The organism is Bacillus sp. FJAT-27245, assembly GCF_001273955.1.
Classification (GTDB): domain Bacteria; phylum Bacillota; class Bacilli; order Bacillales; family Cytobacillaceae; genus Bacillus_D.
Genome location: NZ_LIGI01000001.1, coordinates 2,434,050 through 2,487,940, shown reverse-complemented (window position 1 = coordinate 2,487,940; position 53,891 = coordinate 2,434,050). Strand labels below are relative to the sequence as shown.

General features: G+C 45.3%; 69 protein-coding genes, 1 tRNA gene and 2 other annotated features (1 of these 72 only partly in view). Of the genes, 55 read left to right on the top strand and 15 right to left on the bottom strand.

Annotated elements, in window-relative coordinates:
- Positions 1–322 precede the first annotated feature (322 nt).
- The 10 genes from ADU24_RS12035 to ADU24_RS11990 all read left to right on the top strand — a co-directional run bounded on the left by ADU24_RS12035 (position 323) and on the right by ADU24_RS11990 (position 7,256).
- Complete coding sequence (locus tag ADU24_RS12035) at positions 323–766, top strand: hypothetical protein (RefSeq protein WP_156324571.1); 444 nt, start codon at positions 323–325, stop codon at positions 764–766.
- A 45-nt stretch (positions 767–811) separates the two neighbouring features.
- The gene (locus ADU24_RS12030) at positions 812–1,405 is read left to right on the top strand and encodes a signal peptidase I (RefSeq protein ID WP_053366863.1); all 594 of its coding nucleotides are present in this window, start codon (positions 812–814) and stop codon (positions 1,403–1,405) included.
- A 91-nt stretch (positions 1,406–1,496) separates the two neighbouring features.
- A complete protein-coding gene (locus tag ADU24_RS12025; protein WP_053366862.1) occupies positions 1,497–2,453 on the top strand; it encodes a TasA family protein in 957 nt (318 codons plus the stop codon).
- Between the two features lie 76 nt (positions 2,454–2,529).
- The gene (locus tag ADU24_RS12020; protein ID WP_053366861.1) at positions 2,530–3,480 is read left to right on the top strand and encodes a hypothetical protein; all 951 of its coding nucleotides are present in this window, start codon (positions 2,530–2,532) and stop codon (positions 3,478–3,480) included.
- 113 nt (positions 3,481–3,593) lie between these two features.
- A complete protein-coding gene (locus ADU24_RS12015; RefSeq protein WP_053366860.1) occupies positions 3,594–3,800 on the top strand; it encodes a hypothetical protein in 207 nt (68 codons plus the stop codon).
- A gap of 112 nt (positions 3,801–3,912) precedes the next feature.
- The gene (locus ADU24_RS12010; RefSeq protein WP_053366859.1) at positions 3,913–4,164 is read left to right on the top strand and encodes a DUF2535 family protein; all 252 of its coding nucleotides are present in this window, start codon (positions 3,913–3,915) and stop codon (positions 4,162–4,164) included.
- 95 nt (positions 4,165–4,259) lie between these two features.
- The gene (locus ADU24_RS12005; RefSeq protein WP_053366858.1) at positions 4,260–5,102 is read left to right on the top strand and encodes a DegV family protein; all 843 of its coding nucleotides are present in this window, start codon (positions 4,260–4,262) and stop codon (positions 5,100–5,102) included.
- A gap of 68 nt (positions 5,103–5,170) precedes the next feature.
- Entirely contained in the window at positions 5,171–5,761 is a 591-nt protein-coding gene (locus ADU24_RS12000) for an SCO family protein (RefSeq protein WP_197277571.1), read from the top strand.
- 89 nt (positions 5,762–5,850) lie between these two features.
- Positions 5,851–6,678, top strand: coding sequence for an SGNH/GDSL hydrolase family protein (locus tag ADU24_RS11995; RefSeq protein ID WP_053366856.1), 828 nt, complete (start codon positions 5,851–5,853; stop codon positions 6,676–6,678).
- A complete protein-coding gene (locus tag ADU24_RS11990; RefSeq protein ID WP_053366855.1) occupies positions 6,678–7,256 on the top strand; it encodes a YpmS family protein in 579 nt (192 codons plus the stop codon). Before ADU24_RS11995 ends, ADU24_RS11990 begins: the two co-directional genes overlap by 1 nt.
- A gap of 25 nt (positions 7,257–7,281) precedes the next feature.
- Here the strand turns inward: ADU24_RS11990 and ADU24_RS11985 are convergent, their stop codons facing one another.
- The gene (locus ADU24_RS11985) at positions 7,282–7,884 is read right to left on the bottom strand and encodes a DUF4397 domain-containing protein (protein WP_053366854.1); all 603 of its coding nucleotides are present in this window, start codon (positions 7,882–7,884) and stop codon (positions 7,282–7,284) included.
- A gap of 293 nt (positions 7,885–8,177) precedes the next feature.
- Between ADU24_RS11985 and rsgA the strand changes: the two genes are divergently transcribed.
- Together rsgA and ADU24_RS11975 are read left to right on the top strand one after the other, a co-directional pair.
- Positions 8,178–9,236, top strand: coding sequence for a ribosome small subunit-dependent GTPase A (gene rsgA / locus ADU24_RS11980; RefSeq protein ID WP_442853742.1), 1,059 nt, complete (start codon positions 8,178–8,180; stop codon positions 9,234–9,236).
- A gap of 404 nt (positions 9,237–9,640) precedes the next feature.
- Positions 9,641–10,135, top strand: coding sequence for a PTS sugar transporter subunit IIA (locus ADU24_RS11975; protein ID WP_053366853.1), 495 nt, complete (start codon positions 9,641–9,643; stop codon positions 10,133–10,135).
- Positions 10,136–10,157: 22 nt separating this feature from the next.
- On the opposite strand, the gene ADU24_RS11970 is transcribed toward ADU24_RS11975, so the two are convergent.
- Positions 10,158–10,757 (bottom strand): DUF502 domain-containing protein, encoded by a 600-nt coding sequence (locus ADU24_RS11970; protein ID WP_053366852.1) that lies wholly within the window; start codon positions 10,755–10,757, stop codon positions 10,158–10,160.
- A 55-nt stretch (positions 10,758–10,812) separates the two neighbouring features.
- On the bottom strand, positions 10,813–11,916 hold the full coding sequence (locus ADU24_RS11965; protein WP_053366851.1) for an SGNH/GDSL hydrolase family protein: 1,104 nt from the start codon (positions 11,914–11,916) through the stop codon (positions 10,813–10,815).
- A gap of 207 nt (positions 11,917–12,123) precedes the next feature.
- Between ADU24_RS11965 and ADU24_RS22585 the strand changes: the two genes are divergently transcribed.
- The 8 genes from ADU24_RS22585 (at position 12,124) to ADU24_RS11935 (ending at position 16,790) form a co-directional block, all read left to right on the top strand.
- A complete protein-coding gene (locus tag ADU24_RS22585) occupies positions 12,124–12,273 on the top strand; it encodes a YjcZ family sporulation protein (RefSeq protein ID WP_156324570.1) in 150 nt (49 codons plus the stop codon).
- A gap of 271 nt (positions 12,274–12,544) precedes the next feature.
- Positions 12,545–13,534 carry a S66 family peptidase gene (locus ADU24_RS11955; RefSeq protein WP_053366849.1) on the top strand — a complete coding sequence of 330 codons (990 nt, stop codon included), beginning with the start codon at positions 12,545–12,547 and terminating at the stop codon, positions 13,532–13,534.
- Positions 13,535–13,548: 14 nt separating this feature from the next.
- Positions 13,549–13,773 (top strand): YozE family protein, encoded by a 225-nt coding sequence (locus tag ADU24_RS11950; protein ID WP_053366848.1) that lies wholly within the window; start codon positions 13,549–13,551, stop codon positions 13,771–13,773.
- Positions 13,774–13,890: 117 nt separating this feature from the next.
- Positions 13,891–14,586 carry a hypothetical protein gene (locus ADU24_RS11945; RefSeq protein ID WP_053366847.1) on the top strand — a complete coding sequence of 232 codons (696 nt, stop codon included), beginning with the start codon at positions 13,891–13,893 and terminating at the stop codon, positions 14,584–14,586.
- 133 nt (positions 14,587–14,719) lie between these two features.
- The gene (locus tag ADU24_RS22580; protein ID WP_082306891.1) at positions 14,720–14,884 is read left to right on the top strand and encodes a YozD family protein; all 165 of its coding nucleotides are present in this window, start codon (positions 14,720–14,722) and stop codon (positions 14,882–14,884) included.
- Between the two features lie 130 nt (positions 14,885–15,014).
- On the top strand, positions 15,015–15,185 hold the full coding sequence (locus ADU24_RS23355; RefSeq protein WP_197277507.1) for a hypothetical protein: 171 nt from the start codon (positions 15,015–15,017) through the stop codon (positions 15,183–15,185).
- Between the two features lie 26 nt (positions 15,186–15,211).
- Positions 15,212–16,033 (top strand): serine/threonine protein kinase, encoded by an 822-nt coding sequence (locus ADU24_RS11940; RefSeq protein WP_053366846.1) that lies wholly within the window; start codon positions 15,212–15,214, stop codon positions 16,031–16,033.
- Positions 16,020–16,790 (top strand): sporulation protein, encoded by a 771-nt coding sequence (locus ADU24_RS11935; protein ID WP_053366845.1) that lies wholly within the window; start codon positions 16,020–16,022, stop codon positions 16,788–16,790. The genes ADU24_RS11940 and ADU24_RS11935 overlap by 14 nt, the downstream gene beginning before the upstream one ends.
- Positions 16,791–16,827: 37 nt before the next feature.
- Here ADU24_RS11935 and ADU24_RS23350 read toward each other — a convergent pair whose 3' ends face one another.
- Positions 16,828–16,956: a hypothetical protein gene (locus tag ADU24_RS23350; RefSeq protein WP_197277506.1), complete on the bottom strand. Its 129-nt coding sequence runs from the start codon at positions 16,954–16,956 to the stop codon at positions 16,828–16,830.
- Positions 16,957–17,129: 173 nt separating this feature from the next.
- Between ADU24_RS23350 and deoD the strand changes: the two genes are divergently transcribed.
- The 7 genes from deoD (at position 17,130) to ADU24_RS11905 (ending at position 23,215) form a co-directional block, all read left to right on the top strand.
- On the top strand, positions 17,130–17,834 hold the full coding sequence (deoD, locus tag ADU24_RS11930) for a purine-nucleoside phosphorylase (RefSeq protein ID WP_053366844.1): 705 nt from the start codon (positions 17,130–17,132) through the stop codon (positions 17,832–17,834).
- Between the two features lie 254 nt (positions 17,835–18,088).
- A complete protein-coding gene (locus ADU24_RS11925) occupies positions 18,089–18,922 on the top strand; it encodes a M15 family metallopeptidase (protein WP_053366843.1) in 834 nt (277 codons plus the stop codon).
- 102 nt (positions 18,923–19,024) lie between these two features.
- Entirely contained in the window at positions 19,025–20,527 is a 1,503-nt protein-coding gene (locus ADU24_RS11920) for a S41 family peptidase (RefSeq protein ID WP_053366842.1), read from the top strand.
- A gap of 184 nt (positions 20,528–20,711) precedes the next feature.
- A complete protein-coding gene (locus ADU24_RS11915) occupies positions 20,712–21,107 on the top strand; it encodes a hypothetical protein (RefSeq protein WP_053366841.1) in 396 nt (131 codons plus the stop codon).
- 1 nt (position 21,108) lies between these two features.
- Entirely contained in the window at positions 21,109–22,044 is a 936-nt protein-coding gene (locus ADU24_RS11910; RefSeq protein ID WP_053366840.1) for a CobW family GTP-binding protein, read from the top strand.
- Between the two features lie 45 nt (positions 22,045–22,089).
- Positions 22,090–22,266 carry a hypothetical protein gene (locus tag ADU24_RS23345; RefSeq protein WP_197277505.1) on the top strand — a complete coding sequence of 59 codons (177 nt, stop codon included), beginning with the start codon at positions 22,090–22,092 and terminating at the stop codon, positions 22,264–22,266.
- A 34-nt stretch (positions 22,267–22,300) separates the two neighbouring features.
- Positions 22,301–23,215, top strand: coding sequence for a hypothetical protein (locus ADU24_RS11905; protein ID WP_156324569.1), 915 nt, complete (start codon positions 22,301–22,303; stop codon positions 23,213–23,215).
- A 49-nt stretch (positions 23,216–23,264) separates the two neighbouring features.
- Here the strand turns inward: ADU24_RS11905 and ADU24_RS11900 are convergent, their stop codons facing one another.
- Positions 23,265–23,510, bottom strand: a complete 246-nt coding sequence (locus tag ADU24_RS11900) for a hypothetical protein (RefSeq protein WP_053366839.1) — start codon at positions 23,508–23,510, stop codon at positions 23,265–23,267.
- A gap of 101 nt (positions 23,511–23,611) precedes the next feature.
- On the opposite strand from ADU24_RS11900, the gene ADU24_RS11895 reads away from it, so the two are divergent.
- On the top strand, positions 23,612–23,884 hold the full coding sequence (locus ADU24_RS11895) for a hypothetical protein (protein WP_053366838.1): 273 nt from the start codon (positions 23,612–23,614) through the stop codon (positions 23,882–23,884).
- Between the two features lie 44 nt (positions 23,885–23,928).
- Here ADU24_RS11895 and ADU24_RS11890 read toward each other — a convergent pair whose 3' ends face one another.
- A complete protein-coding gene (locus ADU24_RS11890) occupies positions 23,929–24,390 on the bottom strand; it encodes an Hsp20/alpha crystallin family protein (RefSeq protein WP_053366837.1) in 462 nt (153 codons plus the stop codon).
- A 146-nt stretch (positions 24,391–24,536) separates the two neighbouring features.
- Between ADU24_RS11890 and ADU24_RS11885 the strand changes: the two genes are divergently transcribed.
- On the top strand, positions 24,537–25,310 hold the full coding sequence (locus ADU24_RS11885; RefSeq protein ID WP_053366836.1) for an SDR family oxidoreductase: 774 nt from the start codon (positions 24,537–24,539) through the stop codon (positions 25,308–25,310).
- A gap of 110 nt (positions 25,311–25,420) precedes the next feature.
- Here the strand turns inward: ADU24_RS11885 and ADU24_RS11880 are convergent, their stop codons facing one another.
- Complete coding sequence (locus ADU24_RS11880; protein ID WP_053366835.1) at positions 25,421–25,981, bottom strand: GNAT family N-acetyltransferase; 561 nt, start codon at positions 25,979–25,981, stop codon at positions 25,421–25,423.
- Between the two features lie 295 nt (positions 25,982–26,276).
- Positions 26,277–27,404 (bottom strand): amidohydrolase, encoded by a 1,128-nt coding sequence (locus ADU24_RS11875; protein ID WP_053366834.1) that lies wholly within the window; start codon positions 27,402–27,404, stop codon positions 26,277–26,279.
- Positions 27,405–27,615: 211 nt separating this feature from the next.
- On the opposite strand from ADU24_RS11875, the gene ADU24_RS11870 reads away from it, so the two are divergent.
- Together ADU24_RS11870 and dapF are read left to right on the top strand one after the other, a co-directional pair.
- Positions 27,616–28,356, top strand: a complete 741-nt coding sequence (locus ADU24_RS11870) for a hypothetical protein (RefSeq protein WP_053366833.1) — start codon at positions 27,616–27,618, stop codon at positions 28,354–28,356.
- Between the two features lie 63 nt (positions 28,357–28,419).
- On the top strand, positions 28,420–29,397 hold the full coding sequence (gene dapF, locus ADU24_RS11865) for a diaminopimelate epimerase (RefSeq protein ID WP_053366832.1): 978 nt from the start codon (positions 28,420–28,422) through the stop codon (positions 29,395–29,397).
- Positions 29,398–29,526: 129 nt separating this feature from the next.
- On the opposite strand, the gene ADU24_RS11860 is transcribed toward dapF, so the two are convergent.
- Positions 29,527–31,368 (bottom strand): DNA ligase D, encoded by a 1,842-nt coding sequence (locus tag ADU24_RS11860; protein WP_053366831.1) that lies wholly within the window; start codon positions 31,366–31,368, stop codon positions 29,527–29,529.
- A gap of 131 nt (positions 31,369–31,499) precedes the next feature.
- Between ADU24_RS11860 and ku the strand changes: the two genes are divergently transcribed.
- The 4 genes from ku (at position 31,500) to ADU24_RS11840 (ending at position 33,968) form a co-directional block, all read left to right on the top strand.
- Positions 31,500–32,330, top strand: coding sequence for a non-homologous end joining protein Ku (ku, locus tag ADU24_RS11855; RefSeq protein ID WP_053366830.1), 831 nt, complete (start codon positions 31,500–31,502; stop codon positions 32,328–32,330).
- A gap of 59 nt (positions 32,331–32,389) precedes the next feature.
- Entirely contained in the window at positions 32,390–33,055 is a 666-nt protein-coding gene (locus ADU24_RS11850) for a phosphatase PAP2 family protein (protein ID WP_053366829.1), read from the top strand.
- Positions 33,052–33,552, top strand: a complete 501-nt coding sequence (locus tag ADU24_RS11845; RefSeq protein WP_331457040.1) for a metallophosphoesterase family protein — start codon at positions 33,052–33,054, stop codon at positions 33,550–33,552. Before ADU24_RS11850 ends, ADU24_RS11845 begins: the two co-directional genes overlap by 4 nt.
- A gap of 212 nt (positions 33,553–33,764) precedes the next feature.
- Positions 33,765–33,968: a cold-shock protein gene (locus ADU24_RS11840; RefSeq protein ID WP_053366828.1), complete on the top strand. Its 204-nt coding sequence runs from the start codon at positions 33,765–33,767 to the stop codon at positions 33,966–33,968.
- A 67-nt stretch (positions 33,969–34,035) separates the two neighbouring features.
- On the opposite strand, the gene ADU24_RS11835 is transcribed toward ADU24_RS11840, so the two are convergent.
- Positions 34,036–34,317, bottom strand: coding sequence for a DUF6509 family protein (locus tag ADU24_RS11835; RefSeq protein WP_053366827.1), 282 nt, complete (start codon positions 34,315–34,317; stop codon positions 34,036–34,038).
- A 256-nt stretch (positions 34,318–34,573) separates the two neighbouring features.
- Between ADU24_RS11835 and ADU24_RS11830 the strand changes: the two genes are divergently transcribed.
- The 4 genes from ADU24_RS11830 to ADU24_RS11815 all read left to right on the top strand — a co-directional run bounded on the left by ADU24_RS11830 (position 34,574) and on the right by ADU24_RS11815 (position 38,524).
- The gene (locus tag ADU24_RS11830; protein WP_231689607.1) at positions 34,574–35,233 is read left to right on the top strand and encodes a TorD/DmsD family molecular chaperone; all 660 of its coding nucleotides are present in this window, start codon (positions 34,574–34,576) and stop codon (positions 35,231–35,233) included.
- Positions 35,223–37,613 carry a DMSO/selenate family reductase complex A subunit gene (locus ADU24_RS11825; RefSeq protein ID WP_053366825.1) on the top strand — a complete coding sequence of 797 codons (2,391 nt, stop codon included), beginning with the start codon at positions 35,223–35,225 and terminating at the stop codon, positions 37,611–37,613. The genes ADU24_RS11830 and ADU24_RS11825 overlap by 11 nt, the downstream gene beginning before the upstream one ends.
- A 17-nt stretch (positions 37,614–37,630) precedes the next feature.
- The gene (locus ADU24_RS11820) at positions 37,631–38,209 is read left to right on the top strand and encodes a DMSO/selenate family reductase complex B subunit (protein ID WP_053366824.1); all 579 of its coding nucleotides are present in this window, start codon (positions 37,631–37,633) and stop codon (positions 38,207–38,209) included.
- Between the two features lie 87 nt (positions 38,210–38,296).
- Positions 38,297–38,524, top strand: a complete 228-nt coding sequence (locus ADU24_RS11815; protein WP_053366823.1) for a hypothetical protein — start codon at positions 38,297–38,299, stop codon at positions 38,522–38,524.
- Positions 38,525–38,772: 248 nt separating this feature from the next.
- Here the strand turns inward: ADU24_RS11815 and ADU24_RS11810 are convergent.
- Together ADU24_RS11810 and ADU24_RS11805 are read right to left on the bottom strand one after the other, a co-directional pair.
- Positions 38,773–38,856 (bottom strand) — tRNA-Leu (locus ADU24_RS11810).
- 83 nt (positions 38,857–38,939) lie between these two features.
- Positions 38,940–40,319: an MFS transporter gene (locus ADU24_RS11805; RefSeq protein WP_269432231.1), complete on the bottom strand. Its 1,380-nt coding sequence runs from the start codon at positions 40,317–40,319 to the stop codon at positions 38,940–38,942.
- Between the two features lie 57 nt (positions 40,320–40,376).
- On the opposite strand from ADU24_RS11805, the gene ADU24_RS11800 reads away from it, so the two are divergent.
- The 8 genes from ADU24_RS11800 (at position 40,377) to trpA (ending at position 48,175) form a co-directional block, all read left to right on the top strand.
- The gene (locus ADU24_RS11800; RefSeq protein WP_231689606.1) at positions 40,377–41,018 is read left to right on the top strand and encodes an MOSC domain-containing protein; all 642 of its coding nucleotides are present in this window, start codon (positions 40,377–40,379) and stop codon (positions 41,016–41,018) included.
- Positions 41,019–41,082: 64 nt separating this feature from the next.
- Positions 41,083–41,335 (top strand) — a binding site (T-box leader).
- A gap of 91 nt (positions 41,336–41,426) precedes the next feature.
- Positions 41,427–41,673, top strand: a binding site (T-box leader).
- A 104-nt stretch (positions 41,674–41,777) separates the two neighbouring features.
- Positions 41,778–43,175 (top strand): anthranilate synthase component I, encoded by a 1,398-nt coding sequence (gene trpE, locus ADU24_RS11795; RefSeq protein WP_156324568.1) that lies wholly within the window; start codon positions 41,778–41,780, stop codon positions 43,173–43,175.
- Complete coding sequence (locus ADU24_RS11790; RefSeq protein WP_053366820.1) at positions 43,172–43,774, top strand: anthranilate synthase component II; 603 nt, start codon at positions 43,172–43,174, stop codon at positions 43,772–43,774. The genes trpE and ADU24_RS11790 overlap by 4 nt, the downstream gene beginning before the upstream one ends.
- Positions 43,755–44,780 carry an anthranilate phosphoribosyltransferase gene (trpD, locus tag ADU24_RS11785; RefSeq protein ID WP_053366819.1) on the top strand — a complete coding sequence of 342 codons (1,026 nt, stop codon included), beginning with the start codon at positions 43,755–43,757 and terminating at the stop codon, positions 44,778–44,780. The genes ADU24_RS11790 and trpD overlap by 20 nt, the downstream gene beginning before the upstream one ends.
- Entirely contained in the window at positions 44,781–45,572 is a 792-nt protein-coding gene (gene trpC, locus ADU24_RS11780; protein ID WP_053366818.1) for an indole-3-glycerol phosphate synthase TrpC, read from the top strand.
- Entirely contained in the window at positions 45,569–46,189 is a 621-nt protein-coding gene (locus ADU24_RS11775) for a phosphoribosylanthranilate isomerase (protein WP_053366817.1), read from the top strand. Before trpC ends, ADU24_RS11775 begins: the two co-directional genes overlap by 4 nt.
- Positions 46,186–47,394 carry a tryptophan synthase subunit beta gene (trpB, locus tag ADU24_RS11770; protein ID WP_053366816.1) on the top strand — a complete coding sequence of 403 codons (1,209 nt, stop codon included), beginning with the start codon at positions 46,186–46,188 and terminating at the stop codon, positions 47,392–47,394. The genes ADU24_RS11775 and trpB overlap by 4 nt, the downstream gene beginning before the upstream one ends.
- A complete protein-coding gene (trpA, locus tag ADU24_RS11765) occupies positions 47,387–48,175 on the top strand; it encodes a tryptophan synthase subunit alpha (protein ID WP_053366815.1) in 789 nt (262 codons plus the stop codon). Before trpB ends, trpA begins: the two co-directional genes overlap by 8 nt.
- Positions 48,176–48,212: 37 nt before the next feature.
- On the opposite strand, the gene ADU24_RS11760 is transcribed toward trpA, so the two are convergent.
- Positions 48,213–48,818, bottom strand: coding sequence for a class I SAM-dependent DNA methyltransferase (locus tag ADU24_RS11760; RefSeq protein ID WP_053366814.1), 606 nt, complete (start codon positions 48,816–48,818; stop codon positions 48,213–48,215).
- Between the two features lie 135 nt (positions 48,819–48,953).
- Here ADU24_RS11760 and ADU24_RS11755 point away from each other — a divergent pair, with 135 nt between their 5' ends.
- Both ADU24_RS11755 and mnmH read left to right on the top strand, forming a co-directional pair.
- Positions 48,954–49,550 carry a hypothetical protein gene (locus ADU24_RS11755; protein ID WP_053366813.1) on the top strand — a complete coding sequence of 199 codons (597 nt, stop codon included), beginning with the start codon at positions 48,954–48,956 and terminating at the stop codon, positions 49,548–49,550.
- 327 nt (positions 49,551–49,877) lie between these two features.
- Positions 49,878–50,951: a tRNA 2-selenouridine(34) synthase MnmH gene (gene mnmH / locus ADU24_RS11750; RefSeq protein WP_053366812.1), complete on the top strand. Its 1,074-nt coding sequence runs from the start codon at positions 49,878–49,880 to the stop codon at positions 50,949–50,951.
- A gap of 142 nt (positions 50,952–51,093) precedes the next feature.
- Here mnmH and sda read toward each other — a convergent pair whose 3' ends face one another.
- Positions 51,094–51,225, bottom strand: coding sequence for a sporulation histidine kinase inhibitor Sda (gene sda, locus ADU24_RS11745; RefSeq protein ID WP_053366811.1), 132 nt, complete (start codon positions 51,223–51,225; stop codon positions 51,094–51,096).
- A gap of 247 nt (positions 51,226–51,472) precedes the next feature.
- On the opposite strand from sda, the gene ADU24_RS11740 reads away from it, so the two are divergent.
- The 5 genes from ADU24_RS11740 (at position 51,473) to ADU24_RS11720 (ending at position 53,351) form a co-directional block, all read left to right on the top strand.
- Entirely contained in the window at positions 51,473–51,718 is a 246-nt protein-coding gene (locus tag ADU24_RS11740) for a hypothetical protein (RefSeq protein ID WP_053366810.1), read from the top strand.
- A gap of 28 nt (positions 51,719–51,746) precedes the next feature.
- Positions 51,747–51,950, top strand: a complete 204-nt coding sequence (locus ADU24_RS11735) for a DUF6501 family protein (protein WP_053366809.1) — start codon at positions 51,747–51,749, stop codon at positions 51,948–51,950.
- A gap of 63 nt (positions 51,951–52,013) precedes the next feature.
- Positions 52,014–52,613, top strand: a complete 600-nt coding sequence (locus ADU24_RS11730; RefSeq protein ID WP_156324567.1) for a GNAT family N-acetyltransferase — start codon at positions 52,014–52,016, stop codon at positions 52,611–52,613.
- 16 nt (positions 52,614–52,629) lie between these two features.
- On the top strand, positions 52,630–53,013 hold the full coding sequence (gene crcB, locus ADU24_RS11725; RefSeq protein ID WP_053366808.1) for a fluoride efflux transporter CrcB: 384 nt from the start codon (positions 52,630–52,632) through the stop codon (positions 53,011–53,013).
- A complete protein-coding gene (locus ADU24_RS11720; RefSeq protein WP_053366807.1) occupies positions 53,010–53,351 on the top strand; it encodes a fluoride efflux transporter FluC in 342 nt (113 codons plus the stop codon). The genes crcB and ADU24_RS11720 overlap by 4 nt, the downstream gene beginning before the upstream one ends.
- Before the next feature lie 146 nt (positions 53,352–53,497).
- Here ADU24_RS11720 and ADU24_RS11715 read toward each other — a convergent pair whose 3' ends face one another.
- Positions 53,498–53,773 (bottom strand): hypothetical protein, encoded by a 276-nt coding sequence (locus tag ADU24_RS11715; protein ID WP_053366806.1) that lies wholly within the window; start codon positions 53,771–53,773, stop codon positions 53,498–53,500.
- 61 nt (positions 53,774–53,834) lie between these two features.
- Here ADU24_RS11715 and ADU24_RS11710 point away from each other — a divergent pair, with 61 nt between their 5' ends.
- A protein-coding gene (locus ADU24_RS11710; protein WP_053366805.1) for an ABC transporter substrate-binding protein crosses the window boundary here: on the top strand, positions 53,835–53,891 show its 5' portion. Its footprint extends 774 nt past the window's final position; 57 of the gene's 831 nt are visible here — the first part of the coding sequence; the start codon lies at positions 53,835–53,837; its stop codon lies beyond the right edge, outside the window.

The window sequence follows — 53,891 nt, the reverse complement described above, 5'->3', positions numbered from 1 at the left end:
ATTTATTTGTTTTCTGCTTATTGGTATAGACAGCTTCCTTCTATAGCAATCAAATATTATTTTTTTCATTCAGAAGGAGATTATTAAAAATAGACTACATTTGATGGACGAGAGAAAATATTCATTAAATCGAACGTTAATTCCATTATAAAATACAAGAAAGTGAGATAAAAGAAGGAAAATGAAGGAAACTAAAGGAATGTGTTCTTTATAATGTATTTTTGGTTCTTTTTAGGCTTTTATTTGTTCTAAAAGATAGAATATAATCAATTTACAAGTTCTTTTAAAAGAACGGGATTCAACTTTGCTTCAGTAAAGGAGCGTGAAAGATTTGGATTTCCTTCCTAGTAGAAAGAGTCGAACTAGGTATGAAAATGTTAAAAGAAGAAAAATAAGTTTGCCAATTTTCTTTAATTTCTTGATATTCCATTTAATATTATTGGTTTTTAGCACAATTACAGCGGATACCTATTCTTATTTTATGGAAAGTGCTGAATTTTCTACATCAATAAAGAATTTGGATGAATTTTGTAAAAGTGATGAGTACTTCAAGAGTCATGTCGATATGTGCAAAAAACAACAAACTACTATAAAAACAGACACTGAATTAGTAAAGAAATTTACTCCCAAAAAAATAGAGACTCCCATTTTAGAAGAAGCAACTGGTAATCAATTAAAAGAAGACGCCGGTGAAGAAAGTAGTAGCCAAGCTGAAGAAAGTGCGACTATAGCTGAAGAGGTCGAAACGAGCTCAGAAAATAATTAGCTTTGTTTAAAATAACATAATACAACGATTATTGAGGTGGATTTTATGAAAATGGTTCTTAGGATTTTTAGCAAGCTTATTACTCTCTCGCTGGTAGTGATTCTACTAATTTCTTTATATGTAATGGTGAGTTCTAGAATTACAGGCGGTCAGCCTTCTATAATGGGAAATCAATTGATGTTGGTGCTCTCAGGATCTATGGAACCAAACATTCAAACTGGTTCTGTTGTCGGAATAAAGCCTATAGAAAACTTGTCTTTATTAAACAAAGGTGACATTATCACTTTCTACTCTCCCATTCACGAGGATAAAAGGATTATCACCCATAGAATCAAAGAGGTTAGAGGACAAGGAGATTTTTTAGAATTTATCACTCAAGGGGATAACAACCCTGCACAGGATCCAATGCCTGTCCCTGCACATAATGTAATTGGAAAATTCTCAGGGATTGACATTCCTTATGCGGGTTATATATTGAAATTTTTACAATCTAAAAAGGGAATTGCACTAAGTCTAATTATTCCAAGCATTTTAATAATCATATATAACTCATTTGTTCTGTGGAGGATTTTTAGGGTCTGGGATCCATCAAACCAAGTAACAAAAGAAAACCCGAACAATCAACTTCAATTACCTTAATTTGTTTGCACTCTTGATAGGAAAGAAAATTTCCTATATCAAGATTCAATAATAAAATACATACCCTTAAAAGGGCGAGGAGGAACTAATAATGAGTTTAAAGAAAAAAGCGGCACTTAGTATGGCATCTATCGGACTGGGAGCAATGGCATTAATGGGGGGGACATTTGCTTACTTTAGTGATTCGGTTGATGCGACGAGCAAATTTACTAACGGAACCATCGTACTTAAACCGGATACGCCAATGCTCGAAAAGTTTAACATTACTGGCTGGAAACCGGGCGACACTCTAGTCGCTGAAGCAGAAAATAAAGATCCCGCAATGATTTTGAAAAACGAAGGAACTCTTCCTATGAACGTATTTATGAACGTTGACGCAAGAAGTGACCATGACACTCACAAAAGTATTGTCATTGAATCGCTAAAATTTGGTGGGGCAGATTTATTAGCTGCTTGGGGGCTAACGCCGGGTGTTGCAACTTTAGCTGACCTGCAATCTAAAGTAGAAGCGGATTCATCAACTACAGTAAATGGGAATATAGTTGCAGGGGTAGGTAAATATATCGGTTTCTTAGATTCAAAGGTAGGTACAACTCCAAAAAAAGCAGTAACTTATAAATTGAAATTTAAGGATACAGGAAAGGAACAAAATAGTCTACAAGGTGATATAACAAGCCTAGGTTTTAAATTTACTGGCTTGCAGTATGACGGCATTACTTATAACCTAAATAACTTGAGCAATGCGACTAGCACAGATAACACATATACTAATACAAATAACCTTAATGATCGCCCTGTAGTTGAAAACCCCACACCTGAAATTACTTTGACAAATACAGTATTAGGTCCTGTGAAAATTGAAAGTCATGCAAATCATAACGATTTAATAGCAACTGTAACTTTCAAGTTTAGTGATAATTCAGAAGTAAATGCTACAGAAACAAAACATAACGTGGAGAAAGGTAAATCCTATAAAATGACATTTAGCGTAGTGTATCTTGGCAAGACATACACAAAAGAAATAGATGTACAAGCACCAAATAATTAATCATAGCTAATTTTAACTAATATTAAGGTGAGGTTTTCCTCACCTTAATATAGTTTTTCTTTAAGGTGGGTTAATTATGGGGAAAAATAAGGTTAGGAAATTGGTGAAAATATCGATTGTACTCTTAATTTTTTCACTCCTTTTATATCCTAAATCAACTTTAGCAACGCCTAACAATTACGCCATTGATATTTCAACTTCCCCTGAAAGGGTCCTGTTCGATTTGAACAACCTTAAACCTGGCGACCGCGCTACCCGTACGCTGTTAATTGAAAATAAAGGGACCCAAAATTTCAACTATATTGCTTCGGGAAAATTCAATGATGGATCAATGAAATACTTTAAAGAACTTCTTTTAAAAATTTCAAAAGGGAATGAAGTTTTTTATTACGGGAAGTTAAGTGACTTTAAAAAGTTAGAACCCCGCTTCTTAAGCAAAGGTTCGAATGAAGAGCTTTTATTTTCAGTATTGATCCCAGGAGAGCTTGATAATGATTACCAAGGACTCGGCTGCGAATTCCAGTTCAAATTTTTCGTGGAAGGTTCATTTAATGGGACGATTCCGCCTGAATGGGTTCCCGAACCTGATCCGCCTAAACAGGAACCACCTAAAGAAGACCCGCCAAAGCCAGATCCGCCTAAACAAGATCCTCCAAAACAAGATCCTCCCCAAAAAGAACCACCGTTTACTCAACCACCGGGTGATAAAGAACCTGATGTCGGTGAGGGTCCAGAACATGCGGATGATGAGGAGGACGGTGAAAAGCCTGGAGAACCGGGGGATACGGATAGTGAGGAACCCCCGACTGTAGAATTACCGGACAATCCTACGCCTGGCGGAACAGACAAGGATACCCAGGCTGTTGAAATACCTGAAGAAACAGTACCAATTGGTCCAGGAGACCATCTGCCATATACCGCTACCTCAATATATAATTTAATCATAATTGGTGCCGGGCTTATTGGCTCAGGCGTCGGGATGCAAATTTATTTCAGAAAACGAAAAAAACTAACTAAAAATGTTTAAAGGGACCTTGATTTGGATAAAGGAGAAATCAAGGTCTGTTTTCATATGAAAATGAATATTCATGGCAGTACAAGCCAAAGCCATATTATTGAGGGGTAAGGGAGAGTTGGGGGATGTACAAAAAAGTATGCACTGAATGCAGCAAACCATCATTCAGCAGCTGTGAAACAGGGACGTGGCTGTGTCCTGTGTGCGGAGCTGATATTACGCGGGCGAATCTGCTGGCGCCGGAATGCCGGGACGTTCCAAGCCGGCTTGAATATATGTCTGCCGGGTATACGAAGCAGGAAAGCTTTTCAACTCAACGGGAGTATGTGTGAATTTTTCGTTCCAGTGTACAAAAAAATTAGGTAATCTGAGCATAATCAGACACATTTCGGGATTAAAGTAAGGTATAATATAATCAAACGGGAAAAAAAGAGGATTGATATTTTGTTAGTGAAAAGCCTGGAGTTCAAAAATGCTGTTGGACAGAAGGTTAAAATTGTGGAGATTCCTGTATTGGAGGAAGGTAACCCTTATAGTTTAATGATCCGATTCCGTTTGCAAACATTCATTGCTTCGCTTTATCGTGAAAAGCATCCGAGAAACTGTTATTCCTTTAGGGATTATTTGAAACGCGCCTTGAGATGGCCTGATTATGAGCAACTTTTCAAGTCTGGTGAACTAAAGAACAACGCGTAATGATTTGGGGCCGGGAAACCGGTCCCTTTTTATTTGTCCGTTACTGGGGAATAGGTATAATAGGTACTAAGTGCATAAGCAGGGAAGTGAAACTGTTGGCTAAAATAAAAATTGTAACCGATTCAACAATGGATTTGCCGAAGGAGACGATAACCCGCTATGGGATAGAGGTGGTTCCGCTCGCGATTAATGTCGGCGGGGAGACGTACCTGGATGGAGTGGATATCGATCCGGAAACTTTTTTGGGAAAAATGAAGCAATCATCGGAGCTTCCAAAGAGCTCCCAGCCTTCAACGGGGGCATTTCTTGAAGTCTATGACCGTCTTGGCCGGGATGGGTACGAGGTCCTTTCCATCCATATGACTGGTAAAATGAGCGGGACTGTCCGATCCGCGGAAAGCGCGGCTTCAATGTCGGAGGCGAAGGTAACGGTTGTCGATTCGGAATTCATTTCAAAAGCGCTTGGTTTTCAGGTTCGGGAAGCAGCAGAAATGGCTTCTGAAGGGAAAACCATGGATGAAATCCTGGCAAGGCTTGAGGCAATCAGGGAAAACACCCGCCTGTATATAATGGTCGACACGCTTGAAAACCTCGTAAAGGGCGGACGGATCGGAAAAGGAAAAGCATTCCTTGGTTCACTCCTGAACATAAAGCCGATTGCTTCACTTGAAGGAGCGGAATACACGCCAGTCGCAAAGGTACGAAGCCATGCCCAGGTCGTGAAGTATCTCGCAAAGCAGTTTGCCGATGATGTTAAAGGGAAAACAATCAAGGGTGTCGGCATTGCTCATGCTGGTGCGGCGGGATTGGCTGAAAAGATAAAAGAAAATATATACGAGCTTACTGGCTACGAAGGCGTCGAAACCGATTATACGAATTCAACGGTGAGTACGCATACTGGGCCCGGGGCAATTGCGTTAATGTATTATTTTGAATAAGGAGAGGCAAATGCCTTTCCAACTTCATCACTTGTTTGTTAAACTATTCACGAATACATCGAAAAGTGATGGTGAAATCATTGAAAGTAAGAATTATTTTTCTAAGCATCGCCATTGCTGCATTGCTTTTGACAGCCTGTGGCAAAAAAGAGCTGGAAAACGCCCAGAATTGGCCGCTTAAGGATTTTTCGGGTACAACCCAAGATGGAAAACAGCTTGGAATTGAAGACCTGAAGGGGAAAGTTTGGATGGCCGACTTCATTTTTACCGAATGTGACACGGTCTGCCCTCCAATGACGGCGAATATGGCGGAAATCCAACGGAAGGCAAAAGAAGAGGGAATCAAAAACATCCACTTTGTTTCATTCAGTGTCGACCCGGAAATCGATAAGCCGGAAGTACTGAAGGAATATGGGGAACGGTACGACGTTGATTATAAAAATTGGGACTTCCTGACTGGCTATGGCCAGGAAGAGATTGAACAATATGCCCTAAAAAACTTCAAGACGATTGTTAAAAAGCCAAAAGAAGGGGATCAGGTCATCCATGGGACAACCTTCTATCTCGTTGGCAAGGACGGCCTTGTGAAAAAGTATTATTCAGGGGTTAGCGATGTTCCATATGAATCCATTCTCGATGATATTAAAACCCTCCAATAGAGCCCATTTTTAGGGCTTTTTTCTTTCATTGGATTGGGGCATGTAGAGAAACTGTACGATAATTAGTTAATTGGGGAGGAGGGAGCACCATGTGGAAGCGGTTTACTGCGCTATTCCTGGCTGTTTTGCTTCTAGTTTCCTGCCAGCAGGAAATCGTTGCAGGCAGCCACTCTTTTAAAAAAATGAAGATTGATAACGATCGGACGATTCCGGCAGATTTCGTTCCCCGGGTGCTTTCAATCGCGGCAATCGGCGACTCCCTGACGGAGGGAGTCGGGGACAGCACCCGAACAGGGGGATACCTCCCCTATTTAAAATCGCTTCTTGAAAAAGAAAAAGGCATTAAAGAAGCGCATTTCGAAAATTTCGGAATCAAAGGGACAAGGAGCGAACAGCTACTTGACCGCCTCCGCCAAAAAAAAGTGATGGCCGGGATTAAGGAAGCCGATATGGTCGTCATCACGATTGGCGGCAACGATGTCATGAAGGTTGCCCGGAATAACATTTTGAATTTGCAGGTTGAAAGCTTTGAAAAAGAGGAGCGGTCCTATCTTAAGCGGCTTGACCAAATCATTCAAAAAGTAAGGACGATTAACCCGGATGCAATGATTGTCCTTATCGGCATTTACAATCCGTTCATGCAGTGGTTTCCCGATGTGAAAGAACTCGATCAAATCGTTGCGGACTGGAATGAGGGCGAAAAAGCGCTTCTGGAACGCTATTCGGATACGTATTTTGTTGGAATCAGTGATTTGTTTGGGGAAGGCGAGGAGAACTTGCTGTTCGATGACCAGTTTCATCCGAACGACAAAGGGTATGAATTAATTGCGGAACGAGTCTATGAAACGCTGGAGGACGGTGCGTTGCCGGCTTTTGCAAGAAAATCAGCCAGCGCGGGCGATAAGGGAGAGTTTTGATGAGAAATAGATGGAGAACGGCATTTTTTGTTTTATTGGGGCTTGTATTGGCGGCGCTAGTGACGATTTTCATCCTGGCAACGGTTCCGCCTGATGGGATGAAAAAGGAACAGACAAAGGTGAAGGAAGGCGAAACGGTCAGCTTTTTAATCCGCACGAACAGGGATGACGTCAATAAACTGATCAACCATTACCTTGAGAAGGAAGTGGCCGATACCCCGGTCGATTACCAGGTTCGGGTCAATGATGAGGTCGAACTGTATGGGACTGTGCCATTTTTCAGCCAGGAATTGAATATGAAACTGACATTCGTTCCGGAAGCTTTGGACAATGGCGATATGCTCCTTAGGCAGAAGTCCATTTCTGTTGGACAGCTGCGCCTCCCGGTTCCATATGTGCTTGAATTTATCCGGAAGAGCTACAAACTACCAAAAGGCGTCGAAATCCGTTCCAATGAACGCCAGGTAATCGTCCATATGCAACAGCTGAAGCTGAAGAGCGATGCGAAACTCATGGCGAATTCGTTTGACCTGGAGAAGGATGATATTTCGTTCACGCTGCTTGTCCCGGTAAAATAATGAGTGCCCCGTTAACGTGGGGCACTCATTTTTCTTTTAAAAAAACGGCCTCCGTTCCAATAAAGCAGACGAGGTAGGCTGTATCGCGTTCGAATAAGGCATCCGGCATGGAGATAAGGATTTTCTTCGTACCCGCAGCCCTTGCTTCGAGGTTTACCAAAAACGGCGTGAGGGGAAGGGAATCCGTTAAGCCAAGATAAGGCACGCTTGCGAAAACGACATCCCCCTTATGGACAGAGACATCCAATTTTCCAAAAAGGGGAGCGAGATGAACGAATCTTGCGGCAGCTTCACCATGCGGAATCGCTCCCCCTGTTTGACAGGTGAAAACGTCTACCATTTCCGCAGAGCCGGTAATGGCGATAAAGTATTCCTTATCGATTTCAGCCATCAGCTCAGTTGTGGCTACCCAGACTCCTTTGGAAAAAACATCAATTTGGCACCTGCCTGCCGGGAGGGCGAACGGAAGGCTTCTCTTTTTAAAAGACAAGTTTTTTACTAGCCTAAGGCCATTTATGAACAAATCAACCGTCCCAATTGAAGAGTTGGCGAGGATAGCCTCCCCAATCCCCCTACCCATTGGTTCAAGTTTCGTAAAATTCCAGATTGCCCTGATTGATTCCTGCATCTCTCTTCACCCCATTTTCAATTGCTCGACTAAAACTATGGAAGAAGAAAGAAATATATGCAGAATCCGGAAATGTTTTTGTTTACTTTTTAAAAAGAATTGCATATACTAAATTCATCTAATAAAAAGGCGGGTGAAGTGTAATGAGAAAAATGAGCATTGTATCCATTGTTGTCGACTCTTGCACAGCCCTTACGGTTATTTAGGCAAAAGGACCAGTCTGTCCATTTCCCCTAAGAGCAAACCGCGGCTGTGTATGCCTGCGGTTTATTTATTTTTAGGGGGAAATAGGATTGAATTTAATGATGATTGGTTTAAAAGAAGAAATGAAAATGGAATTGGCCGGTTTTCCGAAGACGGATTGTATTCTTGGCAGGGTGGCCCTCGAACATAAGCGGATGTACAGGGTGTGGACGGATGAAGGCGAACTCCTTTGCGAAGTATCAGGCAAATTTTCCTTTGAGGCAAGCTCGAGGGAGGATTTTCCCGCTGTAGGCGACTGGGTAATCCTTTCTGCGAGGAAAGATGAGGGCACTGGTACAATCCATGCCATCCTGCCGAGGTTCAGCAAATTTTCGAGGAAGGCGGCCGGCAATACAGCCGAAGAGCAAATCGTCGCCGCGAATGTCGATACAGTATTCCTTGTTAACAGCCTCAACGATGATTTGAATGTACGGCGGATCGAGCGCTATTTGCTTCTTGCATGGGAAAGCGGTGCGAATCCGGTGATTGTCCTGAGCAAAGCAGACCTTTGTGAAGATGTGGCATCAAAGGTTGCCGAGGTGGAAGCTGTCGCGCTTGGCGTCCCGATCATCCCGGTGAGCGCGGAACTAAACGATGGGCTCGACAGGCTGAAACCGTATCTTGAAGAAGGAAAAACGGTCGCGCTTCTCGGTTCTTCCGGGGTCGGAAAGTCCACTTTGACCAATTCACTGCTCGGTGAAAGTAAGCAGGCGGTCAAAGAAATAAGGGAAGACGATGACAAAGGGCGCCATACGACTACCCACCGCGAACTCGTTCTTTTACCAGGAGGCGCGGTCCTGATTGATACTCCGGGGATGAGGGAACTGCAATTGTGGGAGAGCCAGGACGGATTGGCCGGGGCTTTTTCCGATATTGAAGCATTGGGCGGCTCCTGCAGGTTCAGGGATTGCCGTCACACGGATGAGCCTGGGTGTGCTGTTTGGGAAGCGATTCACAGCGGCATTCTTTCCGAAGAAAGGCTGTTTAGCTACAACAAGCTTCAAAAAGAACTTGCCTTTATTGAGCGGAAGGCGGACAAACGCGCGCAGATAGAGGAAAAGAAGCGCTGGAAAACGGTTCATAAGCAAATTAAAACGAAGAAGAAATAGGGAAAAGGGGCCGCGATGCAGGCCTCTTTTCTCTTTTTTTGGGAAAAACGAGCTTTGAACTGCTTTTTTGAAAATGATTCGCCCCATTCGAGGGAGTATTCGCCCCATTATCTTAATTATTCGCCCCCATTTTTTGATGGATTCGCCTTTATCTAAACTTTCAAAAAAGTCCACAGGGGGGATTCACCCTAAAACCGGGAAGATTCGCCGTGAAATCCGGAAGAAATACCCCATTTTTCCTGAAAGAAGATTTACTTCACTTCACATGCAGCAGAACCCCTTTTAATAGAGTAAAAGGCAACTTGTTTTCCTTCCAGGAGGGACTTGGGTATAATCACCTTAGTTAAGCCCTTAAAAATAAGGGAATAGGAAAAGGGCAGACTACATTCGAAAGGATGATTGGAATGTTCAAGAAATTATTCGGCAAAAAGGAAGAAACAAAGGAAGTTGTGTTGGTCGCGCCTTTAACCGGGATGGCCACTTTATTGGACAATGTCGACGATCCTGTTTTTTCGCAAAAAATGATGGGGGACGGGCTTGCGGTTGAGCCAACCGAAGGCGTTGTGGTCTCACCGGCAGACGGAGAAATCATTCAAGTTTTCCCAACGAAGCATGCGGTCGGCATCAAGGCGGCGAATGGGGCGGAAATCCTTTTGCATATTGGCCTTGAGACGGTTTCGATGAAAGGGGAGGGCTTTACGGCGCATGTTCGGGAAGGCGACAAGGTCAAGGCCGGCGACAAGCTGGTAACGTTCGATATGGCAATTGTATCCGAGAAAGCGAAAAGCACAGTCACGCCTTTGATTATCACGAACAGCGATTCAATGGAAATCGATATTCTCGCTTCGGGCAGAGTGGAACGCGGAACGACTCCATTTATAAAAATTACCGCAAAATAAAAAACCGCCCAGAGCGGTTTTTTTAATTTTGCGTGGAATTTGTGTGCGATCCTTTATTTGCCATGCCTCCGGACAGGATAAATTTCATCGCTTCCTCCGGTTTCACGTCGATGATTTCAACTTGTTCCCTAGGTATTAGGAATGTAAAGCCGGCCACCTGGAAGGTCTGCGGTACATATACGGCAACATGGTTCCCGAGCGGGCTGTTGAAGCTCTCCAGGTCTTCTGAGGTGATAAACCCAAGCGATTTCATTTCCGTCCCGGGAATCGTTACAATCGCAACCTTGGAAAAGGATTTCTTTTCGCCAAGGAACGATTGGACAGTATCCTTGATGACCGAATAAATCGTTTTAACTACTGGAATCCGTTCGAGGAGCCGGTCAATTAAGCCAATCAGCTTGCCGGCAATATACCTTGTCGACAGGAACCCAAGAAACGTAATGAGTATGATAGTCAGAAGGAGTCCTATTCCGGGAATATAATCGTTTTTCATATACTGCCTCAGGAAATTCCCGAGGAGGCTGTCGAGGAAAACGAACGTTTTGTATATGACGTAGACGACAATAATGATGGGAACAATCGTGATGATACCGTTAATAAAGTTTTTCAGTAATGTCTTCATGCTTCTCTCCGGCTGTTTTTTTATCTATTATAGCCCCTGAACTGCTTGATTGAAACTATTGGGTAACTTTTTCGGCGATGATGGCCTTGATAAGGACAGAAGGCTTTGCCGCCGGGCTGCCATGAATGGACATTTTACCGGTAGGGATAAAACGGATCCGGTGAGGGCCTTTTTCGAGCGAACTAGCCAAAAAAATAGCCCTTTCCCTCTTGAACGGCCACCATGTTGAAACAGTACCGAACGATTTCCCATCAATGATGACTTCCACTTCACCGCCTTCAGGGCCGCGTTCGACTGTGTAGCCGACGATTTCCCCACTGAATTCAAATTCGATAAAACTCCCTTTTTCCCCGCTGAAATAACCATTTTTGCGTTTTACAAATGCTGATTTTTTAGTTGGCTCCCAATTTTCCATGTATTCCTTTGACAAGCCATCATGGATTGGAGCAGGCATTGGGGCGGATTCTTTTCCGGATTGGACAGAGGCTTTAACCGATGCTGCGATTTCGCTTGCATATAATTCATAACCTAATTTGTTCGGGTGGACAAGGTCACGGGTGAGCTTTCTGGCATCCAACCCTGATTTTCTAAAGGGCACCCGCATATCGAGGTTAACGGCACCGTAATGTAAAGCTACCGTGCGGATTGATTCCGCGAAATCTTCATGGGTAAGGCAGCTCTCCGTAAACGTTATGATATCCGCATAAGGTTGATCGGTTTTCACTTTTCGTATAAGCTGTTCATAAAAAAAGGAGAACTGCCGGGCATCCATGTATTTACGGTCATTTTCGCCGAAAACGATGAACACGAGGTCAACTGGGGCTGCGGGTTTTACTTTATCATATTTGATTAATCCTTCAAAAGAGGTAGCACCGCTTTGGACGATTGAATGGCGAGTGCCGGCAGAGCCGTAATCACTTTTGATTTGCTTTTCAAAAAGGGCGAACCATGTTTCGTCGCGATGGCTCACGCCGGATCCCCGCCCAATGCTGTCGCCGATGATCATATAGCTGAAGTCGTTGCCATGGGCGATTTTTTTGTAAAAGCCGGGAGTAGCAGCGGGGGCTTCCTTTGCCAAAGTAAAAGGGTTGAATATCCCAAGAAGTATAATAAACAGTACTGCAGGGATAATGAGCATCCGTATAGATGATTTTTTCATGGATTTCACCATCTTCGCTTTGTAATCATACTGTCATTTTAACTTAATCGTTTTGAAATAAAATAAGAGAATATACCTATTTTCGTGAAAATTACAAGGAAAAGGGTTGTTCCCGCACCACTTTCCATGGTGTTGATGGGCGAATGCCCATACCGGTTGGGCGCTTTAATCATACAGTGTTGTGAAAAAGAAATAGGGGGAATGCACATGTATGGATATGGAGGGTATTGCGGCTATGCCCAGCCAGTTGGGGCCTGTTGCGGGCCTGTGGGAGGATTTTTCGGAAATGCCTTTGTCCTGATTGTTGTTTTGTTCATACTGCTTATTATTATTGGAACCTGCTGCTGGCTAGCCTAGCCAAAAACACCTAAACGTGAACGATAAATATTGAGAGGTTCCAGCTGATTCATAGCTGTCCCTGTTTACTATCTTGCTGCCAGGATTACCGGCGGCTTTTTGTGTTGAAGGGAATAAACGATTAGGAAATTATATATAAACGAAATAGAGATTACAGTAAAACAAAAACTAGTTTACTTTAAACAGAAAACCCGCTTAGCCCTTAAGAAAGTATTTAACCCAAGCCTATGTTTTGTTATGATATTGTTATTTTACGAGGGGGGTAAAGGGGATGCTTTCAAAAAGGCTGGCGCCGGGGGATCAAATACGAATCATCGCCCCGGCAAGAAGCATGGATTTAATAAAGGAAGAACAAGTGAAGCTCGCGGTTGGCAGGCTTGAAGGGCTTGGATTTCGGGTAACATTCGGAAAGCATGTCCACGGCCATGATGAATTTTTCAGTTCCCCGATTGAGCAGCGGATTGAGGATTTGCACGAAGCGTTTGCCGACCCTGGCGTAAAGGGTATCCTCACTGTCATTGGGGGATATAATTCAAATCAGCTTCTCAAGTATATCGATTGGGAATTAATAAAAAATAACCCTAAATTCTTTTGCGGGTACAGCGATATAACCGCGCTTAGCCTGGCCATTTTCAGGAAAACCGGGCTGATCACGTATTCAGGGCCTCATTTCTCAAGCTTTGGCGTTAAGCATGGATTGGAATATACACTGTCTTCTTTTCTTGAAGCGGCGACAAACGACGCGCCATACGAAATTGAGCCATCCGAAGTGTGGAGCGATGATCCTTGGTACCGTGACCAGGAAAACAGGACATTTATTAAGCAAAATGGATTTCTGCCAATTCAGGAAGGAAGTGCGGAAGGGACGTTGATAGGGGGAAACCTCTGTACGATGAACCTTCTGCAAGGGACCGAATATATGCCGTCCCTTACAAACTCGATTCTTTTCATAGAGGATGATATGGAGTCGCATGCCCTTACGTTTGACCGTGATTTGCAGTCGCTCCTTCACCAGCCGGGAGCGGAAGGGATTAAAGGGATATTGATCGGACGTTTCCAGAAGGATTCCCATATGACCGAGGAGGCTCTTATGAGGATTATTCACTCCAAAAAGGAATTAAAGGGAATCCCTGTTATCGGAAACGTCAACTTTGGCCACACCCAACCGATTGCAACGATTCCGGTTGGTGCATATGCGAGCATCGCCGCCAACCGGAGAGGAATCACAATTGAAATAGACCAATCTGTTAAAATGGACTAGCCAGGAGGTGCCCGATGCGGAAATCATTCTACCATTTTTTAATGAAATACAGGCATCCAAAACCGAAGGACGAAATCAGCAAGTTCGCCAATTCCGCCTACATGGACCACAGCTTCCCGAAACATTCGGAAGACTACGGGGAAATAAGCGCGTATCTTGAGCTGAATGGAGATTACCTTGATACGATGTCCGTTTTTGATGAGGCATGGCAGGAATATATCTTAACGGAACAAAAATAAATCGGAACCGCTCTCCAAAATTTGGAGGGCGTTTTTATTTTACCCACCGTGTGCGCTTAAACATCATGAGCATATACTATTGTAATCATTCGGCGACCGGGTTGGGGGGTGAACGTGATGGAGAAGAGGAAAACTCCGAAGTATAAACTAGGCGATACTGTCGTTATCGTAATGTATGGAACCGTTGGAAAAGTGACCGATATCAAGTTGGTAGACAGCCAATTTATGTATGAGGTCAATAACAGTGAAGGCCTGTATAAGGAAGCCTCGCTCCAGTTGCTGTCGGAATATGATGGCATCCCGGTTGAGGAGGAGCATGTTGGTATTGAATATAAGTTTTTCTTCGGCGACCTTGTCCAGGTAAAAGGATACGGAAATGACCTTTTCAAGGTTGTAGGCGTGCGGACGGAAATTTGGCGGTATAAAGAAGATGCGTGGGAGGATGTTATTTACGAGCTTGCCAGGGTGAAAGATGGGGAATGGCTTGAGGCTGGCGAGGAAGAATTAACATTGCTCGCGGATGCGGAACATGCCGATACGTTCATTAGCAAGCTAGGCTTCTTATCAATCGTTGGCAAACAAGAAAAGTCCCGAAAAACGAAACAAAGCGAAGGACAAGGCAAGAAAACCGAAGCGGAGGAACTTCAAAGGAAAAAGGAGCGCAGGCAGTATATCGACCGCCTTCTCGACATTTACAACGATTATCGAATCATGCACCAGCTTTTCGGGGACAATGAATACTCCCAGGTAATGGAAGTTATTTTAAAAAAACTGCAAGACCTCCATAAAAATGACGGAAAAAAACACGTTTAATCGTGTTTGCCCGTACCCCTTCAACAACCACTCCACGCCTTCCCGCGCAACTTCCTAAGGATGGCCTTTATTTCAGCTATAAGCATGAAAAGCTTTCAAGATTCATACATTTTGTAAAAAGGAGGCGGTGCGAATGAAAGAAGTTGAAGTGATTATCGATACGGAAGAAATAGCGGAATTTTTCTTTCAGGAGCTTATAAGAAGAGGCTTCGTACCATCTGAAGCAGAATTGGAAGAACTGGCGGATATAACATTTGAGTACCTCCTTGAAAAATCAATCATTGATGAAGAAAAATGAGAGATTGACCATACGGCCTGCCGGCAAATAGGGCCGTATTTTTATGTGAAAAAAGAATTTTCCGGCGAAAATTTGAAACTTTATTTTTTCGGATGCGTAAATAACCTATCAAAACCGGGGAGGAAAAACGATGCTGAAAAAAATCCTAAAGATGCTATTAGGCTATAAAAGGCCGAAAAAATACATGAGTTCAAGCGATGCCTGGAAATATATGAAGCACAAGAAACATTCGCACCATGGCCATTATCATTACAAGAAAAAATTTAAAGGAAAAAGCTTCTCAAGCTTTTTCAGCAGCTGACGAAGCCGGTAAGGGGATGCTCACTTTTGTTTAAAAGCCTCATGCTAGCGATTTCCGATGCGATTGAAAGGCCGTTTCCAAAGGGCATGGCTATCGATTGCAGGTACAGGATTGAAGCGCTTCTTGGGTCAGGGGGATATGGCCATTCCTATCTCGCTTTTGACATGGCAGAAGGCCGTCCGGTTGTCCTAAAAACGTTGCGGCTTCATAAGAGGCTGTCTGTTCGGGGACGGGAAAGTTTCCGTACGGAACAGTTCATGCTCCAGCAAACAAGCCATCCTGCTTTGCCAGATTATTACCGGAGCGGTACTCACGAGGAAATCCCTTTTTTCGTTATGGAGTATAAACAAGGTAAAACAGTTGAACAGCTTGTTTTTCAGGAAGGGAACTCCTACACGGAAAAAGAAGCGTTCGGGATTGCCGACAAATTGCTTAGGATCTTGGATTATTTGCATTCCATCCACATCATCCATAGGGATATCAGGCTTCCGAATATTCTTATGCATGGCGATGAAGTTTACTTGATTGACCTCGGGCTTGCCCGAAAAGCCGAGAAAAGCAACGGTAAGTTTCCGGGATCACACAATCGGCTCCGGAAAGCGAAGAATCGACAATCAGATTTCTACGGTTTGGGCCATTTCCTGCTCTTTTTGCTCTACTCTTCCTATACACCTGCAGAAGGTCAGGCGGAAAGAAGCTGGGAGGAGGAGCTGCAAATTTCCCGCGGTGCAAAAACAATTCTTAAAAGGCTTTTACTAATTGAAAGCGAATATAATGATTGCACTGAAATTAGGAGAGATATCGGAAAATTACTTTATGAGGGGGAAAGAAGAAATGTCGTTATTTAACAAGGTGCTGGCAAGCGTGGGAATTGGCGGAACAAAGGTCGATACGAAGCTCGAGCGGGATACACTTGTTCCTGGCGAAACGGTAAGGGGAATAGTCGAGATAACGGGCGGCAACATAGAACAAATGATCGATTCCATCTACTTGTCGCTGAATACTACATACCAGAAGGAATCCGGTGACAAGAAATACAATGTTGCCATGGCGATTGACCGGTTCAAACTATCCGAACCATTCGTTATCAGGCCAAATGAAAAAAAGGAGCTTCCGTTTTCGTTCAGGCTTCCGCTTGATGCACCGGTAACAATCGGGCGGACGAAGGTTTGGCTATCAACCGGACTTGATATTAAAAATGCGGTTGACCCAACCGATACGGACTATGTCAGGGTATTGCCGAACAAGGGGATGTCCGCCATTCTTTCGGCTGTTGAGGATTTGGGCTTCCGGCTCAGGGAAGCGGATTGCGAACAAGTCCCGTACCGACTGAGGCGCCGTCTCCCATTCGTGCAGGAATTTGAATACGTGCCTGTTTCCGGCAGGTTCCGGGGCAGGCTTGATGAACTGGAGGTAGTCATGTTTCCGGGCGAGGGCGGAGAAATTGAAGTGCTTCTGCAGGTCGACCGGCGTGCCCGGGGACTGGGCGGATTCCTCTCCGAAGCGCTTTCGATGGATGAGTCGAATGTTAGGTTATTGGTAACCGAATCGGATTTACCGGCAGTCCGGGAGAAGATCCAGGCGGTTATACAACGTTATTCTTAATAGTGAAAAAATGGAGCAGCGGGGGCTGCTCCATTTTCTACGTGTTCTTGCGTTTTTTCGCAGAGTACTCCTTGACATGCGCTTCATGCTCCGCGATGATCTGTTCCGGCGGTATATGGTTGTTTTTCTTAGGTGCGTTGATCCGGTTTCGATGCTTCTTTCCCATGTAAATCCCTCCTGGGCGCGCATTTAGGAAGACGTCCCGAGTACAGCCGGGCCTTTTACTATTATCCCTCAATTTTTAAGGTCCATTCCTATATTAACGTTTTAACATTCACCATGAATATGGTATGATGGGTGAAGAGGTTAGACCTCTAACTTTTGATTAGGAGGATAAGTATGAGCATACATATTGGTGCGAAACAGAATGAAATAGCCGAAACTATTTTATTGCCTGGAGATCCGCTCCGCGCGAAATATATTGCCGAAACATTCCTTGAAGATGCGAAATGCTATAATGAAGTCAGGAATATGTTCGGATATACAGGAACATATAAAGGGAAAAGGATTTCCGTACAAGGTACAGGAATGGGCGTGCCGTCCATCTCCATTTATGCAAATGAGCTGATCGAGAGCTATGATGTTAAAACGTTGATCAGGGTGGGTACTTGCGGCGCCATCCAAAAGGATGTAAAAGTTCGCGATGTTATCCTGGCGATGACATCTTCTACCGATTCCCAAATTAACAGGCTGAATTTTGGCGGCATTGACTATGCTCCTGCTGCAAACTTTGAATTGCTGAGAAATGCCTATGATGCCGGAATCCAAAAGGGCCTTAATTTAAAGGTTGGAAGTGTATTCACCGCGGATTTGTTCTACAATGACAACGCCGACCTTGAAAAGCTTGCCCAATACCAAATCCTTGCCCTTGAAATGGAAACAACCGCATTGTATACGCTTGCGGCAAAATACGGCAGGAAGGCACTATCCATCCTGACTGTAAGCGACCATATCCTTACCGGTGAAGTGACGAGTGCCGAAGAACGCCAGTTAACGTTCAACGACATGATCGAAGTAGCTTTGGAAGCCGCTATCAAAGAATAATCCATCATCGGGAATCACAGGCTCCTTCCATTTGGGAAGGGCCTTTCTTTTTTTAATAAAAGAAGGGCTGTCCATGAAAGAGTGTGGTTGAAAGGGAAGAAATCAACATGTTTATCTGTGAAAAATGATTTCCCATACTATTCCTTGCTGATGGAAGTGAAAATTTGCCCGCCTTTCCTTGCCCTTGCCTGAAAGGAGCCTTATACTACTAATCAGGAACAAAATATTCTAAAAGTCGACATTGGGTGGTAAAAATGAAAAGGACTTTGCTGATTATCAGCAGCTGCATACTTCTCTCTGGGTGCAGCGAAATGGATGCTCTCGTAAAAAAAATTCCAATCTTAAAAGATAAACTCAACGCGGAAAGCGGGACCGGGCAATCAGGGAATCACATTTCCGGCAGTAAAGACCCGGCAGAAACGGCATCTCGGACAAATGATGCGCCCGTTCTTGAGGCGGCCTATTTTAACCAGATTGCCGTTGAAGGAGGCCGGAAGGAAATTCAAAACCCGGACAACATCCTTGTACTCGTAAATAAAGAATATTCCCTTCCGGTAGATTACCGGCCCAATGATTTGGTCAAGCCGGACATCGCGTTTTCCTTTGGCGAACAGGACCTTGAGAAAAGCCTGATCAGGGAGGAAGCAGCCCGCGCCATTGAGGCGATGTTCAGGAAAGCGAAAGAAGAAAATATCGAACTTTATGCAGTCTCGGGTTTCCGGTCCTACGATAGGCAAAACAATCTATTTGACGCGGAAGTGAAAAAGTCCGGCGCGGACATCGCTACGCAAGCCGTTGCCCTGCCTGGCCAAAGCGAGCACCAGACCGGGCTCACAATGGACATCGCGTCAAAATCGACAAACCTTAACCTGACCGAGGAATTTGGGGAAACGCCAGAGGGAAAATGGCTGGCTGCAAATGCCCATAAATTTGGGTTCATCCTCCGTTATCCTAAAGGAAAAGAGTCAATAACGCAGTATCAATACGAACCATGGCATTTCCGATATGTCGGTGTTGAAGCTGCGGCAACCATGTATGAAAATGGCTGGACGCTGGAGGAATTTTTCCAGCAGGTGAAGAAAATTTAAACGACCCCTATTTGGGGTTCTTTTTTTTGAGAATTTTTCTTTGTCCATTATGTAGGAAAAATGGTATTCTAGTTGATAAGGCTAGTTTAATTTTTACGGAAAATGGAAGTGGTGAAGGCTGTGGACGAACAGAATCAACTGCAGGAACAGGAGCAAAACGCCGGACAGCGTGATAAATCGGCAGTAATCCGAATGAAGAGGCCAGTTTTCATTTTGCTTCTTGTATTCCTTGTCGTTTTGGCATCAGGGATTACAGCTTTTGCGCTATCGTTCGGGAAGGAAACCCAACCAATCGTCATCGGTGGAAGTTCCGAACGGGAGGAATTTGCGAAGCTTTACAGTGCCTTTGACACCTTGAAAAAAGGCTACTATGAAGACATTGACGAGGATAAGGTCATCAACGGGGCAATCAATGGAATGGTCCAGGCACTGGATGATCCGTACTCCACGTATATGGATGAAAAGGACGCAAAAGAATTCCAGCACAGTGTGTCATCGTCATTTGAGGGGATCGGCGCTGAAATTCAGGAGAAAGACGGCCATATTATGATTGTTTCCCCCCTTAAGGGCTCACCCGCCGAAAAAGCGGGCCTTAAACCAAAGGATATTGTCCTTTCGGTTGACGGAAAAAGCATTCAGGGAATGTCCTCTACCCAGGCAGTCATGCTGATTAGGGGTGAAAAGGGGACAAGGGTCGAACTGACAATCCAACGGCCTGGGGTTGAAGGGACAATTAAGGTACCTATTATAAGGGACGAAATTCCAATTGAAACAGTCCATGGAGAAATGGTTGGCGATGGCATTGCCAAAGTCCAGATTACAACGTTTTCGACCAATACGTCCAAAGAGCTTGTTGATACACTGAATAGGCTGCAGGGAGAAGGAATGAAAGGCCTTGTCCTCGATCTGCGGCAAAATCCAGGAGGGCTTTTGGACCAGGCGGTTTCCATTTCAAGCATGTTTGTTCCTAAAGGCAAGATTTTATTCAAGGTGGAAGAACGAAATGGGGCAGTCAAGGAATACAAGTCGAAAAACGATGGAAATCCCGATTTTCCATTGGTAGTCCTGATAGACAGCGGGAGCGCCTCTGCGTCCGAAATCCTTGCAGGAGCGGTAAAGGAATCTGCAGGTGTGCCGCTCGTTGGCGAAAAATCGTTTGGGAAAGGGACCGTCCAGACAGTCCAGGATTTCCCTGACGGCTCGAATGTTAAATATACAACAGCGAAGTGGCTGACACCAAACGGGAATTGGATTCATAAGAAAGGCATTGAGCCGGATTACAAGGTAGCAGTGCCTGATTATTATAATCTGCCTTATCTCGATCCGAAACTCGAACTGAAACTGGGTAGCTCTTCAACTGATGTGAAGACAGCGCAGCAAATGCTATCTGTTCTCGGATTTGATCCTGGCAGGAAGGATGGCTTTTACGACGAAAAAACAGAAAATGCCGTAAAAGCATTTCAGCAGGCGAACAAGCTTACGGCTAACGGAATCATAAAGGGAAGCACAACAGAGAAAATTATTGAGCTTCTTCAGGAGAAAATCGTCAAGGATGACCCGCAGCTGAAGAAAGCGATTGAAGTTGTTAAAAAAGAAATGAAATGATGGAAAGACCCGGCTCAGCCGGGTCTTCCTTTTATGAAAAATCCCCTTAAAGCCTAAAGGTTTGTAAGTACCAATGAAATGCTATAGAATGTGTGCTTAGATAGTTCCTCATCTGGCGTGAGGGGAAACTGCCGGCGGAAAGCCGTACAGGCGAACCAAGAGTTGAAAAACGGGGTGAGAATTGTTGAAGCAAATCATCCATTTTGACGAGCAGCTCAAGAAAGATATTTTGAAGCTGGAGGATGCGTGCGTAAAGTTATGCGATTCGCTTCAGGAAAGATATCAGCGGGAATTTGAGTCCCAAGGACAAAAATTGGTCCTCGAGCTGATCAGGTCCAAAAAAGGAAAAAAGCAGCCTGAAGGTGAGTGCTTTGAAGATGATTATGAATCGTTCATTGAAATCGGCATAGAGCAGGAAGATGACTATTTCCCGAATGGATATATTCCACTATGGAAGTGCAAAGAAGAGTGGTTCCAGAAAACGGGTTTTTTGACCGAAAAGGATGAAGCGGGAATTGGCGCCATTGTGGAGGAAATGGTCAAAGAAATGCTTGAAGAGCTGAACGTTGAAGGGGAATAACATGAAAAGGACAGAGATTTATATCCTCTCAGGCTTCCTGGGGAGCGGAAAGACGACGCTTTTGAAAAGGCTGCTGGAGGACGAGCGGGACAATGGCAGGAAAGTCGCTGTCATGATGAATGAACTTGGAAATGTTTCAATTGATTCGGATGAAGTAGGGGACGATGTTGCCTTAAAGGAATTATTGGGAGGATGTATTTGCTGTACGATGAGTGGACAGGTAGAGGCTCAGCTTCAGGGCTTGCTTCAATTGGAAAAGCCGGATTCAATATATATTGAAACAACCGGTGCCGCACATCCAGTAGAAGTTCTCGATGCGGTGCTGTCGCCGCTTTTCGCCAATATGCTTTATGTTAAGGGCATCATCTCTACCGTTGACGCGAGAAGGTGGCTTGACAAGGGGACAATGGGCCCCCAAGTGCAACAGTTGATGATTGAACAGGTCCGGCATGCCGATTACTTGATTGTGAACAAGGCTGGCGATCTGTCCGACCGGGAGCAGGCAGATGTTGCGATAAGCCTTCAAGGATTGAATCCGCACGCAAAATGTGTGCTGACCAATTTTTCAAAAGTCCCACTTAGGGATTTGCGGAGCTTGTCACACGCCGGGCAGAAGGGAAACATCCAAACAATAAATTCGCATACGAAGGACCTTGGGCTTTCTTCGTTTGTCCATACATTCAACGGTCCTGTCAAGAGGGAAAGTTTCGAGGGTTTCCTAAGGGGAATGCCGGATACAGTTTACCGTATAAAAGGATATGTTAAGTTTGAAGGCTCCTCCTACCCTGATTTGTTTCAATTTTCCTATGGCATGCCTACTTTTATAAAAGAAGATATGAACATGCCCCTTAACATTGTCATGATTGGCGAAAATATTGACTGGGATAAAATTTCCGAACAGCTGCGAAGCCTTGAAGCTGGTTTTGCTTCTTTTTGAAAAGGGTATTGAACTGTAACGTTTATTCAAAGGAGTGGTCAGTTCATGCCCTGGTCTAAAGATGATTATCCGGTTTCAATGAAAAATCTGGATCCGGATGTTAGGGAAAAAGCCATCGAAATAGCAAATGCGCTTCTTGAAGATGGCAACGATGAAGGGAAAGCAATCGCAATCGGGATTGATAAGGCAAGGGAATATATCCACAACCATGGAAAAGAATAACCAGGGTCTCCATTTTTAGATGGAGGCTTTTTCATTGCATGAATTAATATCCTATGAGGGAAACTTTCCTTACAAGAAAAATGGGGAAAGGGTGGATGGAATGGGGAACAAGAGAATACTGGTTGTAATTTGCGCTGCATTGTTTCTCAACCTGTCCGCCTTCCCGGCTCTTGCCAAACAAGAAGCCGCAAAGATGTCTCCCTGGCAAGAAGCAGATAAGCTATTCCCGAGATACGCAATATTTACTGTGGTTGATGTGGAAACAGGCAGGAAGTTCCGGGTCCAAAGGCGGGCGGGAAGCAAGCATGCGGATGTCCAGCCTTTGACCCCGAAGGATACCGCGGTTATGAAAAAAATATACGAAGGAAAATGGAGTTGGAAAAGAAGGGCCATCTATGCGGTCCATGGCAAACAAAAGATTGCGGCCTCAATGAACGGAATGCCTCATGGGGCCGGAGCGCTTAAAAACAATTTTCCTGGCCATTTCTGTATTCATTTTTATAAAAGTACGACGCACAGGAGAAAAGAAATGGACCTTTCCCATATGCTGATGGTCCATAAAGCAGCGGGGAAGCTGGATGAATTGCTCGCTGGGGCAGACCCGTATGAAGCGGTGCGTTATTATGTTGCCGGCTTTAAAGAGCAGGATAGGCGCATTTTGAGCAAGTTATCTACTACGAATATGAAAAACACGGACTGGAAGAAGATTTTGGCGAATGTTGAAGGAGTCAAAATTAGCCGGCTGCCCATGCTGCCACCGGAAGATTTGGAAGAAGACTTAATTGCGGTTGTGCCGGCCGAAATTGAATGGCATTTAAGAGAAAAAGGCAGGCATATCGCAAAGGTAGAGATTACCTGTTTTCGTCCGTCGCCTTTTTCCAAATGGAAAATTGATTCAATGAATTTCCTAAAAGAGAATGGTTTGCTGGCAGATGATCTTTCCGATTAGGTGGTTCAAGGGCCCGGCAAGGAATTGCATGGACCCTTGAAAGTTGTAGCTAAATAGGCCGCTGACCGAATTTGATGAACATTTTTTCATCCTCAATCAGGCCGCAGACCCCGCACTGGATACGGTATTCGGGGCCAGAATACGGAATATGGAACGGTTCCAGTTGGTCTTTTTCGTACTCACTTTGGATTTCCCCTGTTAACGGATCCAGCTTGACTGAATGGGCCACCTGATCAATGATATTAAAACGGCTTTTATTCGTTTTGCAATTTGGACATCGGTATGGATGCACCATGATAACCTCCTTATGCAGTTGTTCTCCTATTTTTTGCAAACAATTCGGTTACTATGTACAATTCTATTGGATAAGGTTTACGCTGGGAGTTGAATGATACAATGAAAGAAAAGGATTTTGCCAGGCTGCTTGGCGACTATCGTAAAATATGGAACAACCGCCTTTTGGTAAAAGAAGATGAGAGCAATGAGACAATTCTGAAAGAAGCTATCGCAAGGGAACTAAAAGACGGGAATTCCCATCCTAGGGTGAGAAAGCCGGTCCATTCCAAATATTACAGCGCGGTAAAAAGGATACTGGAATCTGGCCTATCAACAGAAGCAAAGCTGGAACTCATTGAATTGCATACGGTTATCGCTGACGAATTGGGCTGAAAGAGGCAAAAACCGTACAAAGGAAAAATGTACGGATTGCTGGTTTATACAAAATTTATCTCGGACAGCTGGACATCGATAGCCCGGATCAGCCTTATTTCAAGGATGCCATCCCGTACACTTGCTGTGGCTCCTTTTTTCTTGACGACGGCAGGGAGATCAAAGGCGAGTTTTTCTCCCTGTCCGGGCAGGTTTTCAATGAAAAGCTGATTTGACGTATGATAGAGGCGAAGATTTTCCTGCATATCTTCTGAAATCGGCATTCTTGCATACACAAAATCGTGGGTTATAAAAATGGAGGCCTGGACTTTACCGGAAGGAGCCGAAGTGGGGGCCGGGGATTGCCCGGCAGGTTCTCCCCCGGAAAAATGAAAAGCGTTCTCTGTCCCCTTTGGCAAATACGCTTCAATTGCCTCCCGTACATACTGTTCTATCGCGTCAGGTTTCATGCCCTTCATCATTGTCGACATCTCTTTATTGAACGGAAATGAGCCCCATGGGAACATGCAAACCATCCTTTCCTGCAAAACGGGCTAAGCGAATGCATTTCTGCATTATCATAGTATGAAAAAACCGCCCAAAGGTTCAAATAGCTTCATCTCTGGATCGGAGATTAAAAAAGGAAATAGAACGAAAGAAGGGAGGGATTCGGATGGTAAAAAGGACCGTTTTCATTACCGGTGGTGCAACGGGCATTGGAAAAATGACTGCAATCCATCTCGCGGAGCAAGGCTATGATTTGGTCATTAATTACCGGTCAAGCAGCAGGGAGGCGGAGGCCTTGGCCGATTATCTTACCGGTACCTTCAAAATAACGTGCGTACTTGCGCAAGGAGACGTTTCTATCAGGGAAGAATGTGAGGGCGCCGTTTCCAGTGCTCTTGCCCAAATGCCTTCAATCGATATTTTTATCCATAATGCAGGCCCTTACATACATGACAGGAAAAGCCTGACTGATTATACATTCGATGAATGGAATTCAATAGTAGCAGGGAATCTTTCTTCAGCGTTTTATTTATCAAAACTTCTTCTCCCACAAATGCGGAAAAATGGCTGGGGGAGAATCATCACCTTAGGATTTGACCGGGTTGAAACTGCACCTGGCTGGATTTACCGTTCAGCGTTCTCCGCCGCGAAAACCGGGCTTGCTTCTTTGACAAGGACGATTGCACTTGAAGAAGCTGCCAACGGAATTACGGCAAATATGGTGTGCCCAGGGGATATCGTCGCCGGCTGGAAGGAAAAAGACATCGGGGACGCCGTCGGCAACGAGGATGAAAACGCACCTATCGGAAGGCCGGGTACTGGCGGTGACATCGCAAGGGTGATTGGCTTCCTGGCGGATGAAAAATCCGATTTTATTACAGGAAGCATCATTCCTGTAACAGGTGGATTGGATGTTCTTGGGAAAATCCACAGGCTATGAGAAATTGTTTTACCATAATATCGTTATGTAAACTGATGAGAAAAAATCAAACCGCCGTGCATGGCGGTTTGGTTTTTTTATCGGATTGTTCATATGACGGATGAATGTCTTTAAGCTTCAAGAAGCTGGCTTTCCTCCTGGGAAGCAACATTGTTTCGGAGTAAATGGAACGTATACTGATCCTTTGGCACCTCGTATAAATCGAAAATATTTCCCTCGGAATTCACCTGGCTGTACAGGGCTGGCCTTGTTTCATTCGCTTTAACGGAGTAGGGGAGTTTTTCAGCCGCTTTAATGGACCTTACATTCGCTTTCCTTATCCTCATAAAGACTGTTTCAATTCCAAGCTCATAAAAAGCTTCCTGAAAGAACGCCTCTTTTGCAAGGGAGTTGTACCCCAGGCCGTGGAATGGCTTGCCGATCCACGTTCCCAGGAATCCGGCGTTCGATTCAATATCGAAGAGGGAAATTGTTCCGATCGGTGCACCCCATTCATCGAGGATTGTACGGGAAATGATTTCACCGCGTTCTTCCGCTTCAATCGTTTRCTTTGTTAAAAAGAGGAATTCTTCATACGAATTCGCTTTATGGCGTACATATGGAAATACATCAGGATGTGTAATTAGGCTGTATAGTGCGTGACAATCGTTGAGATCGCGTTTTTTCAACATAGGGAAGCCCTCCAATCAGGGCAGACGGGTCCCATGGATCGGGACACTCCACCCTCGAAATTTTTTTAAGTTGCGAAAAAAATTTCGGGGTGGGAATCGAACCCACTAGGACCAGTTTGACTGGTGGCGCACCATTTGCCTTCCCAATGCAATATTTATAATGTAGACTGCCAAGATGACAGCGGAATTCAGTTTACCACAGGTCAAAGAGTTTTTACTAGAGTATAATACAAAAAAATGAATAAAAAAGAAATAGGTTTTTTGGCGGAAAAATAAGTCTTTTTTCGATAAATTTCTACAATCGCTTCTCGTTGACAATATTTCCGTCAATCATTGTCCAGACAGGTTTGGCGAGAAAATGGAAAGGGTGATAGTTCCATAGAACCAGGTCGGCATCTTTCCCTTCCTCAATGCTTCCGATACGGTGGTCTACTCCAAGATTCCTTGCCGGAAGTATGGTGATTCCTTCCAAAGCCTTTTGTTCTGATAGCCCCTCTCTTACGGCAATCGCTGCACATACATTCAAATATTGAATAGGCGTATAAGGGTGGTCTGTCGTTATCGATACCTCAATCCCATGCTTCGTAAGTTCCTGGTACGTAGTCCAGCTTTTGTTCCTTAATTCAACCTTCGAGCGCCTTGTCAAAGTGGGGCCAACAGAAACTTTCAAACCCAAGCCGGCAAGTTCGCTTGCTATGAGGTGGCCTTCCGTGCAATGCTCAATCCTTACATCAAGCCCAAATTCATCCGCGAACCGCAATGCCGCCATAATATCATCTGCGCGGTGAGCGTGGATCCTGACTGGAATCTCTCTTTTCAAGGCTTTCCGCAATGGAATTGTACGTAGGTCATCAGATTCTATCCTTGCCGCGTGATTGAACGCCTCCCGGAGCATACCCATTATCCCCATACGGGTAAGAGAGTAGTTTTTCCCGCTGCTATGGATACGCTTCGGATTTTCGCCAAGGGCAATTTTCAATCCGGCAAGTGGTTTTAAAATCATATCAACAACATTCGTTCCCGCTGTTTTAATGACCGAGGTCGTCCCCCCGATTACGTTAGCGCTTCCAGGCATGATATGGACAGCAGTAATTCCGGCTTCCCTCGCTTCCCTAAAGGAAGAATCAAGCGGATAAACCCCGTCCATCGCCCGAATGTGCGGAGTAATGGCTTCAATTGTATCGTTCGCATCATTACCTGCCCAGCCCGTCCCTTCATCATAGAGGCCAAGATGGGTATGGACATCGATAAAGCCCGGCAGCAGAAACAAGTTATTGCAGACGATTTGCCTTGTTTCCGAATCTGCCGGGAGGTTTCTGCCGACTTTTTTTATTTTTCCATTCTCGACCAGAACATCACTGTGTGCGAATGGTTGTTGTGTTACCGGAATCACCATTGCGTTTTTCAGTAAAATTTTTTCCATTTTCCTACCTCATTGTCCATATTCTTAAAGCAAGACTCATTCTTCGCTCTATCTCCTTTGGCTTTGCTTTCCATAAACCCAGTATATGCAAGCGATTCAATATGATTTCTTCTGAAGCGAGAGGCACTTTGGCAGGGCGGACAGGCAATCGCGCGGAATGAATTGGACAGGCTGGCAATAGACTAATAGAAAAACGGCTATGAGGGCTACAATGAAAATTACCGACTATTACTTCCAGACTTCGAAGGCATCGTTAAACTCCAGCATCGTCTTTCTTTTTCCGGCACTCCTCTTAATCGCTTTCAATATCCTTTTTATAAAAAACAATCAAGCCATGCTGCTTTGCCTTCCGTTCATCACTGGAAGCATGGTTTATTTCCACATCCATTTAGCGAACTATAAAAGAGCCGCCTGTTCGGCGCTGGATTTCAGTGTGTACCCCGGGCATCTTTTAAAAGTGAATCATATTCTCGTATTTTACGAAGCAAAACTAAATCCCGGCCTGATTCTTTTTTCCTCGAATGGCATAAAAATTGGCGAGCTGCGCAGAGTTTCGCCAGGCATCCCTTTCTATCGAAAAAAAGTTGAATTACTGGATTGCCAGTCCAGCCTGATTGCAAGATATGTGATAACTCAAAAATGCATCCTTGTATATGATTTAGCCGGCCGGTTAATAGGCTCCCTATGTAAAAACCGTAGCGGCTGGGCAATGGCTGTGGAAGGGAAAACCATCGCTACCATTGATTCGTCCAGGGTTTTCATGGATGTGAAAATTATTGGGGTGAAATTTGGACAGGCAGGCAGGCTGAGAAGGGGGATGATGCCGATGGAGTGGAAGGCTTATGCGGCCGATCCAAATACCCCTGTTTTCACGCTGCATTCAAGCCTAACGGATGAGGAAAGGCTTCTCTTCATGTGTGTGTTGGTTAAAGAATTTTTTGTCGAACGCTAATGTTGTAATTTTTTCGCTACTGTGCGATTCTTTAACTGATAAAAAATCCGGGAGGTAGCGCGTTTGAAATTCGAATTTATTAAAGTACATGGTTCAGGAAACGATTTCTTGCTTATCGATGAACTTTCCGGTAATGAGTTGTTTACGGAAGAGGAAAGGGCGAAAGCGGCGCGATTTTTATGCGACAGGGATCATGGACCAGGTGCAGACGGAATTTTGTTCATTCTGAAAAACCGCCATGCTGATGCGGTCATGAGGGTGTTCAACGCGGACGGATCGGAGGCGTCGATGTGCGGCAATGGACTTCGCTGCGCCGGAAGGTATGTTTGTGAAAAGCTTGGTAAAGACAGTGCCGTAATTGAAACAAAGAAGGCTGACCTTCTAGTTCAAAAATTTCAGGACATTAACGAAGGGGTTACGACCTACAACGTGGAAATCTCCCCTGTTTTATTCAATCTTGGGGCTTTGCCGCTGAACCTTCCACAAGAAACGCTATTTAATGAAAAAATCACTGACTTGTCGGAGGAGCTGCTTTTTACGGCGGTTGCTGTCCCGAATCCCCATTTGATCGCCATTGTAGGGGAGAATGAGCTACAGGGATCCCTTCAAAAAGAACTAAGCGAAAAAATAAACAAGCCAAACAATCTTTTCCCGGACGGCGTGAATGTAAGTTTTGTTAAGCCATTGGCGGAAGGACATATTTATGTAAGGACGTTTGAACGGGGGGTTGGCTTTACAAACGCGTGCGGGACCGCGATGTCGGCTTCGTCGCTTGTAACCTGCCTGAATGGCTTGAATAAAATCAATCAGGCAATCACGGTTTATAATGATGGCGGCATGGTTCAATGTATTGTCAAAAACCTGGACGATAGCTATAAAATTGAATTAATCGGCAATGCAACCTTCCTTTACAGCGCAACTGGGGAAGTAGATTTTGCAATGGGAACGGCTACATTTACCGACGTCCATGATTTCGGTGAACAGGAGCTGTATGCCAACCTGCAGAAAAAGGCCAAGGAGTTCATTGCCGTGCATGAGTAAGTCCGCTGGAATCGGCTGATTGCAGGTGGAAGTATTCGGAAACGGCGTTAAATCTTCTTTTAACGCCCGAGGAGGGACTGGCAACTGCTCTTCGGGCGTTAACCCCTCTTTTAATGCCCGAAGGCCGTGCTACCCACTGCTCTTCGGGCGTTTTAAAAATTCCAGCACAGGTCCGAACGCCTGGTTTTCGCCGGTCTTGAAGTAATCCCTGAACGGGTCGCCCAAATCTTTAAACCGTTTGAGGACGTTCGGCAAATTGATGTCTTTTGGGTCGAGCTCTTCCCCGATTTCCTCCCAAAATAACGGAGCGGCAACGCCCGCATGCTTGTTTCCCCTTGGTGAATAAGGCGCAATAATTGTTTTTCCGGGCGCATGCTGGACGTAATCGACATACAGCCTGCCTCCGCGGTTTTTTTTCAATCGTTCGATTGTGAACAGGCCGGGTTCCTTGGAAACGAGATAGTTGGCGATGAATTCCGTGAACAGTCGTGTATCATCGAATGTGTATGTATCATCAGGCAAAGGGATGTACACCTGAAGGCCTTTGTTGCCGCTTGTTTTTACAAACCCGATGAGCCCGAGCCCGTCAATGACCTCTTTTATATAGGCAGCGGCTTTAACCGCTAGGCGAAAGTCGGCTGGGGACGGGGGATCAAGGTCAAGGACGATTTCGGATGCTTTCGCCGACTCGATCGTATGAAAAGGAATGTGGTATTCAATTGCAAGCTGGTTTCCGAGCCAGACAAGTGTTTTCAGGCCATTGCAAACAATGTAATTGATGCCTTCATCCAGATGCGTTTCAATAAAGTCCGGGGCATAATCCGGGCAGTTTTTTTGGTAAAAAGCTTCGCCGAATATGCCATGCGGATAACGGATGACAGTCAATGCCCTCTTTTGCAAAAAAGGCAGCATGGATGGCGCGACTTCCCTTAAATAATGGACAAGATCAATTTTACGGACAGGCGGGTTTTCCCATACCGGTTTATCAGGGTGCGTCAGCTCGATATCCCCGGGGACATTCTTCTGGTTGAATAGAAAATTGTCAAACGTACAGTCTTCTGGACGTATGTCAAACCTGAAACGGCTGAAATGCGGTTCGCGCAGCTCGTTATCATAAAGTTCGAGGTATTTCACTTCAAAGCAGATAGCGGGCTCCACATAGATAAACCTGTTGTCCTCGTCATTGCTGTTTTGTTTGATAATCGTGGACAATGCCTGCTTTTCCTCCGGCTTGAGGCCAAATAGGATATGCCCGACCTGAAGGACTTCCCCATCTTTATAAACCCCGCAGTAGTAATATCCATTTGATTTTTCATACGCGGTAATAAAGCAATCCACGAGCTTCCAATTCTTATATTTAATCCATTTGGGTGACCGTTTTCCTTCCTCCCATTGGCTTTCGGGTGCTTTGGCCACGATACCTTCCCCGTCATGCAGGACTACTTCTTCCCAAAGCACGGCAAAATTTTCATGAGGAACAACGAGCTGAAGTAGCTCATCGCTTGTCGTGTCCGGGCCCATTGCCATGCCTGTTTTTGAAAATAAAGACGAAAGCCTGCGTTTCCTCTCCAAATAGGGCAGCGAATGTGTTTTCTCGCCACGTTCAATAAGCAGATCAAAGACCATGAGCCGGGCGGGATGTTTTGCGGCTGCTTCGGCAATCTTTTTTTCTGATTTCATGCGGCCCCGGGTCTGGATCGCGGAAAAATTCGCTTTATATTCATTTTCCAGAATGACAAGCTCGCAATCGAGCCGGAGCGGCAGGAAAAGTTTGAACTTTTCGGCGTGCGTTTTAAGAAAGGCTTCAATTTCCGGAAATAAAGGCAAAAGCGGCTTTTCATTGCGGCTAGTAAGCATCGGTCCGTCCTTATCCCAGTCCAGAATGGCCCGGAATCCATCGTATTTTACCTCGAACGACCACCCCGTAAATTCAGGCGGGTCGAATTGCAGGACAGGCAACATAGGTTTCATCTGTGTTCATCCCCATCTTTTTTCGTTAGTGTATGACAGTTCCATTGCGGCTATCATGTTTTCCAAATCTTTTATTGTTTGTGGCGGAAAATTTTACACAAACTAACCTCAAAAAGAATGGAGAATTTACTATGCATACAATTTGGAAAGGCAGCATCAGTTTCGGGCTTGTCAATATCCCAATAAAACTCCATGCGGCAACAGAGGACAGGGATGTGAAATTAAGGACATTGCATAAGGAATGCAATTCGCCGATTAAATACGAAAAAGTGTGCCCGGTGTGCGACAGGGAAGTGAAAAGCGAGGAAATTGTTCGGGCATACGAGTATACAAAGGGCAAGTTTGTGGTATTGGATAACGAGGACCTCGAAAAATTGAAGAAGGAAAATGAAGAAAAAGCAGTCGAAATAATTGATTTTGTCAAAATGGAAGAGATCGACCCCATCTATTACGACAGGAGTTACTTCATGTCCCCGCATGAGGGAGGAAGCAAGGCGTATTCCCTGTTAAGACGGGCGCTTCAGGACTCCGGGAAAGTAGGGCTTGCTAAAATTATGATCCGCTCAAAGGAACAGCTTGCCGTCCTCCGGGTTTATGAAAATACGCTTGTGATGGAAACAATCCATTACCCTGATGAAGTACGAAAGGCAAACGATGTTCCGAATGTCCCGGATGCCGATAAGGTTACAGATAAGGAATTGGCAACGGCTATCCTGCTAATTGACCAATTGACAACAGATTTCGTACCGGAAAAGTATACCGATGATTATCGTACTGCGCTGCTTGAATTAATAGAGGCAAAGCGGGCGGGCAAGGAAGTAGTCGCTCCTGCTGCAAAAGAGGCGCCATCCAATGTCACGGATTTAATGGCAGCCCTGCAGGCATCAATCGACCGGACGAAACCGAAAACAAAGGCCGCGCCCCGCAAAAAAGCGGCATCACGGGCAAAAAAACAGGCATAAGCCCCAGGGCCGATCCTTTCCGGGTCGGCCTTGCGGAAAATGGTAAAAAGGTGGCTTAGATGGTAAACAGATTAATGAAATTAGCATTCTCATATATTGGCTTAGCACTAATTATCCTCTTTGGCTTCCTGTTCGCTTTTGTCGAGGTTGCCGGAGAAATCAGAGAACATGAGCTGGAGAAGTTTGATAGAATGATTATTGGCATTGTCCAAGGAACGGTCTCACCCTCCCTGACAAAATTCATGCTTTTGATCACCATGGCTGGATCGGTAGCATGGATTACCACCGCGGTCATTGGTATGATGGCTGTTTCCTTTTTAAAAAGAAAGTGGAGGGTTGGCATATTTATCGGGTTGTCATCTGGCGTTGGCTCTCTATTTAATATATTCCTTAAGGCGTTATTCAAAAGGCAGAGGCCCGACATCGAGCCGTTAATTGTTGAACAGGGCTTCAGTTTTCCAAGCGGCCATTCAATGGGGTCGATGATATTCTATGGCGCTGCCGCTTTCCTGGTTTTTCAGTATTCAAAGAAAGCAGGTACAAAGGCAGTTGGGTGCGGACTCCTCCTTTTGTTGATTGTCATGATTGGCATCAGCAGGATTTATCTCGGTGTGCATTACCCGAGCGACATCATTGGCGGTTTTACAGCGGGCGGCGCCTGGCTGACTATCTGCATTATCCTTTTCCTTTATTTTAAAAAGAGAAGAAGGGTGAGGGAGAAATGATGAAAATTGTCGTCTTGTCGGATACTCATATTCCCAAAAAAGCAAAGGCTTTGCCGCAGGCTATCATTCCTGATTTGAAAACGGCGGACCTCATCATTCATGCCGGGGATTGGCAGGTCCCAGAGGKATATTCCATTCTTTCGGCTTTTGCGAAGGTTGAGGGCGTCCATGGGAATGTTGATGGTGAGGACGTGAAGAACCTTTTTCCGGAAAAGAAAATCATTCAGGCCGGTAAATTCAAAGTTGGCCTAGTCCATGGCCACGGTAAAGGAAAAACGACCGAAAAGCGGGCACTCGAATCATTCGCTGGGGAATCGGTGGATTGTATCATTTATGGCCATTCGCATATACCCGTGCTCAAATATACAGACGGCATCCTGCTCTTCAATCCCGGTTCCGCAACCGACAAACGGAGGCAGAAACAATTTTCGTACGGCATTCTTGAAGCGGGCGCCGAGCTGGCCGCGAAGCATGTCTATTTTGGAGGAAAAGTATAGCCGAAGTATTCATTAGACCAAACATGGAAAATAAGGTATAATTGTTGTAGTTCGAAACTTTAAACGATTCAATTCACCGTATGTAAAGTGTGGCTTGCAAGTCCCTTTTGCATCGGTGATTTTTAGTTCAGGGACATCCGGACGGGTCAGAATGAAGCCCTGAAGCGGGTTGGAGCATGGCCAAGTGAATAAAAAACATGGAGGTGCCTGGAATGGCGTTTGGGCGAAGAAATACTGAGGAAGTAGTAATGGAAGAGACGGATATATGGGAATGCACGAAGGAAGGTTGCAAGGCGTGGATAAGGGACAATTTTAAGAGCGAGGATGAGCCCGAATGCCCTATTTGCAGCAGCGCGATGCAGAAGACAACCAGGGAGCTTCAGGTTGTCGCGAATACAAGCAAGCGATACATCTAACTGAATCATCTTTATCTTTATATGTATAAAAAGGTATCCTCAGGCGGCAGCCGGGATACCTTTTTCTTTAGGCATAATTTTCAATGCAATAGTTGAGGACCATTTCTTCCTCATCGTCTTCCAAAGCAAAATCAAAAACTTTTCCGGAACTTTTCTCGAAAAAGTTATACTGTGCAATTTTGTGTTCTTCGCCTTCCACTGAAAAAATGACCTTTAGCCCAGTTCCCAATTCGGAATACAATTCATCGTCTTCTTCAACAGCTATATCAAGCAGGAATTCGTAGCGCTCCCCTGCCAATAATCCAAACGGATCTTCAAGAAATTCTACTGTGTGGCCTGTAATTTCCATCGTGTTTTTTCCTCCTAATAACATTTGCCTCCATTAAAAATACCATAAAGATATTTTTTTTGAAAGGCGGGAGTAGTAAGGCATTGCGGAGGGATTTCCGAACAATATGTGAATAATTGAGCAAAACCATTCGCAGGCTGGTTATTATTGCTAAAATAAAGTTGGATAGAATCAATTTAGAAAGCAGGAAGGAACTTCGAAAGAAAAAATGAACTATCATATGTGAAATTATTCACAAAATAAGAGGGTGGAATCATTGCTGGCACAGCAGGGCTTATCACAGATACGAACATTTATAGAAGCGAGACGAAATTTATACCAATTTCTCCTTAGGATATTCCAGGCGCCTCTCGACAAGGGGTGGGTGCATGCCTTTAAGGAATATGAGGATGTTGGCGGCCTAGGGGAGCTCGGCTCTGGCGGAGCGGGATTGCATGATTTTTTCAGTGGTGCCCCTTGTTTAAAAAGGGAAGCAACCGAGTTTTCCAGGCTGTTCATTGGACCGGGCACATTGCCAGCTCCTCCGTGGGAATCGTTTTATCGAAGCAGTGAGCAGATGCTTTTTGATGATGTGATGTATGAGGTTCGGCAGCATTTCCATCGTGAAGGCCTTTGGTTTGTAAAAGAAAACAATGAACCCGATGACCACCTGGCTGTAGAACTGGAATTCATGCTTACTCTCATCATAAAAGGTATTCACGTAGAAGAAGAACATGAGTTTTTCATTATTCTCGAGAAACAGCGCGACTTCCTGAGTAAGCACCTCGGCCAGTGGATCGGCGATTTTGGGAAAAGATTAGCGGAAAGCACAGACAGCAAGCTGTACAAAGGGGCCGCTATACTGGCTGCCGATTTCATTGCCAATGATTTGGATTTCCTTAATGAACTCGTGGAGGGATTGTCCGATGCCGAATAATGATATGGAAAAAGGGTTGCTGGAAAAACAAATAAAAAGGCGGACGTTTTTAAAATGGTCTGGAGGGATTGGTATTCCTCTCGTGCTCGGCGGGTTCGGGGCAAGCCAGTTGGCCGGCAAGGTAGGCCAGGAAATGGCGAAAAAAGCGGAAACCCCGGAAAAAGTCATTTCTACATGCAGCATCAATAATTGCGGCGGCCGCTGCGTCATTAAGGCCCATGTCAAGGACGGGCAGGTCGTTAGAATCAGTACGGACACAAATAAAGACGATATCCTTACTCCGCAAATGCGTGCCTGTATCCGCGGGCGGGGCTATAAGAAAATGCTCTACCATCCGGACCGGCTCAAGTACCCGATGAAACGGATCGGCAAACGCGGAGAAGGAAAATTCGAGCGGATTACTTGGGCCGAAGCCGTTGAAACGATCGCGAACGAGATGAAAAGAATTGGCGACACGTACGGCCCGGAATCAAGGTACGTGAACTATGCGTCAGGGCAGTCATGGGGCCTGTTTGGCGGGCGGAACATGGCCAGGAAGCTTCTTGCGATGACCGGCGGCTACCTCGGTTACAGGAACGATTACAGTTCGGGAGCCGGGAACGTAGCGACTCCATATACGTATGGTACAAATAATTCAGGCTCGAGTTTCGATTCATTCCTCCATTCGAAGTATATTATTCTCTGGGGCCACAACCCATCGGAAAATATTTTCTCAACCCCATATACTACGTATTTGCGTGAAGCGAAAAAGAATGGGGCGAAGATTATCGTCATCGACCCTCGCTATACGGATACGGCCATTGCGTTTGCTGATGAATGGATTCCGATTCTGCCAACGACCGACAATGCGATGATGGACGCGATGGCGTATGTGATGGTCACCGAAAACCTTTATGATAAGGAGTTTGTCAATAAATACTGCATCGGCTTTGATGAAGCACACATGCCGGATGGGGTGCCCAAGGAAGAAAATTTGCGAAACTATTTGCTTGGAAAAACGGACGGTATTCCGAAAACGCCCGAATGGGCCGAAGCGATTTGCAAAGTTCCTGCATTTAAAATAAGGGAGATTGCCAGGGACTATGCCACCATCAAACCCGCGGCGCTCCTGCAGGGTTGGGGTCCACAACGACATGCGTACGGGGAGCAAATCATGCGTGGTGGCGCACAGCTCGCCTGCCTGACCGGAAATGTCGGCAAGCTCGGCGGATGGGCGGCAGGAACAGGATACTGGTCAAGGTCGGGCATCGCCTATCCGATCACATCCGAAAATCCGGTAAAAGCGACAATTCCTTGTTTCATATGGGCAGATGCCGTTGAAAGAGGGACGGAGCTCACCGCGGAAGATGGCCTTCAAGGGACGGAAAAATTAACGAGCAATATAAAACTGATTTTTAATATAGGCGGTAATATGCTCGTCAACCAGCATTCAGATATTAATAAAACGACAAGGCTGCTCGAGGATGAAAGCAAGGTCGAGTTTATTATGGTGAGCGACCTGTTCATGACGCCGAGTGCCAGGTATGCGGACATTCTCCTCCCGGGAACAACCTTTTTTGAACGGTGGGACATTGGTGTACCATGGTGCTTTGGGGATTATGTCGTATTTGGTGAAAAAGCGATCGATCCGCTGTATGAATGCAGAAATGAGTATGATGTGTTTGCCGATGTTGCCGAACATTTCGGCATGAGGGAAGCTTTTACCGAAGGAAAAACGATGCTTGACTGGGTAAAGGTAAGCGTGGAACGGACAAGGGCCGAGATTGACCCAGGTTTCCCAACATTCGAAGAGTTCAGGAAAAAGGGCATCCACCATTTTGCGTTTGACGAACCACTCGTTGGTTTCAAAAAGCAGATTGACGACCCGGAAAACAATCCATTTGAGACGCCGTCCGGGAAAATTGAGTTATTTTCCAAGGCGCTGTGGGACATGGACAAGCATGATGTCATTCCACCTTTCGCAAAGTATGTGCCAGCATGGGAAGGCCCGGCCGACCCGCTGAAGGAAAAATATCCTTTGCAATTGATTAGCTGGCATTATAAAAGGCGCTGCCACTCCACCCATGATAACAATCCATGGCTGGAAGAAGCGGCGCGCCAGGAAATGTGGCTTAATCCAGTAGATGCCGGGGCAAGAGGCTTGAAGGACGGAGATAGGGCCAGGGTTTTCAACGACCGTGGCGCGCTGCTCATCCTGGTAAAAGTGACAAGCCGCATACTGCCGGGGGTCGCAGCGATACCACAGGGTGCCTGGTATACACCCGACAAGGATGGAATCGACCAAAGGGGCTCCATTAACGTGCTGACCGCCCAAAGGCCGACTCCGCTTGCAAAAGCAAACCCGCAGCTAACGAATCTCGTCGAGGTACAGAAAGCATAGAGGGGGAGTGGCCGACGATGGCACAAATGGGTTTTTATATCAATCAGAGCATTTGCTCTGGCTGCAAGGCATGCACGGTAGCCTGCAAGGACAAAAAGGATTTAGAAGTGGGATTGAATTTCCGACGGGTGTACGCCTATGAGGAAGGCGCGTACATCCAAAAAGGGGCGGCAATCGTACAAAACATAAAAGCGTTTTACTTTTCGATTTCCTGCAACCATTGCACTAAGCCGGCCTGTGTCCCGGTATGCCCGACTGGCGCGATTGTGAAAAGGAAGGAAGACGGGATTACTGTCATCGAGCAGGATAAGTGCGCAGGGACGAAATTTTGCGTATCCGCTTGCCCATATGGCGCGCCCCAGTACAACGAAAAATTATTCAAAACGAACAAATGCGATTTCTGCCTGGACCTTCAGGCGAAAGGTGAGGATCCGGTTTGTGTATCGACCTGCATCATGAGGGCGATTGAATTCGGTCCAATTGAGGAACTACGAGAGAAGTATGGATCAGTAGATGAAATAAAAGGAATGCCAAGCGCGGCGATCACCCATCCGAACCTGGTGATTACTCCCCATAGGGATGCGGTGAAAAATTAAGATTCCCCGTTGCAAAAGAGTTCCAACTTTCTGATAATATGATAAAATATCATTAATTATTGCTTGATAAAATGAAGGGGAATCAAAATGGCCAATAAGTTTAAAATTTTGTCGAATTCATTTTTAATTCTTTCATTTTTATTGATAATAATAATGTTATGTAAACTTTATCTGGATTATCAGAATTATCTTAAACACCCTGAGTGGTCAGCCCCTTTTTCAGTTCATGTAATCGCAATAAGCGTAACTTATGGTGTTCCGGGGATTGTTGCATTGGTTTTAGCTATCTATTTTAAAACAAAAGCAAGTAATTAATAAATAATAAAAATGGCTCAGTTCTTACTGGGCCATTTTCAATGGTATAAGTTAATAGCGGGATAATCGGCAATAGTATTGCCTTGTTTGGCATTATTACAGGGTTATTCGGCCTTATTAACAGAAAATCGCATTTAATAAGGCCTTGTAAGGCATTTATATCGGGGTACTCGGCATAAATACGCGGGTTGTTTAGCCTTCAAAAAAAAGAGTGCAAAACCATAAACGGTTTTGCACTCAGTCAACTATGCGGATGAGAGGACTTGAACCTCCACGGGGTTGCCCCCACTAGAACCTGAATCTAGCGCGTCTGCCGATTCCGCCACACCCGCAAAAGAAATTACTTTTTAACTATAACATAATTTTGAAAAGCCTGCACTAAAAAAATCTTAGGGCAGCCATGGCCAGGCTGCCCTTAACCAGCGGGTTCTTCCTTTCTCCCCGGGCGAATCTTCAGCAGGGCGACAAGCGCGGATAGGACGCAGGCGCCGCTTAAAAGGACGAAAATCCAAACATCCGATTTTTTCAAAAGAAGCGCTACGAGCGGAGGTCCGGCGGCTACCCCGATAAATCGCATCGAACTGTAAATCGAGGTAATGGTGCCTCGTTCCTTTTTATCGATACCCTCGGTAATTAGCGCATCAAGGGAGGGCAGGCAGACGCCAATTCCGACTCCGCAAATCGTAAACATCGTCAGGAGGAACCAAAGCTTGACCGAAAAATAAAGGACCGCTATTGAGGCGCCAGCCATTAGGATCCCCGCGAGGATCAACCATTTCATTAACACTTTATTCTTTTTGATCACTTTTCCGGTAATGTAGGAGGAAAGGCAAAGCGCACCGAGCGGCAAAGCAAGGAAAAGTCCCTTTTTAAGGTCCTTAATTCCCAGTTCTTTTTCAAAAACCTCGGATAAATAAAACAAAACTCCAAAGAGGACAAACATTAAAATGCCGCCGATGAAAAAGATTGCATTCAGCCAGCGCCCTTTTTTTGTAAAAGTGTCCTTGATATTCGCAAAAAATGTTTTAAACGGAATCGGCTTTTCTTCGCTCTTAGGGCATTTTACAAGTAACCCCATCATTAAAATCGATATCGCACAAAAGACCGGAATGAGAAAGAACGGCAAGAACCAGACAATCCCCGCAAGGAATGCTCCCAGGACAGGGCTCAGAACTTTCCCGAACGTATTTGATGTTTCAATAACCCCGAGGGTACTGCTTACATCATGATCGCTCTTGAACATGTCTCCTACAAGTGGCAGGACAATAGGGGCAGCTCCGGCAGCCCCGACTCCCTGCAGCGCCCTGCCCGCTAGAATAATCCAATATGCATCATCCGCTTTCCAAGAAGCCCAGGCAGAAATGGCGCCTCCCAATGCAGTAATGATTAGGCTCGGTATGATCACTTTTTTCCGGCCGATATGGTCTGAAAGATACCCCGCAACCGGGATCAGGAAGATTGCAACTATAGAATAAACCGTAATGATCATACTTGTCTGAAACGGTGTAATGGACAATTTCTTTTCCATCGCAGGAAGGACGGGAATAAGCATGGAATTTCCAAGTGTCATGACGAGAGGAATGGATGAAAGGGACAGAATCGCCCATTTCTGCTTTGCTATTTCTCCCGACTTTCCAGCCTTACCTGCCTTTTTGGTACTTGATTGCTGGCATAGCTTTTCGCTGTAATCCATTATAAGCTGAACCGCCTTTGCGATATAATAGCAATAAAATAGTCCCCTGCAAAACATCAGGAAACCGACGAATGAACTTGCTGTATCTTTACTATTTACCAATAGCCGTTATTGTAGTAAAAAGAATATATCCTTTTAATTGAAAAGTGGGCGAACTTAGTGACCAAACCAAAAATCATTCAATTGGCAGCCGGAATGCCGAAAAACATTGAAAGCAATGGGAAGAAATACCTATCGGCAATGGGAAAAGAACCGGTAAGGGAAGCGTTTCTCTCTCGGGAAGGCCTGGCGGGGGACGGAATCGCCAACAGGGAATTCCATGGCGGTCCGGATAGGGCGTTATGCCTTTACCCTTTTGAGCATTATCCAAAGTGGGAGGAAGAGTTTGGCGTTAAGCTTGACCCGCCGGTATTCGGAGAAAACATTACCGCGGCAGGCATGCGTGAATCCGAGGTTTTTATTGGCGACATTTTTAAAATCGGTGGGGCGATCGTCCAAATTACACAGGGCAGGGTGCCATGTTCGACTATTTCAAGATTCAACTCAATTGATCCCTTTTTAAAAAGGGTTTACGAAACAAGTTTAACCGGCTACTTCTTCCGGGTGCTTGAAGAAGGAGTGATTCGAGTTGATTCGGACATAGTACTTTTGGAACGAAACGAACAGGGAATTACGGTTTTTTCCGCAACATCGGCAATCCTGCATAAGAAAAGGGATGCGGAATTTTTACAAAAGCTTGTAGCGCTTCCTGCTCTTGCGGAAGTGTGGCGGGACATGGCCAAGAAAATCTTACATGAGTAAATTAAAAGAAAAATAAGATTTGGGTTGACATTCTGAAAATTCGTTATTATGATAATAAACAATACATAAAGCGTTGACGAAGAGGAGTAGCATAGGCGGAAACCAAAGAGAGCTGATGGTTGGTGCGAATCAGCGTGGATGCCTGTGTGAATGGACTTCCGAGCTTCCTGACCGAACCCTTATAGCAGGGTGTAGGCTCAGGCGATCTGCCTAATCGTTACATCGGGCGCGCATTCGCCGATTTTCGGCTTGATGCGGACTAAGCGGGCTGTTTGTTCAGCCAATGAAGGTGGCACCACGGGTCTCCCGTCCTTTTTGGACAGGGGCCCTTTTTGCATTTTCGGGAAATGTTCCTGGCTATGTTAAGGTTAAATTTCTTAAAAAACTTCGGTCATTTAAATTGAATAAAGCAAATCGTTGAGCAAGGGGAGTAGGCTTTCATTGCCTGTCACAGAGAACCGGGAAGGGTGCGAACCGGTACAGGGAGGAAGGTTGAATGGGCTTGCGAGAGGCTGCCTGAATGACAGTAGGGCTGCACGGGTTTCCGCCGTTAAAAGGATAGGGTATCGGTTTAACTTCCCGTACCTGAAAGAGGGAATGCTCTGTTTTGGCATTCCAATTGAGGTGGCACCGCGGTTGCACAATCGTCCTCTATACACATGATTTCTATGTGTATAGGGGACTTTTTTTATTTCTTAATGGGATTTGAGGGCCACCTTTTCTGTTTTTTAAAAAATTGAAAGACAAGGAGTGATGTCGATGGGAGAGGCAGCTGGGACAGCAGCGAGGGTCCAGTACATTGAAATGCATGGAGACACCCTGACCCCCGTGTCCATTTTTCAAAAACTGGGAGGAAACAAAAAGTTCCTTCTGGAAAGTTCGTTAAAGCATACAGATGCCGGCCGCTATTCCTTCATTGGCGCAAATCCTGCATTTGAATTGATTGCCGATGGAACAAAAAGCCGATTGATTGACTCAACGGGAATGGAAACGGCAATTGACGGGAATCCGCTCAAGGTTATCCAAAAAATGATGCCAATTATCGAAACTAATATGCCATTCCCGTTCTTCGGGGGAGCAGCGGGCTATGCGGGCTACGATGTGGCCAGGCTTTATGAGGATATAGGCCACGTGCCCGACAGAGGGATTGGCATGCCGGATTGCCATTTCATGTTTTTTGAAGAAGTCATTGTATATGACCATCTGGAGCAAAAGGTCTACATAGCAGGAGTACCGCTCCTCCCAGCGACAACAGAGGAGAGCCTTGCAGCAAGGCTTGAAAAAAGAAGGCATGAACTGGCCAAGCCACATTGTGAAATTCATGCTGCGCCATTTTCACTCGGAGCTTTTACCGGCACAACCACCAAACCGGCATTCATTAATAAAGTTAAAACTGTCAAGCGGCATATAGAAGAGGGTGATGTTTTCCAGGCTGTTCTTTCCCGAAGGATGAGCGCGAAGTTCAAAGGTGATCCCTTTTCCTGCTACCGAAAGCTCAGGACGCATAACCCTTCCCCGTACTTGTTTTACTTCGAGTTCGGGGCATACACCGTAATGGGTGCTTCCCCGGAGAGCCTTATAAAAGTGAGTAAAAGGACGGTTTACACCAATCCAATAGCCGGTACAAGGCCGAGAGGGAAAAGCATGCAGTCAGATTCGGCACTTGCGGACGAATTGATACACGATGAGAAGGAACTGGCAGAGCATCGGATGCTCGTTGATCTCGGGAGAAATGATCTTGGCCGGATTTGCGAATTTGGAACAATACAGGTCAACAAATACCTGGAAATCGTGAAATACCGCCATGTAATGCATCTTGTTTCCGAATTGAAGGGAACACTGCGGCCCGAATTTTCAGCGATAGATGCTTTGGCAGCCTGCCTTCCAGCTGGGACGGTTTCCGGTGCGCCGAAAATAAGGGCGATGCAGATAATCAATGAGCTTGAAGGGACGAAACGGGGCCTCTATTCAGGAGCCATAGGATATCTATCGGCTGGGGGTGAGATGGACTTTGCCCTGGCAATCAGGACAATGGCCATTAAGGACGGGACAGCTTTTATCCAGGCGGGCGCCGGGATTGTGCAGGATTCAGTACCAGAGCTTGAATACGAGGAAACAATCCACAAACTAAAAGCTTTCTTGGGAGGGTTGGCATGATTCTGTTAATTGATAACTACGATTCCTTTACCTTTAATCTTTATCAGTATTTTGGAGAATTAGGGGAAAATGCTTTGGTCTTGAGGAATGACAAAATCACCATCCCGGACATTCGGATACTAAACCCAACAGCAATAGTCCTGTCACCAGGGCCGGGAAAGCCGGAGGACTCCGGGGTATGCATGGAAATCGTCCGGGAACTTCATCGGGATTTTCCTATCCTTGGCATATGCCTCGGGCACCAGGTAATCGTTAAAGCGTTTGGGGGAACTGTTAGAAAATCGCCGTCAATCCGCCACGGAAAGATTTCCCCGGTTACTCATAATGGAAGCGGGCTTTTTGAAAATCTGCCAAGGAATATGAGTGTGATGCGCTATCATTCACTCGTGGCAGGGAAAATGGATTTCCCGCAGTCTCTCGTTTTGGATGCGGTTGCGGATGATGACGGAGAGATCATGGCGGTCCATCACCGGGACTTTCCGGTATATGGAATCCAGTTCCATCCCGAATCCATTGGAACGCCATTCGGAAAACAAATCATTGAAAACTTTCTGAAGAAAATTGAAAGGAAGGATCGAAATGAAAGAGTACTTGCTTAAATTGTCTGATAGGGTCGCCCTAACTGAATTGGAAATGAAGGAAGCAATCGGAAAAATGCTGAATGGTGAAGCGGCAGAATCAGAAATCGCCGCCTTCCTCATGGCTTTGAAAATGAAAGGCGAGGAACCTGAAGAGCTGGCAGGCATGGCAAAAGCTTTAATGGATCAGGCACAAGGGTTTGAGAAAAAGGTACGCCATGCCATGGATAATTGCGGGACTGGAGGCGATGGCGCGTCAACGTTCAATGTTAGCACCACTTCCGCCTTTGTCATCGCGGGTGCGGGAGTAAAGGTAGCCAAGCACGGAAACAGGAGCATTTCAAGTAAGACTGGGAGCGCCGATGTTCTGGAGCATCTCGGCATTCGCCTTGATATACCGCCGGCTGTTTCCAGGAGAATTATTGATGAACTGGGAATCTCATTTTTGTTTGCGCCGCATGTCCACCCGAAATTGAAACAAATCACAACTGTTCGGAGGCAGCTGAAAATACCGACAGCGTTTAACCTGATTGGGCCCTTGTCTAATCCGATTGATTTGGATTACCAGCTTGTCGGGGTTTATAAATCGGAGTTCATCCCTTTATTTGCAAAAACACTTAGAGTTCTCGGCCGGAAGCGGGCAATTGTCATCAACGGGAAAGGCTCTTTGGATGAGGCTTCCCTTGAAGGAGAAAACAATCTGGCAATCGTTGAGGAAGGAGATATCAAGTATTTGAAGTTTACTCCCGAAGAAGCTGGGCTTGAGTCGTTTAGCAATTCCGAAATAAAAGGAGGCTCGGCCGGGGAAAACGCAAAAATCCTTTTGAACGTGTTACTTGGCAAAAAAGGGCCGTTCAGGGAGACTGTCCTATTGAACGCAGGATTGGGAATATATGCGGCAAGGTGCTCCGAAAGCATCATTGAAGGAATAGAACTAGCGAGGAGGAGCATTGATACCGGAGCAGCCTACAGTAAACTTGAAGGTTTGAGGGACTTTTCCGCCCAGATTCGAAAGGAGGCAATTTAAGTGGAGACAATCTTGAAAAAAATACTTGCAGAAAAAGAAAAGGAAGTTGCTATTTTAAAGAAAAAAGACATGCCGCTTTACGGCTGTCTGCCACAAAGAAAGCCGTTCATCCAAAAATTGAAGAAAGAAAAGAACGTGGCCATTATTGCGGAATACAAACGGGCCTCCCCATCGAGAGGACTGATCAATGGCATGATCCGCCCGGGCGAACAGGCAAAATCGTATGAGCAGGCCGGTGCCGCGGCTATTTCTGTGCTAACAGACCAGAAATTTTTTAATGGATCATTCGATGACCTGCGGGAGGTGAGGAGTGCAGTTGATTTGCCGCTCCTTTGCAAGGATTTCATTATTGACGAAGTTCAAATCGACCTTGCCTATCAGGCGGGAGCCGATATTATCCTATTGATTGCGGCTGCCCTTGAGGAAACGAAATTACAGTCTCTAAAAACTTATGCGGAATCGCTTGGGCTGGAGGTTCTTGTTGAAATCCATAATGAAGAAGAGCTTGCGATAGCGGTTAAAACCGGGGCAGAATTAATCGGAATTAATAACCGTGATTTACGGACTTTCAAAGTTTCATTGAATACAACCACAGAATTGGGGCCAAAGGTACGCGCTTCCGGAGCCTGCCTAATAAGTGAGAGCGGCATGAAAACGGCTGCGGATGCAAATCTTGCAGTGGGGGCTGGAGCGCAAGGGCTGCTAATTGGCCAGACGCTGATGGAGAGCGGAACCCTTGAGGAAAGCCTTCGGGAATTCATCGTACCAAAGATGGAGGTGGCGCAACGATGAAGGTGAAAATATGCGGAATTATGGATGCCCAGACTGCAAGGAAAGCAGTAGAGTTCGGAGCGGACGCGCTTGGCTTTGTTTTTGCCGAAAGCAAAAGGAGGATATCCCCTGATCTTGGAAGGGATATCATCGCTCATCTGCCTGCGGATATTCACAAGGTCGGTGTTTTTGTAAACGAACCAAAACAAAGAATTGAGGAAATTGCGGACTACTGTGGCCTCACCCATATCCAGCTCCACGGGGAGGAATCGCCCAATTTTTGCAAAGAAATATCCCTTCCCGTCATTAAAGCATTCAATATTGGCACCCCTGCCGATCTTGAGCTGGTTAATGAATATGCGTGCGATGGCTTTTTGCTGGACAGCCCAAAAGGCGCCTACAGGGGAGGAACAGGAATGTCGTTTGACTGGTCTATCCTCCAAGATGCGGAGTTGGATGGCAAAAGAATCATTCTAGCTGGCGGATTGAACAGTGAAAATGTCGCTGCAGCCATACGTACAGCCAATCCGTATATGGTTGATGTCAGCAGCGGGGTTGAAACGGACGGAAAGAAGGATTTAGAAAAAATCAACGATTTCATTCTTGCTGCAAAGCAAAGGGGAGGAGCAACTTTATGAAAACGTATACGATGCCGGACGAGAGGGGCCATTTCGGAACATTTGGCGGAAGATACGTTCCGGAAACATTGATGCAGGCAATCCTGCAAATGGAAGATGCTTACAGGGAGGCGAAAAATGACCCGTTATTTCAACACGAGCTGGATAGGCTTTTAAAAGAGTATGTCGGACGGGAAACCCCGCTTTATTTTGCCGAAAATCTGACAAGCCATGCGGGGGGTGCAAAGATTTATTTGAAGCGGGAGGATTTGAACCATACCGGCGCCCATAAAATCAACAATACGATTGGACAGGCGCTGCTGGCTTTAAGGATGGGAAAACGGAAAATTGTTGCGGAAACAGGAGCCGGTCAGCATGGCGTTGCAACGGCGACGGTCTGCGCTTTGCTGAATCTCGAATGCATCATCTTTATGGGGGCGGAGGATGTCAAAAGGCAGGCATTGAACGTTTTCAGAATGGAGCTATTGGGAGCAAAAGTTGTGAGTGTTCATTCAGGAAGCTCCACTCTGAAGGACGCGGTGAATGAGGCACTCCGTTATTGGGTTGCCAATGTGGATGACACGCATTATTTATTGGGGTCTGTCATGGGCCCGCACCCTTTCCCGATGATCGTGCGTGATTTCCAAAGCGTGATTGGAAAGGAAACGAAAAGACAATTTTCCGAAAAAGAGGGTCGTCTCCCTGATGCCGTTGTTGCCTGTATCGGCGGCGGAAGCAATGCGATGGGGATGTTTTACGATTTTATCGAAGACCAGGAGGTCAAGCTTTTCGGCGTTGAAGCTGCGGGAAGCGGACTCGGTACTCCATTCCACGCCGCTTCATTAACAAAAGGAAAACCGGGAGTCCTTCACGGTGCATTCATGTACCTTCTTCAGGACAAGGACGGCCAGATTCAGGAGGCCCATTCAATCTCAGCTGGGCTTGACTACCCGGGCGTTGGTCCCGAGCACAGTTATCTGAAGGATAACGGAAGGGTAGAATATGATTCGATTACGGACGAAGAAGCACTGTCCGCATTCAAGCTGCTGGCTGTCAAGGAGGGGATTATCCCGGCACTTGAAAGCGCGCATGCAGTCGCCTTTGCGGTAAAGCTTGCCGCAAAAATGGATTCGAGCGAATCTGTTGTTGTCTGCCTGTCAGGAAGAGGGGACAAGGATGTCGAAACAGTTAGACAAAAATTTGAGGGAGGGGAAGCACATGAGTAGATTCGCTGAAAACTTTAGGCGGTTGAAAGAAGGCAATGAAAAGGCATTTGTCCCGTATATAATGGCTGGCGACGGCGGGCTGGAATGCCTTGCGGAAAGGCTTGTCCTTCTCGAGAGGCTGGGCGCTTCCGCCATAGAAGTCGGCATTCCCTTTTCCGATCCTGTAGCAGACGGCCCGGTCATCCAGGAGGCGGGATTAAGGGCGCTTGCAAACGGAACGACACTAAAGGGAACCATTGAACAAATTGCCGAAGCCCGTGCTTCGGTTTTAATCCCGATTATCGTCATGGCGTATGTAAATCCGATCCTCGCATATGGTATTGCCGAATTCTGCAAGGACAGTAAGGAAGCTGGCATTGATGGACTGATTATTCCCGACCTTCCCTTAGAGGAAGAAGGATTGATGGAGCCATTCCTGACAGATTCGGGAATCGAATTGATTCGTCTGGTCACGCTGACAACACCTGTTGAAAGAATAAGGGCCATTTCGGAAAAAGGGAACGGGTTCGTATATGCTGTTACTGTTAAAGGGGTAACCGGCGGCAGAGGCAGCTTCGAGGAAGGGCTGGCTACTTTTCTCTCCAAGGTGAAGAGTGTCAGCAGACTTCCCGTATTTGCCGGATTCGGCATTTCAAGCGCAGAACAGGCGCATGAACTCGGTTCCTATTGTGATGGCGTCATTGCCGGAAGCACGATTGTCCAGCTTCTTCATGAGGGGAGATTGGCTGAATTGGAGGAGCTCGTTTCCTGCTTTAAAAAGGAAAAGGAGTCTGCCTTGTGAGGCGTTCATCTTGGCGGAATAAAGAAAAACCACATCATTAGCGGTGTGGTTTTTCGGCTGTTGCAGAGACGGTAAGGGTGGGGTGGACTTTTTTAAAGATAATACAGTTATTTTGCAGTCCCGCCGCTTTCAGGCCAGCCTCAAGCTGTTTCCCTAGTTCCCTCGCAGTATTATTGTTGTCCCCTTCCTCCCTGGGCTGGACTGTAATCACTACCCTGCCGCCTGGTTTGAGTGAAGTTGCAATTCTGTTTAATGTTTCCTGTTTGTTTTTCCAAAGCGGATAATTGTTGACAGAGAAAACCCGGTCATATTGTTCTTTAGGAAAATCAAAACATGAAACTTCGCCCTGCCACAGCTTTATTGTTCCTGTTTCGACTAAATGGTAATGCTTCTTTTCCGTTTCTTGTTTCATTTTCGGCGAAAGGTCAATGCCCTCTATCAGGCAATCTGGAAAACGCTCTGCGATGGCTCCAATGGCGTAGCCGGGGCCAAAGCCAATTTCGAGGACCCTTTGCCTATTGGAAAGGGAGAGTTGGCTGATTGTCCATTCATTGATTTTCTTATTTTCCATGTACATGATCTTACCTGCGATTTTACCTAAAAAGCCGCCTGGCACCCTGAAGTGCTTTGCCATTTTCTTCATCGTTCATACCCCCTGTTCGACTTTTACCCCAAAATCGGCACATCAATGCAAAACGTTCCAACCGAAACGTGCGAATTGTTACAGAAGATTGACTGACATTCTACTATACTAAAAGTAGATTGGCGGGAAAGAGATATGAGGGAAGAAAGGGTGGGACAGATGCGGCTGTACGAAGAAATTTTAAGGATTCTCGATGAAAAAGGGCCATTGCCGCTCTCCGCCCTCTGCAATGAAGCAAAGTCGCTTTTTGAAAATGATGGTTTTACCCCAGGCCCAGCCGAAATCTGTACGGTTCTGAATAGAAAAAAAGAGCTATTCACACTTCATGATGGCCTGGTCTCCATCGAACCAGCCAAACAGCCTTTATATTTGACCGTTATCACCGAGCTTCCAGGTACGGGGGCATATGAATTAAGGGTTGATTTTACAAAAGGCTATTTCACATGTATTGAATGGCGGGACAAGGATTGCCCACGATTCCCAAGTATTCCGGAACAAAGGTACCCCGGAGATATGGCGGTTTTCAAAACAAATGTCTACAAATCGGCAATTTGGAACTGGGATAATAGCTATTATCCGGGAGAAGGTATCATCCTCGATGGCTTTAACTGGTCCGTTAAGCTTAAAACAATTAACGCTGTTTATGAAAGAAGCGGCACCAATAAATTTCCTGTTAAGTGGAAAGTTCTATGGAGGGGAATTCGTGAGCTGACAGGCTATCCTTTTGGGTAGCCATTTTTTGTTGGTGTGAAATTTTTCATCCGTTGGAGGAATCAATAACTTAACAAGGCCTCTTGAGGGTATTACGTTAGGCTTTCAGAGAAAGTCACGATGAGTGACAAGCGTAGGCCGGAATCGCGTTAGGTTGTCAGGGAAAGACCGGATGAGTGACAAGCGGAGGCAGAAAATTAGTGGCTGCAAAAATAGACAACATTCAGCGGAAAAGATGCGTAAAATTTAGCAAAAGATTGGTTGTATAGAGCAAGGACATTTGCAAATACGCCTGAATCCTATAAAATAAGAAAATAAAGTATAAAACACAGAGGTGCCAATCCAATTTTGAGAGAAATTACAATAGAAGAACTATTTTCAGCCAAAAATCCAGTTGTGTTCGATGTTCGTTCACCAATAGAATTCAAAGAAGGGGCCATTCCCGGAGCTAAGAACGTTCCTTTGTTCACTGATGAGGAGCGGGCAAAGATCGGCACCCTTTACAAAAAAGAAGGTTCCGACGCCGCAAAGTGGCTTGCAATGGAGATTGTTTCACCAAAAATCCCACAAATGCTTCGAACAATCCGTGAATATGCCGGCCCAACCGGACTGCCTGTCGTCCAATRCTGGCGCGGAGGGATGCGGAGCAAGGCGGTCACATCCTTCCTTGAATTTTCCGGCATTACGGCAAGGAGGCTCCAGGGAGGCTACAAGGCTTACAGGCAATATATTTTGAAAAGAATTCCCGAGCTGCTCCCTGAAAAGTCGGTTGTCATCCATGGCATGACTGGCACCGGGAAGACAGAGGTGCTGCATATCCTCGAGCGGAAAGGTTATCCCGTTGTGGATCTTGAACGGATGGCGGGCCATAGGGGATCAATATTCGGCGCCATCGGGCTTGGTGAGGGAAACACCCAAAAAATGTTCGATGCGCTATTATTCGAGCGGCTTGCCGAATTGAATAAACCTCCGTATACAATTATGGAAGCCGAAAGCAAACGGATCGGACGGATTGTCCAGCCCGATGAATTGATGGATGTGAAAACGAACGGCATCCACATCCAAATCCACTTGCCGCTTGAAGTACGGATCAGCCATATTGAACAGGAGTACATCTCTCCTTACAAGGACGAGCCATGGTACCATGAAAAAGTGAAGGAAGCTTTGGACCGTATCATGAAACGCATCAAGTCCCAAGAAGCGAAGGAAGTGCTAAAGGAGTGCCTCGCCGGCAAGGACTATTCCGGGATGATCAGAATCCTGCTCGAATCCTACTACGATCCGATGTATGAGCATAAACAGCTTGAATACTTTGGTGATTTTAAAGAGATTTTTGCGGAAACGTTTGAGGAAGCAGCCGCTAAGATAGAGGACTATTTAAAGGAATTGTCATTGGGCCCAGTTTCCGCGGTTCAAGGCTAAAGGGAAAAAGCATCCACGGGATGCTTTTTTACATTCCAGAGAAATCAGGAAGTACGTCCTCTTTCAATTTCCAAAAATTTAAACAGCCGCCGGCATGGAGCCGGCGGCTGAGTTCACTTGGCGATGTTAAAGTTTACTTACATTACTTTTTGAAAGGCCTAAGCCCCCTGCGCTGAATCTCATCTTTCAGGATTTTAATCCATTCTTTCTCCGTCCCAGTCTTCATTGCATCACGATAAGAAACGACAAGCTGCTCATTGCTCATAATTTTCATTGGTTTGTAATGCCCTCCTTGGAAACGTAGATTGAATATTCAGTTTCTAACATTGTAAAGCTTAAATCAGCTTTTGGGAAGCCTTTTTTAGAAAATATTTAAAAACAGTACAAAAGGACGGGCAACACAACTTATTTCCTAAAAGGTTGCTAACTTTTCTTATTCCAAAAATATTCTGAGATGTTTCGGACAAATCCCTCCCGTGGTAAAGAAAGAATGCCACCCTTTAAGAAAGAGGTAGAGATAGATGAAAAAAGACAACGGGTTTTATAGGCTCCATTATGGCAACAACCATTATACAAATCTGCAATTTATCCGAAAAGATCACATATGCAATACTTCTTATATGACGTTCAAGGATACACTGAACGGGGATGTTTTCACGTTTGAAACAGATCAAATAAGGGAGCTCGAATTCACACAGTTTCTGGATATTCCGCTGCCAACGTACACGGTGCCCCTTGCGGATACCGCCCCGTATTCATTATACTGATGTCATATACTTATAAGGGGGCCATATGATGAGGCATTTGGATTGGCAAGAAAAAGAAACTGTTAAAAAAGTGAAATGTGTTCACGCCAACGCAAAAAAATACATCGTCAACAATGTCCTGACGCCAGGTAACGTTTATGACGTTAAAAATGAAACGGATGAGTTTTATTTTGTTGTAGACAATACCGGTAAAGTTGGTGGATATTACAAGGAATATTTTCAGGAAAGCTAATTGGGCTGCCGGTTAACCCGGCGGCTTTTTGCATTTGCAGGACCTGAGGGGGAGATGAAGCTCATGATCTTTCGCGTGCCAATTATAAGGGATTATGTAATTTTGGAAGAGATGGGAACCGGCCATTCTAATGAGTTGTGGGAGGCTGGAAAGCAAACTGAAATCTGGCGGTTCATGGCCACGAAAATTTCCACAAAAGCCGAAATGGGACAGGTGATTAAAGCCGCCCTAGAGGAAAAAAAGAAAGGTGTCCAGTTCCCCTTCATCATACGAAGAAAATCGGATAGGAAGATAATCGGGAGCACACGATACCTTGATATATCCCAGCAAAACAAAAGCCTTGAAATCGGCTGGACCTGGCTGAACCCAATCGTATGGAAGACAGCCGTAAATACAGAGTGCAAATATCTGCTTTTGGAAACAGCTTTTGAGGAACTTGGGTTCAACAGGGTGCAGCTAAAAACGGACGGGAGGAACGTTGTCTCGCAAAGGGCAATCGAACGGATTGGCGCAGTAAGAGAAGGCGTCCTTAGGCAGGAGAGGAAGCTGCAGGATGGATTTATCAGGGATACGATTGTGTATAGCATCCTTGCTTCCGAGTGGCCAGCGGTAAAAGAGGGACTGCTGAAGAGGCTGGGCCAGGGTAAACAAATTTCGCAGTGAAAGAATGTGTTAATTCATGATATATGTCTTTGTCGGTATTGGCGGTGCAATGGGCAGCATACTTCGCTATTTCCTTACATATCTTCATTCGCCTGAGTCGGTGATCCCTTATGGAACATTGTTCGTCAACCTGACTGGGTCTTACGTGCTTGGCTGGTTCACCGCAAGGTTCATCGGTTTTAAAAAGCTGAATCCGCGTCTATCCGCCGCTTTTTCAACGGGGCTTCTCGGTTCGTATACAACTTTTTCAACCTTTTGCCTGGAGTTGGTTAAGCTTATGGAATCCGGGCACTATTTTTACTCTTTTGCCTATTTAGTCGTCAGTCTGGCAGGCGGGTTCCTTCTCTCCTGGCTTGGATATAGGACCGCTTTTGTGAAAAGAGGGGGCATGCAAAGATGAATTTGCTAATGATTGCGGTTGGAGGTTTTCTCGGGGCTGTCTGCCGGATGTTTTTTTCCCGCCGGCTGAATAGGGAGGAAGCTTTTCCGGTCGGCACGATGCTTGCGAATTTCATCGGCTGTTTGCTGCTTGGTTTTTTGGCGGGCAAAGCGGCTAGCGGTAACGTATATGCCTTATTCGGGATTGGCTTTACGGGCGCCCTTACGACGTTTTCAACGTTCATGCTTGAACTGGTTAAGGCGCCCGGCAGAAATCTCCGCCTTCGATACATGGCCGCAAGCTTGGCAGGCGGTATTTTATTGGTTTATATAGGACTCTTGCTAGGAGAGTGGCTTTAAAGGAAGTGCCGGATTCGGTGCTTCCTTATTTATTTTTAAAGGAAAATGAAAACGATTTTTTACGGTAATGAGCATGTTACATTATTAATAGTATCATCCTTTATCATCAGTTGACTTTGGATGGAGAAATAAGGATTAAGTAATCATCAAAACCCTCCTAAAATAATTTTTTCCACATATCCTCCCCTAATTTCTTGTTTCAAATTTAGTTCCTGATTAACAGGACCGTCATCAAAAAATACTTTCCATAAATCCGTGTTTGGCGGGAAAAGCTTTGTTTTATCATGGAACGAAGCTTTTTTTATTTTCTGTATTATAACTTTCCCTAATATCGCTTTATTTAGCAGGATAGGTTTTGAATATGAATCTTTCCATAAAAAATTCTTGCAAAATAGAAAATTCCCCGCTAAAATAAACAACATAACTTTATCTCGCTAAAGAATTAGAGAATTAGAGAATTAAAGAATTAGAGGAGGAATCATCATGAAAAAAGCATTCAAGTTTGTACTTATCCTTATGGTGGCATTAATGGCAACCGCC

What these genes read in the sequence shown, in the direction of transcription:
- ADU24_RS11860 (WP_053366831.1), bottom strand. Translation starts at nt 31,368, where the DNA reads ATGAAACCTATGTTGCCTGTCCTGCAATTCGACCCGCCTGAATTTACG.
- ADU24_RS11920 (WP_053366842.1), top strand. Translation starts at nt 19,025, where the DNA reads ATGGAAGTGGTGAAGGCTGTGGACGAACAGAATCAACTGCAGGAACAG.
- sda (WP_053366811.1), bottom strand. Translation starts at nt 51,225, where the DNA reads ATGAAAATTATGAGCAATGAGCAGCTTGTCGTTTCTTATCGTGATGCA.
- ADU24_RS12000 (WP_197277571.1), top strand. Translation starts at nt 5,171, where the DNA reads ATGGTGAAATCATTGAAAGTAAGAATTATTTTTCTAAGCATCGCCATT.
- ADU24_RS11935 (WP_053366845.1), top strand. Translation starts at nt 16,020, where the DNA reads ATGTCGTTATTTAACAAGGTGCTGGCAAGCGTGGGAATTGGCGGAACA.
- ADU24_RS11815 (WP_053366823.1), top strand. Translation starts at nt 38,297, where the DNA reads ATGGCCAATAAGTTTAAAATTTTGTCGAATTCATTTTTAATTCTTTCA.
- trpE (WP_156324568.1), top strand. Translation starts at nt 41,778, where the DNA reads ATGGGAGAGGCAGCTGGGACAGCAGCGAGGGTCCAGTACATTGAAATG.
- ADU24_RS11870 (WP_053366833.1), top strand. Translation starts at nt 27,616, where the DNA reads ATGAAAATTACCGACTATTACTTCCAGACTTCGAAGGCATCGTTAAAC.
- ADU24_RS11895 (WP_053366838.1), top strand. Translation starts at nt 23,612, where the DNA reads ATGAAAGAAAAGGATTTTGCCAGGCTGCTTGGCGACTATCGTAAAATA.
- crcB (WP_053366808.1), top strand. Translation starts at nt 52,630, where the DNA reads ATGATATATGTCTTTGTCGGTATTGGCGGTGCAATGGGCAGCATACTT.
- trpD (WP_053366819.1), top strand. Translation starts at nt 43,755, where the DNA reads ATGAAAGAGTACTTGCTTAAATTGTCTGATAGGGTCGCCCTAACTGAA.
- ADU24_RS12030 (WP_053366863.1), top strand. Translation starts at nt 812, where the DNA reads ATGAAAATGGTTCTTAGGATTTTTAGCAAGCTTATTACTCTCTCGCTG.
- ADU24_RS11955 (WP_053366849.1), top strand. Translation starts at nt 12,545, where the DNA reads ATGCTTTCAAAAAGGCTGGCGCCGGGGGATCAAATACGAATCATCGCC.
- ADU24_RS11985 (WP_053366854.1), bottom strand. Translation starts at nt 7,884, where the DNA reads ATGCAGGAATCAATCAGGGCAATCTGGAATTTTACGAAACTTGAACCA.
- ADU24_RS11790 (WP_053366820.1), top strand. Translation starts at nt 43,172, where the DNA reads ATGATTCTGTTAATTGATAACTACGATTCCTTTACCTTTAATCTTTAT.
- ADU24_RS23345 (WP_197277505.1), top strand. Translation starts at nt 22,090, where the DNA reads ATGCCCTGGTCTAAAGATGATTATCCGGTTTCAATGAAAAATCTGGAT.
- ADU24_RS11720 (WP_053366807.1), top strand. Translation starts at nt 53,010, where the DNA reads ATGAATTTGCTAATGATTGCGGTTGGAGGTTTTCTCGGGGCTGTCTGC.
- ADU24_RS11755 (WP_053366813.1), top strand. Translation starts at nt 48,954, where the DNA reads ATGAGGGAAGAAAGGGTGGGACAGATGCGGCTGTACGAAGAAATTTTA.
- ADU24_RS11835 (WP_053366827.1), bottom strand. Translation starts at nt 34,317, where the DNA reads ATGGAAATTACAGGCCACACAGTAGAATTTCTTGAAGATCCGTTTGGA.
- ADU24_RS12015 (WP_053366860.1), top strand. Translation starts at nt 3,594, where the DNA reads ATGTACAAAAAAGTATGCACTGAATGCAGCAAACCATCATTCAGCAGC.
- ADU24_RS11945 (WP_053366847.1), top strand. Translation starts at nt 13,891, where the DNA reads ATGGAGAAGAGGAAAACTCCGAAGTATAAACTAGGCGATACTGTCGTT.
- ADU24_RS11760 (WP_053366814.1), bottom strand. Translation starts at nt 48,818, where the DNA reads ATGAAGAAAATGGCAAAGCACTTCAGGGTGCCAGGCGGCTTTTTAGGT.
- ADU24_RS23355 (WP_197277507.1), top strand. Translation starts at nt 15,015, where the DNA reads ATGCTGAAAAAAATCCTAAAGATGCTATTAGGCTATAAAAGGCCGAAA.
- ADU24_RS23350 (WP_197277506.1), bottom strand. Translation starts at nt 16,956, where the DNA reads ATGGGAAAGAAGCATCGAAACCGGATCAACGCACCTAAGAAAAACAAC.
- ADU24_RS11735 (WP_053366809.1), top strand. Translation starts at nt 51,747, where the DNA reads ATGAGGCATTTGGATTGGCAAGAAAAAGAAACTGTTAAAAAAGTGAAA.
- ADU24_RS12020 (WP_053366861.1), top strand. Translation starts at nt 2,530, where the DNA reads ATGGGGAAAAATAAGGTTAGGAAATTGGTGAAAATATCGATTGTACTC.
- ADU24_RS11820 (WP_053366824.1), top strand. Translation starts at nt 37,631, where the DNA reads ATGGCACAAATGGGTTTTTATATCAATCAGAGCATTTGCTCTGGCTGC.
- ADU24_RS11975 (WP_053366853.1), top strand. Translation starts at nt 9,641, where the DNA reads ATGTTCAAGAAATTATTCGGCAAAAAGGAAGAAACAAAGGAAGTTGTG.
- ADU24_RS11715 (WP_053366806.1), bottom strand. Translation starts at nt 53,773, where the DNA reads ATGTTGTTTATTTTAGCGGGGAATTTTCTATTTTGCAAGAATTTTTTA.
- trpA (WP_053366815.1), top strand. Translation starts at nt 47,387, where the DNA reads ATGAGTAGATTCGCTGAAAACTTTAGGCGGTTGAAAGAAGGCAATGAA.
- ADU24_RS11890 (WP_053366837.1), bottom strand. Translation starts at nt 24,390, where the DNA reads ATGTTCCCATGGGGCTCATTTCCGTTCAATAAAGAGATGTCGACAATG.
- ADU24_RS11775 (WP_053366817.1), top strand. Translation starts at nt 45,569, where the DNA reads ATGAAGGTGAAAATATGCGGAATTATGGATGCCCAGACTGCAAGGAAA.
- ADU24_RS11730 (WP_156324567.1), top strand. Translation starts at nt 52,014, where the DNA reads ATGATCTTTCGCGTGCCAATTATAAGGGATTATGTAATTTTGGAAGAG.
- ADU24_RS12025 (WP_053366862.1), top strand. Translation starts at nt 1,497, where the DNA reads ATGAGTTTAAAGAAAAAAGCGGCACTTAGTATGGCATCTATCGGACTG.
- ADU24_RS22585 (WP_156324570.1), top strand. Translation starts at nt 12,124, where the DNA reads ATGTATGGATATGGAGGGTATTGCGGCTATGCCCAGCCAGTTGGGGCC.
- ADU24_RS11850 (WP_053366829.1), top strand. Translation starts at nt 32,390, where the DNA reads ATGGTAAACAGATTAATGAAATTAGCATTCTCATATATTGGCTTAGCA.
- trpB (WP_053366816.1), top strand. Translation starts at nt 46,186, where the DNA reads ATGAAAACGTATACGATGCCGGACGAGAGGGGCCATTTCGGAACATTT.
- ADU24_RS11825 (WP_053366825.1), top strand. Translation starts at nt 35,223, where the DNA reads ATGCCGAATAATGATATGGAAAAAGGGTTGCTGGAAAAACAAATAAAA.
- ADU24_RS11995 (WP_053366856.1), top strand. Translation starts at nt 5,851, where the DNA reads ATGTGGAAGCGGTTTACTGCGCTATTCCTGGCTGTTTTGCTTCTAGTT.
- ADU24_RS11740 (WP_053366810.1), top strand. Translation starts at nt 51,473, where the DNA reads ATGAAAAAAGACAACGGGTTTTATAGGCTCCATTATGGCAACAACCAT.
- ADU24_RS22580 (WP_082306891.1), top strand. Translation starts at nt 14,720, where the DNA reads ATGAAAGAAGTTGAAGTGATTATCGATACGGAAGAAATAGCGGAATTT.
- ADU24_RS11970 (WP_053366852.1), bottom strand. Translation starts at nt 10,757, where the DNA reads ATGAAGACATTACTGAAAAACTTTATTAACGGTATCATCACGATTGTT.
- ADU24_RS11925 (WP_053366843.1), top strand. Translation starts at nt 18,089, where the DNA reads ATGAAAAGGACTTTGCTGATTATCAGCAGCTGCATACTTCTCTCTGGG.
- ADU24_RS11990 (WP_053366855.1), top strand. Translation starts at nt 6,678, where the DNA reads ATGAGAAATAGATGGAGAACGGCATTTTTTGTTTTATTGGGGCTTGTA.
- ADU24_RS11950 (WP_053366848.1), top strand. Translation starts at nt 13,549, where the DNA reads ATGCGGAAATCATTCTACCATTTTTTAATGAAATACAGGCATCCAAAA.
- ADU24_RS11840 (WP_053366828.1), top strand. Translation starts at nt 33,765, where the DNA reads ATGGCGTTTGGGCGAAGAAATACTGAGGAAGTAGTAATGGAAGAGACG.
- ADU24_RS11910 (WP_053366840.1), top strand. Translation starts at nt 21,109, where the DNA reads ATGAAAAGGACAGAGATTTATATCCTCTCAGGCTTCCTGGGGAGCGGA.
- ADU24_RS11885 (WP_053366836.1), top strand. Translation starts at nt 24,537, where the DNA reads ATGGTAAAAAGGACCGTTTTCATTACCGGTGGTGCAACGGGCATTGGA.
- deoD (WP_053366844.1), top strand. Translation starts at nt 17,130, where the DNA reads ATGAGCATACATATTGGTGCGAAACAGAATGAAATAGCCGAAACTATT.
- ADU24_RS11900 (WP_053366839.1), bottom strand. Translation starts at nt 23,510, where the DNA reads ATGGTGCATCCATACCGATGTCCAAATTGCAAAACGAATAAAAGCCGT.
- ku (WP_053366830.1), top strand. Translation starts at nt 31,500, where the DNA reads ATGCATACAATTTGGAAAGGCAGCATCAGTTTCGGGCTTGTCAATATC.
- ADU24_RS11965 (WP_053366851.1), bottom strand. Translation starts at nt 11,916, where the DNA reads ATGAAAAAATCATCTATACGGATGCTCATTATCCCTGCAGTACTGTTT.
- ADU24_RS11875 (WP_053366834.1), bottom strand. Translation starts at nt 27,404, where the DNA reads ATGGAAAAAATTTTACTGAAAAACGCAATGGTGATTCCGGTAACACAA.